Source organism: Methylobacterium sp. J-001, assembly GCF_022829565.1.
Lineage (GTDB): Bacteria > Pseudomonadota > Alphaproteobacteria > Rhizobiales > Beijerinckiaceae > Methylobacterium.
This window is the reverse complement of the sequence record NZ_JAKSYN010000115.1, coordinates 1-57,354: the sequence shown is the minus strand read 5'-3', so window position 1 is coordinate 57,354 and position 57,354 is coordinate 1. Positions and strand designations below refer to the sequence as shown.

The window sequence follows — 57,354 nt, the reverse complement described above, 5'->3', positions numbered from 1 at the left end:
CCGGTCGCGGATCATCACGCGGAACCGGCTCTGGCCGCCCTTCAGGTCCACGTCGAGCAGGCGCACGTCGGCCTGGGGATTCTCGCCGTAAGTGATGATGCGCCGGTCCTCGATATGCCCGACCATGTCCTGCACCACCGGGTGGTCGGTGCACATCACCGCGAAGCCGTAGAACGGGATGTTGTCGATGAAGCGCCGGAACGCGTCCTTCACCGCATCGAATGAGCCGAAATGGTCGAGATGCTCGGGATCGATGTTGGTGACGATGGCGACGTCGGCCGGCAGCTTGAGGAAGGTGCCGTCGGATTCGTCGGCCTCCACCACCATCCAGTCGCCCTCGCCCATCCGGGCATTGGTGCCGTAGGCGTTGATGATGCCGCCGTTGATCACCGTCGGGTCGAGGTTGCCGGCGTCGAGCAGAGTGGCCACCAGCGAGGTCGTGGTGGTCTTGCCGTGGGTGCCCGCGATCGCGACGCAGGACTTGAAGCGCATCAGCTCGGCCAGCATCTCGGCGCGGCGGACCACTGGCAGGCGACGCTCGCGGGCGGCCTGAAGCTCCGGGTTGTCCCGGCGGATCGCCGTCGAGACCACCACCAGGGCGGCCGCGTCGACGTTCTCGGCCTGGTGGCCGACGAAGGTGCGGATACCGTTCTCGGCCAGCCGGCGAACATTGGCGTTGTCCGAGGCGTCGGAGCCCTGGACCGTATAGCCGAGGTTGCTCATCACCTCGGCGATGCCGGACATGCCGATGCCGCCGATGCCGATGAAGTGGATGGGGCCGAGCTTGTCGGGCAGCTTCATCTGTCGTCGTACCTTCCGTAAAGTCATGGTTTCAAAAGGTCCGGGACCTTTTGCGGGTGCAGGGCGGCGCCCTGCATCGGGCTTCGCCGTGCTCCATCAGGGCTCCGCCCTGACAACCCGCCAAAGGGCTGAGCCCTTTGGAAACCCGATTGCTAACCGCTTCTGGCCGTCGCGATGACGACCTCGGCCAGCCGCTCGGCGGCGTCGTGGATGCCCGCGCTTCTGGCCGCATCGGCCGCCGCGGTCAATTTTGCCGGCGTCGCGAAGCAGGCGACCAGCTCGGCGGCGAGGCGATCCGGGGTGAAGTCGGCTTGCTTGAGGGCCAGCGCCGCGCCGATCGCCTCGAGGGTCGCGGCGTTGGCCGCCTGATCCTGGTCGAGGGAGCCGGGCAGCGGCACCAGGATCGACGGCCGGCCGATCGCCGACAGCTCCGAGACCGTCGAGGCGCCCGAGCGCGAGACCACGAGGTGGCTCGCGGCCATGCGGGCCGGCAGGTCCTTGAAGAACGGCGCCGCCTCGAGCCCGGCGAGCCCCAAGGCGAGGTAGCGGTTCTGGACCGCCGTCAGGTCTTCGGGCCGGACCTGCTGGACGAGGTGCAGGCGCGACCGCAAGGGAGCGGGCAGGCGCTCGATCGCCTCGGGCACGACCTCACCCATGACCCGGGCGCCCTGGCTTCCGCCGAACACCAGAAGACGGAGGAGGTCGCCGTCTCGGAACGCAGAATACGGAACCTTGGCCGCCTCGATCACCGCAGGGCGGAGCGGGTTGCCGGTGTGGATCCGGGTCGCACGCGCCTTGTCGGGCACGCCGCGGACATCTTTGAAGCCGGTGGCGATGGTCCGGGCCCCGCGCGCCAGGAAGGCGTTGGCCCGGCCCATCACGGCATTCTGCTCGTGCAGCACCGTCGGCACCCGCAGGATCTGGCCGGCGAGCACCGGCGGCACGGTCGGGTAGCCGCCGAAGCCGACGATGGCGGCCGGGTTGATCCGCCGGATCTCCTTGGCGGCGACGCCGAAGCCGCGGCCCAACGTCAGCACGGCGCTCGCCCGCTTCAGCGGCGACCGGCCGGATGGCGTCGCCGAGGCGATGGTGACCACCTCGGAGGCCGGGAACTCGCTCGCGATCGCATCGACCCGGGCATCGGTGGCGAGTGCCACCCGGATGCCCCGGGCCCGCAGGGCGTGGGCGAGGCTCTCGGCCGGGAACAGGTGGCCGCCGGTCCCGCCGGCGCAGAGGAGGATCGTGGGGGTGAAGACGGTCACCGCATCACTCCGGCGACGGTCGCCGAGGCGGTGCCGGGCGGCTTCTGACTGAGCAGGACGGTGCGCGGGCGCTTGCGGGTCAACGCAACCAGGAAGCCGGTACCGAGTGCCAGCGAGATCATCGACGAACCGCCGAAGGAGACGAACGGCAGGGTCATGCCCTTCGCCGGCATCAGCTGCGTGTTCACCGCCATGTTGATGCAGGCCTGGAGTCCGAACAGGGTGGTCAGGCCGGTAATCGCCAGGCGGGAAAAGGTATCATCGGTGCGGCGGGCGAGCTTGAGGCCGCGCAGCACGATGAAGGCGAACAAACCCACGAGGCAGAGGCAGACGATCACGCCGAACTCCTCGCCGGTGACGGAGAAGATGAAGTCGGTATGTGCGTCCGGAAGGTGCCGCTTGGCCACCCCCTCCCCCGGGCCGGTGCCGAACCAGCCGCCCGAGCGGAACGATTCCCGGGACCAGAAATCCTGGAAGCCGCCCCCGGAATCGCGGTCGAGGAACTTGTTGAAGCGCTCGCGGACGTGATGGAAGAACAGGTAGGCCGCGAACACGCCGCCAAGGCCGAGGACGCCGAGCAGCGCCACCCAGATCAGGTGCAGCCCGGCGACGAAGAACAGCGCGCACCACACCATGGTGATCAGCATGGTCTGGCCGAAATCCGGCTGGAGCAGCAGCGGCACGATGGTGACCGGCAGGAGTAGCATCGCCAGGAAGCCGCCCGGCATGTCACGCCGCTGCGCGCCCTCCGAGAAGGCCCAGGCGGCCACGACCACGAAGGCCGGCTTGACGAATTCGGACGGTTGCAGACCGATCGGACCGAACTGGATCCAGCGATGCGCGCCCTTGATCTCCGGGCCGAACTTGCCCGCGAGCAGGCAGAGCGTGACGCCGCAGACCCAGGTGACGAGCGCCAGCCGCCGCACCCCGCGCAGGGACAGGAACGACACCGCGCAGATCAGCAGGATGGTCGGCGCCAGGTACAGCGCCTGCCGGTTGAGGAAGTAGAAGGTCGGCAGGCCGATGCGCTCGGCCACCGGCGGGCCGCCGCCCATCAGGAAGACCAGGCCGGCCACCATCAGCGCAAACAGCGCCGCGAGCAGCCCGCGGTCCACCGTCCACCACCAATCGGTGAGGGGTGTGCGTTCCGCGCGTGAGATCATGCTGGGCAACGACTCCAGGCCGCGCGGAGTCCGGTCCGCGTGGGTCAGGCCGATCCTGTGGGGGAATGGTAAACGGAGCCTTATGGCCGGCCGAGGCGCGCCATCCGGCGGATCGGGCTCGTGGAGGGAATTACCGTATTCGTCGGATCTGTACTGGGGCTGGCGTCATCGAATGTTAATTTCCTGCATGCAACTCTGGCGTGCATCCCCACCTGGATCGGAAAGCGGCGTGTCGAGCGCGCCGCTTTGCCAGGCCCGGTCCGCACAGCAGAAGCCGACCCTCATGTTCGCTGCTTTGAATGCCCGTGAAGCGCGCGCCAAGCTGGCTGCCCTCGACCGTGTTCAGGGGATGATCGAATTCGATCTCGACGGGCGTATCCTGTCGGCGAACGCCAATTTCCTCGATGCGGTCGGCTACACCCTGCCGGAGGTGGTCGGCCAGCATCACAGCCTGTTCGTCGAGCCGGCCTACCGGGACTCGCCGGACTACCGGGCGTTCTGGGAGCGCCTGCGTGCCGGGGCGTTCGAGACCGGTCAGTTCCGGCGGGTCGGTCGCGGCGGCCGCCCGATCTGGATTGAGGCGTCCTACAATCCGATGCTCGATGTCCGCGGCCGCCCCTACAAGGTGGTGAAGTTCGCCACCGACATCACCCGGCAGCGCACCGAGGAGGCCGACCGCGCCGGCCAGATCGCGGCGATCCACAAGGTGCAGGCGGTGATCGCCTTCGACCTCGACGGCATGGTGATCGAGGCCAACGACAACTTCCTGTCCGTGATGGGCTATGGCCGCGACGAGGTCGTGGGGCAGCACCACGGCCTGTTCGTCGAGCCCGCCTACCGGGACAGCGAAGCCTACCGGGCATTCTGGGCGGCACTGCGGAACGGCACCTACCAGGCCGCGCAGTTCCGGCGCTTGGGCAAGAACGGGCGCGAGGTCTGGATCCAGGCCTCTTACAACCCGATCCTCGACGCCGCCGGCCGGCCCTACAAGGTGGTGAAATTCGCCACCGACATCACCGAGCAGGTCCGGCTGCTCGCCGACCTGCGGACGCTGATCGACAGAAACTTCGGCGCGATCGAGCACGCCGTCCTGCATTCCAGCGATGCCGCCCGGCTGGCCTCAACGGCTGCGGATTCGACCTCCGGCAATGTCCAGACCGTGGCGGCGGCGGCCGAGGAACTCGCCGCCTCCGTCGCCGAAATGTCCCAGAGCATCGTGCGCTCGCAGAGCGCCACCGACACCGCCTATGCCTGCGTGCGGGAGGCTGACGGCCACACCAAGCGGCTCGCCGACAGCGCGACGGCGATGTCCAGCATCGTCGGCCTGATCCAGAGCATCGCCGGCCAGATCAATTTGTTGGCCCTCAATGCCACGATCGAGGCGGCGCGTGCCGGCGAGGCCGGCCGGGGCTTCGCGGTGGTCGCCTCCGAGGTGAAGGCGCTCGCCGACCAGGCGGCCCGGGCCACCGGGCAGATCAACGGCGAGATCGCCAGCGTACAGCAGGTCTCCCAGGAGGTGGTGGTGGCTTTGGGCTCGATCGGGGCCTCGGTCTCGGTGATGCGCGAGACCGTGGTCTCCACTGCGGCCGCTATCGAGGAGCAGAGCGCAGTGACCCGCGACCTCGCCGAAAGCATGCAGAGCGCCGCGGGGGCGGTGACGGCGATCACCGGTAATATCGGGGCGATCGCGCAAGCCGTGGCCGACGTCTCGGAGGCGGTGGCGACCACCCGCGACGCCGCCAAGGTTCTGGCGCGCTGATCGGCCCGGAACGGGTTTCCGAAGGGCTCAGCCCTTTGGCAGGGTTCGGGGGCGGAGCCCCCGATGCATCGGGCAAAGCCCGACAGCAGGGCTCCGGCCTGCACCCGCAAAAGGTCATCGACCTTTTGAAACCCTAACGATCGATCCCTTCAGGGCAGCGCTCGCACCAGCTCCCGGAACCGGTCGCCGCGAATTTCGAAATTGCGGAACTGATCGTAGGAGGCGCAGGCCGGCGAGAGCAGCACCACCGGCTCCGGGGCACCGGAGGCGGCGGCGTTCTCGGCGGCCTTGGGCACCGCGACCTCCAGGGTCTCGCACCGGGTGTAGGGCACGACGCCTTCGAGCGTCGCCGCGAAGGCGTCCGAGGCCGCGCCGATCAGGTAGGCGTGGGCGACCCGCTGGAAATACGGCACCAGCGGGAAGATCCCGCCCTCCTTGGCCTTGCCGCCGAGGATCCAGTGGATGTCGCGGAAGGCGGTGAGCGCCTTCTCGGTGGAATCCGCGTTGGTCGCCTTGGAATCGTTGACGAACAGCACGGCGCCGCGCCGTCCGACCTCCTCCATCCGGTGCGGCAGCCCCGGGAAGGACGAGAGGCCGGCCTGGATCTCTTCGCCCGTGAGGCCGAGGGCACGGGCGACCGCCACCGCCACGGCGGCGTTCTGCCAGTTGTGGGCGCCGCGCAGCGACCCGATGCCAGTGACATCGGCCAAAGCCGTGCTCTCGGGATCGCGGACGATGCCGTCGCGCACCGTCAGGGCGTCGGCGCACAGCGCGTCACCGGTGGGCACGTGAACCCGCACGAGGTCGCTCGCGCGCCGCTCGGCGATGGCCCGGCTCGGACCGTCGTCGATGCCGATTACCGCCAGGCCCGATCCAGAGATCAGACGCTCCTTGATGGCGGCGTACTGCTCCATGGTGCCGTGGCGGTCGAGATGGTCCGGCGTGATGTTCATCAGCACGCCGACCGTCGGGTCGAGGCCCGGCGTCAGGTCGATCTGGAACGACGACATCTCGATCACGTGGATCCGGGCCGCGTCCGGCGGCGCCAGCGACAGGATCGCGGTTCCGATATTGCCGCCCATCTGCACGTCGCGCCCGGCCTGGGCGAGCACATGGGCTATCAGCGCCGTGGTGGTCGACTTGCCGTTGGTGCCGGTGATCGCCACGAACGGCGCCCCGGGCGCCCGCACCCGGCGCTCCCGGCAGAACAGCTCGATATCGCCGATGATCTCGGTGCCGGCCTCGCGGGCGAGCCGGACGGTCCAGTGCGGTTCCGGATGGGTCAGCGGCACGCCGGGGCTGAGCACCAGGGCGGCGAAACCCGACCAGTCGGCCTCGCGCAGATCCTGGTTGCCGATACCCGCGTCCCGCGCGCGCGCCACGCTGTCGGCATTGTCGTCCCAGGCGACGACCTCGGCGCCTCCGGCTTTCAGCGCGGTAGCCGTGGCCAGCCCAGAGCCGCCGAGCCCGAACAGGGCGACCTTTTGGCCTTCGAAAACGGTGACGGGGGTCATGGACGGCTCGGGATGCGATGACGGCAATCGGCCGATCCCACCCCGACCCGTCGTCCTGAATTGCCCGCGTCAGCGGGCTTTGACGGAGCCCTCCAGGGATCGCGCGGCCGGCTGGAGGGCTCCTTCAAGGCGCCCGCTTCGCGGCCGCACCTCAGGATGAGGACCCGATTGGGATCGGCCTATCTGTGGACAATCTAGCACATATTCTCAGCGCAGCTTCAGGGTCGCCAGGCCGGCGAGCGCCAGGATGACCGCGATGATCCAGAACCGGATCACGACCTGCGGTTCCTTCCAGCCCTTCTGCTCGAAATGGTGGTGGATCGGCGCCATCCGGAAGACGCGCTTGCCTGTGAGCTTGAACGAGGCGACCTGGATGATCACCGACATCATTTCCAGCACGAACAGGCCGCCGACGATGGCCAGGACGATCTCGTGCTTGGTCGCCACCGCGATGGTGCCGAGCAGGCCGCCGAGCGCGAGGGAGCCGGTATCGCCCATGAAGATCTGGGCCGGCGGCGCGTTGAACCACAGGAAGCCGAGGCCCGCCCCGATCACCGCGCCGCAGACCACGGCGAGCTCGCCGCTGTCGCGGACGTAGTTCACCTGGAGATAGCTCGCGGTGAACGAGTTGCCGACGAGATACGCGATGATCCCGAAGGTGCCGCAGGCGATCATCACCGGCACGATCGCCAGCCCGTCGAGGCCGTCGGTCATGTTCACGGAATTGCCGGCGCCGACGATCACGAACGCCCCGAACAGGGCGTAGAACCAGCCGAGATTGAGCAGCGCGTCCTTGAAGACCGGAAAGGCGAGCTGGTTCTGGAGGGCGGCGGGCGAGTAGACCGAGACGATCGTGCAGGCCGCGATGGCGATCATCGCTTCCAGCGACAGCCGGAACTTGCCGGAAAAGCCCTTGTGGGACTGCTTCGTCACCTTGAGGTAGTCGTCGTAGAAGCCGATCGCCCCGAAGCCGAGGGTCACGGTCAGGGTCACCCAGACGTAGTGATTGCGCGGGTTGGCCCAGAGCAGGATCGCCACCACGGCGCCCGCCAGGATCATCAACCCGCCCATGGTCGGCGTGCCGCGCTTGGTCAGCAGATGGGTCTGCGGCCCGTCTTCGCGGATCGGCTGGCCCTTGCCCTGGCGCAGGCGCAGCAGGGAGATGATCCAGGGCCCGAACCAGAACACGAACAGGCCCGCCGTGAACAGCGCGCCGCCGGTGCGGAAGGTGATGTAGCGGAAGACGTTGAGCGGCGAGAACGTGCCACTCAGTTCCGAGAGGAGGTACAGCATCCGGGCGCTCGGCCCCTTTGTTCAGGCGCGGGTTTCGGGGGGCGGCACCGATCGTCGCGAACGCTCGGGCGTGCCGATCATGGGGCGGATCACGGGGCGGCGGCCAGTCCGCGCCGGGCCGGGTCGACCGCGTAGCGGGCTTTCAGCACATCGACAATCCGCCCCATGCGGCTGCCGTTCGATCCCTTGACCATCACGGCGTCGCCGGACCGCAGGTTGCGGGTCAGCGGCTCGATCAGGTCGGCGGCGGTGTCGGCGACGCCGCCGCGGCGGCTCACCGGCAGCGCCTCGAACAGATTGCGCATCAGCGGCCCGGAGGCGAAGACCAGATCGATCCGCGCGGCTTCGATCGCCTCGGCGAGGCCGCGATGCAGATCGGGGGAGGCCGCGCCGAGCTCCAGCATGTCGCCCAGCACCGCGATGCGGCGGCCGCGCGGGCCGGTCTCGATGCCGGCGAGCGTCGCGATCGCCGCCCGGACCGAAGCCGGATTGGCGTTGTAGCTTTCATCAACCAGATAGGCGGTGCCACCGTCGATCTCGAGGGCGGTGCGCTCGCCGCGCCCGACCGGCGGGGCCAGCCCGGCGAGCGACAGCGCTGCTTCGGCGAGGTCGGCGCCGAGCGCATGGACTACCGCCATCACGCCGAGGGAATTCAGGGCCGCATGCCGCCCGGCGGTGCCGAGCTTGTAGGTGACGGGCTGGCCCATCACCACGGCGTCGACCACCGACAGGTCGGGGCGCAGCACGATCTTGTGGGCGCGCACGTCGGCCTCCGGGTGCTCGCCGAAGCTGATCACCCGGCCGGCGCGCGAGGCGCGCGCATGGGCGAGCAGGCGCTCGAAATGCACGCTGTCGCGGTTGATGATCGCGACGCCGCCGGGCTCGAGCCCGGAGAAGATCTCGCCCTTGGCGTCCGCGATCGCCGAGACCGAGGCGAAATGCTCGATATGAACCGGCTCGACCGTGGTGATCAGCGCGATGCCGGGGCGGACCTGGGCGGTCAGCGGCACGATCTCGGCCGGGTGGTTCATGCCGATCTCGAATACGCCGTAGCGCGCGGCGCGCGGCATCCGGGCGAGCGTCAGGGGCACGCCCCAATGGTTGTTGTAGGAGGCCGCCGAGGCGTGGGTCTCGCCTTGCGCGGCGAGCACGTGGCGCAAGGCCTCCTTGGTCCCGGTCTTCCCGACGGAGCCGGTCACCGCCACCACCTGGGCGTCGGTGCGCGCCCGGGCGGCCTCGCCCAGACGCGTCATCGCGGTCAGGACCGGGTCGGCGCCCCGTTCCGGGACCGCCAAGACCGGACCGTGCGCCGACAGGTCTGCGGCGCGGGCCTCGCTGATCACCGCCGCTCCGGCTCCACGTCGGAGTGCGTCGGCGACGAAATCGTGGCCGTCACGGGTCTCGCCTCGGATTGCGAAGAACAGGTCGCCGGGCTCGATCGTGCGGGTGTCGATCGAGGCGCCCGTGATCGGGCGACTTCCGCCGATCAGGCGCCCGCCGGTGGCGGCTTCGAGCGCGTCGCGGGTCCAGAGTGCAGTCATGGTCGGTCCCCGGTCACCGTCACGCTGTCGCCTCGGCGATGGCGGCCCGCAGGATCTCGTGGTCCGAGAACGGCAGGGTGCGATCTCCCACGATCTGGCCGGTTTCATGGCCTTTGCCGGCCACGACCAGCACGTCGCCGGGTCCGAGGCGGCGCACGGCTTCGTGGATCGCCCCCGCCCGGTCGCCGATTTCCTCAGCCCTCGGAGCGGCTTCGAGGATTGTCCGGCGGATCGCCGAGGGATCCTCGGTGCGCGGATTGTCGTCGGTGACGATGACGGTATCGGCCAGCCGCTCGGCGATCGCACCCATGAGCGGGCGCTTGCCCCGGTCGCGGTCGCCGCCGCAGCCGAACACGACCATCAGGCGTCCGGACGCGAACGGCCGCAACGCGGTCAGGACGCTCTCCAGCGCCTCGGGCTTATGGGCGTAATCGACGAGGCACAACCCGCCCCGCGCCTCGCCGATCCGCTCCATCCGGCCCGGCACGCCGGTGAGGTGGTCGAGGGCCGCGAACACGCCGTCCGGATCGGCGGCGCCGGCGGGTGTGGCGAGCGCCAGCCCGGCCGCGACGAGGGCATTCGCGACCTGGAAATCGCCGACCAGCGGAAGACGCACCGTCCGGGTCACGCCGTCATGCAGGAGCGTCACGGCTTGCGCGAAGCCCTCGGTCTGCGCCGAGACGAGGCGGATTTCCGTTCCCGCGCGCCCGACCGTGCGGACCGGACGGCCGGCACCCACGGAAGCCGCGATCACCTGATCGGCATACGCCCCGTCGGTGTTGACGATCGCCGGGCAGCCTTCCGGCAGCAGGTCGGTGAACAGGCGCAGCTTGGCCGCGAGGTATTCCTCGATGCTCGCGTGGTAGTCGAGATGATCGCGGCCGAGATTGGTGAAGCCCGCAGCCGTGAGCCGTACGCCGTCGAGGCGGCGCTGTTCGATCCCGTGTGAGGACGCCTCCATGGCGAGCTCGGTCACGCCCTCGCGGGCGAGCCGGGCCAGGGTCTGGTGCAGCGTGACGGGGTCTGGGGTCGTCAGCGAGCCGTATTCTGCACCGCGATTGGTGACGATCCCGACGGTGCCGAGGCTCGCCGCGTCGCGGCCGAGGCGGGCCAGGATCTGGCGCACGAAATCCGCGACTGAGCTTTTGCCTGCCGTACCGGTCACCGCGACCACGGCCCCGGGCTGCGTACCGGCGAGCCGGGCGGCGGCGAGCGCCAGCGCCCGGCGGGCATCCGGAACCGCGATCCAGGCGACGGACTCGGGCAGGTCGGCGGGGCGATCCCCCTCCCCGGCCACCGCAACGGCGCCGCGTCCGGCGGCTTGGGCGGCGAACAACCGCCCGTCGGCCTTCGTGCCGGGTACGGCGACGAACACGCTTTTGGGCGCCGCCTGCCGGCTGTCGGCGGTCAGCGCCGTCACCGTCAGGTCGGCGGTCGGACCGGTGGCCTCCGGGAAGAGATCGGCGAGCCGGGCGGTCATCGCTGCACCATCATGGGCCGCCGAGCTGGTTGATGTGGTAGGCGTTGAGCTTGACCATCTGGGGGAACGGCCGCACTGGCGGCTCGAACTGCGGCGGCAGTCCGAGGATCGGGGCGACCCGCTCGATCACCTTGCCGGTGACCACGCCCGAGTTCCAGGCCGCGGTAGCGTAACCGCCCGATTCCGGCAGGCCCTGCGGCTCGTCCATGATCGTCACGAACAGGTATTTCGGGTCGTTCATCGGCGCCGCCGCCATGAAGGTGGTGAACAGACGGTTGTGGATGTAGCGGCCACCGATCACCTTCTCGGCCGTGCCGGTCTTGCCGCCGACGAAGTAGTACGGGATCGCCGCCTTCTTGGCCGAACCCTCGGCCGCGTTGAGGCGCATGATGTAGCGCATCGCCTCGGAGGTCTGAGCCGAGAGCACGTGCGTGGCGCGCGCCTTGTCTTCGGGGGCGGCCTTCAGGAAGGTCGGGGTGATCAGATCGCCGCCATTGGCGATCGCCGCCACCGCGGCGGCCGCCTGGATCGGTGCCACCGCGATGCCGTGGCCGAACGCGATGGTGATCGTGTTGATCTCGGTCCAGCGGGACGGGACGATCGGGGCCGCGCTCTCGGGCAGCTCGGTCCGCAGCCGGTCGAGCAAGCCCATCTTCTTCAGGAAGGCCTTGTGGCCAGGCACGCCGACGCCCAGCGCCATCTTGGCCGAGCCGATGTTGGAGGAGTGTGTGAACACCTCGGGCATGGTGATGACCCGGTTGGTGCCGTGATACTCGTGGATCTTCTGCCGGCCCCAGTTCAGCACGCCGCCGCGGGTGTCGAAGGTCGAGTTGACGTTGTACTTGCCGGAGTCGAGCGCCATGGCCAGCGTCATCGCCTTGAAGGTCGAGCCCATCTCGTAGACGCCGACATTCATGCGGTTGATGCGGTCGGGCGAGAGCGCGTCCTTCGGGTCGTTCGGGTCGAAGTCCGGCATCGAGACCAGGGCGATGACCTCACCGGTCTTCACGTCGAGGATCATCGAGGCGCCGGCCTTGGCCTTGAAGTGATCGATGCCCCAGGCCAGCTCGTCGCGTACGGCGAACTGGGCGCGCAGGTCGATGGAGAGCTGCACCGGCTTGAGATCGGCCTGCTTGTTGACCAGCCCGAAGCTGTTGAGCGCCTGCAGGCCGGTGGAGTCGATGTACTTCTCCATGCCGGCGATGCCGACGCCATCGAGGTTGGTCGCCCCGAGGATGTGGGCGGCGGCGGTGCCGTTCGGGTAGACCCGCTTGTGGTCGGGCAGGAAGCCGATGCCCGGGATGCCGAGCCGGTGGACCTCGGCCTGCTGCTTCGGCGTCAGCTCGCGCTTCACCCAGACGAAGCCCGCGCCCTTCTTGTCCTTGCGCGAGGACAGCTTGGCGCGCAGCTCCGAGGCGTTGAGTTCCGGCAGGACCGCGGTGAGCAGCTCCACCGCCTCGTCCTTGTCGTAGATGTTGCCGGGCTCGGCGAAGACCGAGACGGTGCGAATATCGGTGGCCAGGATCTCGCCGTTGCGGTCGACGATGTCGGGCCGGAACGCCGTCGAGGAGGCGGCCGCGACCCGGTGCTCCTGGCTGGGCGGATCGCCGAACACGGCCATCATCAGGAGCTTGGCCGAGATCGTCCCGAACACCCCGACGAAGACCAGCCCGACCAGGGCGACGCGCATATGCGAGCGCTCGATGGCGAGCCGGAACATGCTCCGCACGAACGCCTTGGCGCGGGCGGCACGCAGGTCCGGATGCACCGCCCGGGCGGCGGCCTCGAGGGCGGCCGCATCGTGCTCGGACACGGCGTAGTGCGCCGCATCGTGAGCTGGCGCCTCCTGCGCCGACGCCTCTTGGGCCGACGCATCTTGGGCCTGTGCGTCGTGCTCCGAGATCTGCGTCTCGGCTGCCGCGTCTCTGGTGTGGTCGGCGTCTTCGGACACGGGTGATTACCTCGAAGCGGTATTCGGGGTGCGGGTCGTGGTGACGGTGCGGGTGATCGCGCCGGTGGTGCGCGGCTCGATCCCGCCCTTATCTTTCGGCGTCGCGGTCGCAGCGAGCAGCCGGCCGATCTCGTCGCCGCGCTCCGGGCGGGCTGGCAGGTCCGACAGGCGGGCCAGGTGGCTGGTCCCGATCGGCTCGAGGGCCAGGTGCTTGTCCACCGCGGCCTGCAATCGATCCGGCCGGGTCAGCAGCTGCCACTCGGCGCGCAGCACTGCGATCGCCTGACGCTCCTTGTGGAGCGCCGTCTGCAGCTTCGAGACCTGACCGCCCTGGTAGAGCGTGTCGTACTTGATCGAGTAGGCGTAGATCGCCGAGGCCACGAGGCCGGCGACCGCCAGGAGGTTCAGCAGGCGGATCATCGGCGATGGCCCCCGCGGGCGGCTTCGGGCAGGCTCGCGAGCGCGTGGAGCGCGGCGAGCGGTTCGGGCGTCTCGGATTCGGTGCGCTCCGCGGCCCGGAGCTTGGCCGAGCGGGCGCGCGGGTTGCGGGCCGTCTCGGCCTCGCCCGGCAGGACCGGACCCTTCGTGACGAGGCGGAAGCTGCGGATCGTCTCGGCGGGGCCGCCCGGCAGGTGGCGCGAGCCTTGGGCGGATCGGCCGCTGCGGGCGGCGAAGAACTGCTTGACGATCCGATCCTCGAGGGAGTGGAACGTCACCACGGCCAGCCGTCCGCCCGGGGCGAGGATCCGCTCCGCGGCGTGGAGCGCGCGCACCAACTCGCCGAGCTCGTCGTTGACGGCGATCCGCAGACCCTGGAACGTCCGGGTCGCCGGGTGGATGTGGCTGCCGGGCTCGGCCCAGACCACGCTGGCGACCAGCTCGGCGAGCTGGGCGGTGGTCTCGATCCGGCCGCGGCGGCGGGCCTCGTGGATGGTCCGGGCCACGGCGCGCGAGCGCCGCTCCTCCCCGTAATGGTAGATGATGTCGGCCAGCACGGTCTCGTCGGCCTCGTTGACGAGGTCGGCGGCGCTGGGGCCGTCATTGCCCATGCGCATGTCGAGGGGGCCGTCGTTGCGGAACGAGAAACCCCGCTCCGGTGTATCGATCTGCATCGACGAGACGCCGATATCGAGCACCACCCGGTCCGCCCGGGGCTCGCCGGCCTCGCTGAGCAAGGCGTCGAGATCGCCGAACCGGCCGGGGACGAGGCGCAGGCGTCCACCAGCCTCGGCGACCAGGGGCTGACCGTCGGCGATCGCCGTGGGATCGCGGTCGATGGCGATCACGCGCAGCGTCGGATCGGCCGCCAGCAGGGCGCGGGTGTAGCCGCCGGCCCCGAAGGTGCCGTCGACGGCGAGGCCGCCGTCGAGCTTGAGCGACTCGACGACCTCGTCGAGCAGCACCGGCACATGCGGCTGGTCGGATGCGGCGATGCCGGAGCGGTGCGCGGCGGGGGCCGTCTCGGCCGGCGGGCGGCGCCGAATCATGCGCGCCTCGCCGGGCCGGTACGGGGACAGTCGGGATTTCGGCGCGATCCGGGGTCTCCGGCGCGGATGCGGCTCGTGCGTCTCATGGTGCCCTGTGCCGGGCCGCGCGAGCGCGGCGCGCGTGACGGGAACGGCACCGGATGCAGAGCGCGCGAAACGCCGCGCACGGACGGGACCTGCACCTGTGCAGGTTACGCCCGGCGATCCGATACACGCCGTTGACGGGAGGATGCCGGGTATCATGGGCCTCGGAGGATCGTCAACGCGCGAGCCTGGCGTTGGCGAGCCGACCGATCTGACCCCCGTACGGTTAACCGAAGGTTTTTGCCGGGCGCGAATTTTGCGCCTCGTGGGCCCCATGGCCACCCCATGGGCAGGCGGCGGGTGCAGGCGTCGGAAGCCTGGGCAGCGCGCTTATCGGATGGTGGGATCAGCCGGCCTGTAAGCCGGGTTCTGTAAGGCCGGAGCGCTCGCGCGCGCCGACGTGGCGGCCATTCCTCTGGGACGGTCGTTGCCGACCGCCTCGAGCAACCAACCCGGGCGACTGGCCTGGAGAGCGGGCCTGCCCTTCTCGCGAAGGGCGCGCCGCCCCTATTCGGTCTTGCTCCCGGTGGGGTTTGCCGTGCCGTCCGCGTTGCCGCGTCCGCGGTGCGCTCTTACCGCACCCTTTCACCCTGACCCCGGACGTATCCGGGGCGGTCTGCTCTCTGTGGCACTGTCCCTGGGGTCGCCCCCGCCGGACGTTATCCGGCACCGTCTCTCCATGGAGCCCGGACTTTCCTCCCCGGACGCTGATGCACCCGGAGCGGCCGCCCGGCCGGCTGATCCGCGGGCAGATGCGCCCGCGCCGCCGTCCGGGTCAAGAGTCGCGCGTCGATTACCAGCTGCCGGTGTTCTCCATCGAAGCCCAGGGCTCCTGCGGCTCCTTGGCGGCGCCCTTCTGCAGGATCTCGATCGAGATCCCGTCCGGCGACTTCACGAAGGCCATGTAGCCGTCGCGGGGCGGACGGTTGATCGTCACGCCCTTGTCCTTCAGCTGCGCGCAGAAGGCGTAGATGTCGTCGACCTGGTAGGCGAGGTGCCCGAAATTGCGCCCGCCCGAATAGGTCTCCGGATCCCAGTTGTAGGTCAGCTCGATCAGCGGCGACTTGCTCGCCTGCGCCCGCTCGACATCCCCCGGGGCGGCCAGGAAGACCAGGGTGAAGCGGCCCTTCTCGTTCTCGACGCGGCGGACCTCCTTGAGGCCGAACGTATCGACGTAGAAGGCGAGCGCCCGGTCGAGATCGGCCACCCGGACCATGGTGTGCAGGTATTCCATCAGGCGGCTATCCCTTGAGTTGGGGCGAGGACTGTCACGACGTCCTCGGCAGAAACGGACATGACCGGCCGGGCCGGTCGGTGTCCTAGCTAGAGCGCGCGTCCTCGGCCGAGTAGGCTGCCCGCGTCGGTCACGGCTTCCCGATTCCGATATCGGCCGCCGCGGCCTGCAGCCGCTCCGGCGCGCGCTCCTTCCGCTCACTGTAGCGGTCGACGAGGAAATCGGCCCGCTCGCGGGTCAGCAGCGTGAACTTCATCAGCTCCTCGCAGACATCCACCACGCGCTCGTAGAGCGGGCCCGGCCTCATCCGGCCGGCCTCGTCGAACTCCTTGTACGCCATGGGTACGGAGGATTGGTTGGGGATGGTGATCATCCGCATCCAGCGGCCGAGCAGGCGCAGGCTGTTGACCGCGTTGAAGCTTTGCGAGCCGCCCGAGACCTGCATCACCGCGAGCGTGCGCCCCTGGGTCGGCCGCACCGATCCCTCGCTGAGCGGCAGCCAGTCGATCTGGCTCTTCATCACGCCGGTGAGGGTGCCGTGCCGCTCCGGCGAGACCCAGACCTGGCCCTCCGACCAGACCGAGAGCGCGCGCAACTCCTGCACCTTCGGGTGGTCGGCGGTGGTGTCGTCGGGCAGCGGCAGGCCGTGCGCGTCGTAGATCCGGACCTCCCCGCCCATGGCTTCGAGGAGGCGCGCCGCCTCGTAGGCGAGGAAGCGGCTGAACGAGCGCGCCCGGAGGGAGCCGTACAGGATCAGGAAGCGCGGCGCGTGCGGGAATGGCTGCGCCACCGCGAGCTGCGCTGCATCCGGCACAACGAAATGCGACCGGCTGAGATGCGGGATACCGTCGGCGAAGGGCTGTTCGGGCTTGTCCACGTAGGCGCTGTCTCGTATATTCAAAACATCGTTTGAATGTTGAAACGAAAATGGATGAACCGCAAGCCCTGGCGGCCTTCATGGCCCTGGGCCAGGAGCACCGGCTGCGGGCCCTCCGGGCGCTGGTGAAGGCCGGGCCGGACGGGATGGCCTCCGGGGCGTTGGCCAATGCCATCGGGGTCTCCGCCTCGACCATCTCCTTCCACCTGAAGGAGCTGCAGCAGGCCGGGCTGATCGGGTCCCGCCGGGCTGGGCGCTCGATCATCTACAGCGTCGCCTATCCGGTCCTATCCGGCCTCATCGAATTTCTCATGACGGATTGCTGCCAGGGGCATCCGGAGATCTGCGCGCCCGCGCTGGCCGCTTGCGGCCCCAGACCCAACGAGGTGGACCATGCCTGATCGCGCCTTCGACGTGGTGATCTACCACAACCCAGCCTGCGGGACCTCGCGCAACACCCTGGCGATGATCCGCAACGCCGGTATCGAGCCGCACGTGATCGAGTATCTGAAGACCCCGCCGGCGCGGGCGCTGCTGAAGCAGCTCCTGACCCGAGCCGGCCTGTCGGTCCGCGACGCCCTGCGCGAGAAGGGCACGCCCTATGCCGAGCTCGGCCTCGGCGACGCGGCTCTGACCGACGACCAGCTGCTGGATGCCATCCAGGCGCACCCGATCCTGCTCAACCGGCCGCTCGTGGTCAGCCCCAAGGGCGTCCGGCTGTGCCGGCCCTCCGAGCTGGTGCTGGAGCTGCTGCCGCCGCAGCAGGGCGCGTTCATCAAGGAAGACGGCGAGCCGGTGGTCGACGAAGTCGGCCGCCGCGTCGGTCTCGCCTGAGCCGGCGCCGGAAAGAGTCCCGCCCGCATGCTCGCGTTCGCCATCTTCGCCGTCACCCTGGTGTTCGTCATCTGGCAGCCGGGGGGATTCGGGATCGGCTGGAGCGCCCTCATCGGTGCGGGTGTCGCCCTCGCCACGGGGGTGATCCAGCCGGCCGACGTGCCGGTGGTCTGGCACATCGTCTGGGACGCGACCTTCACCTTCGTCGCCCTGATCATCATCTCGCTGCTGCTGGACGAGGCCGGTTTCTTCCATTGGGCGGCTTTGCATGTCGCACGCTGGGGCGGCGGGCGGGGCCGCCTGCTGTTCCCCTTGGTGTTGGTGCTCGGGGCCGCCATCGCCGCGGTCTTCGCCAATGACGGTGCGGCGCTGCTGCTGACACCGATCGTGCTGGCGATCCTGGTGAAGCTCGATTTCAAGCCGGCCGCCGCGCTGGCCTTCATCGTCGGCTGCGGGTTCGTGGCGGACTCGACCAGCCTGCCGCTGGTGATCTCCAATCTCGTCAACATCGTCTCGGCCAACGCCTTCGACATCCCCTTCGGACGCTACGCCGCCGTGATGGTGCCGGTCGACCTGGTGTCGCTGGCCGCGACCCTGGTGGTGCTGGGACTGTATTTCCGGACGGCCGTGCCGGCGACCTATCCGGCCGGGCAGCTCGAACCGCCCCGCGACGCGATCCGCGACCCGCTCCTGTTCCGGGCGGCGTTCCCGCTGCTCGGCCTGCTGCTCGTCGCCTATTTCGTCACGGCGCCGTTCGGGGTGCCGGTCTCGGCGGTCACCTGCGCGGGTGCGGCGACGATGGTGGCTCTGGCTTGGCGGGGCGGCGTCGTGCCGATCCGCAAGGTGCTGGCTGGCGCGCCCTGGCAGATCGTCCTGTTCAGCCTCGGGATGTACCTCGTCGTCTACGGTCTCCGGAATGCCGGCCTCACCGACGCGCTGGCGCGCGGCCTGGTCTGGATCGCCGGATACGGCCCGCTCGCGGCGACGCTCGGGGCGGGCTTCAGCGCCGCGATCCTGTCTTCCATCATGAACAACATGCCGAGCGTGCTGATCGGCGCCCTGGCGATCCAGCAGGCGCCCGACCTGTCGCCGCTGATGCGCGAGCTCATGATCTACGCCAACGTGATCGGCTGCGACCTCGGCCCGAAATTCACCCCGATCGGCAGCCTCGCCACGCTGCTGTGGCTGCATGTGCTGGCCAGCAAGGGCTACCGGATCGGCTGGGGCCAGTACATGCGGGTCGGCCTTGTGATCACGGTGCCGGTGCTGCTCGCCGCCCTGCTGGCGCTGGCCCTGTGGCTGCCCGTGCTCGGGACAAGCTGATCCCGTGACCGACCGGACCCGCCGTTGGCCGGTGATCTGCGCGCTCGGCGTGGTGCAGATCCTCGCCTGGGGCTCGACCTACTACATCCCTGCGGTGCTGGCCGAGCCGATCGCCCGCGACACCGGCTGGTCGCTCGCCTGGATCGTCGGCGGCCTGTCCATCGGCCTGCTGGTGGCGGCCGTCGTGTCGCCGCGGGTGGGCGCCGCCATCCAGCGGCACGGGGGGCGGCCGGTCCTGGCCACGGCGGCCGTGCTGCTGGCCACAGGCCTCGCGGTGCTGGGCCTTGCCCCGACGCTCCCGGTGTTCCTGGCCGGCTGGCTGATCCTCGGCCTCGGCATGGGGTGCGGCCTGTACGATCCCGCCTACGCCACCCTCGGGCGGCTGTACGGGTCCGAAGCGCGCTCCGCGATCACGGCCCTGACGCTGGTGGGCGGGTTCTCGAGCACCGTCTGCTGGCCGCTCTCGGCCTTCCTCGTCGCCCATATCGGCTGGCGGGGGACGTGCTTCGCCTATGCTGCGCTGCACCTCGCGGTGACGCTGCCGCTGGTGCTCGCCCTGATCCCGTCGGCCCCGCCCCGGGCGGTGCCGGAGACCGGTCGGGCGCGGCCGGTCGTGCCGCTGGAAGCGTGGCAGGCCCGGGCCGTCCTGCTGATGGCGGGGATCCTGGTGCTTGGCGGCACCATCATGGCGCTGGTCTCGGTCCACCTGCTGACCCTGCTTCAAGCCCGCGGCGTGACCCTCGCCGCAGCGGTCGCGTATGGCGGCCTGATCGGGCCGTCGCAGGTCACCGCGCGGCTGATCGAGATCGCCAACCGCGGCCGGCATCACCCGCTTTGGACCCTGACCGCCGCCTTCGCGCTGGTCGGACTGGGTCTTGTGCTGCTCGCATCCCATGGGCCGGTGATCGGCTTGGCGCTCGCCATCTACGGGGCCGGAAATGGGGTCTACTCGATCGCGCGGGGCACCGTGCCCCTGGTCCTGTTCGGCCCCGAGCACTACGCCGGGCTGGTCGGCCGGCTGGCCCGGCCCGGTCTGATGGCCCAGGCCCTGGCGCCCCCGCTCGGCGCGTTCCTGCTGGTCCGGATCGGGCCCGACGCCCTGTGGGGCCTTCTGGCGCTGCTCGCTGCGGTCAATCTCGGGCTGATCGGCGGGCTGTGGCGGTTGAAGGCCGTTGCTGCAGAATCCCCCTGACTGCAAGCGCCGCGGCCGCGTTGCGCCCGGCCCCGCGAGGGACCAGAACGGGCTCGAACCCGATCCGGAGAGAGAGCCGAATGCGCACCGAGACGCCGCCGCTGATCCGCCTGGAGGAATACCGGCCGAGCGACTACCTGATCGACCGCGTCGATCTCGACATCCGCCTCGATCCCCACGCCACCCGGATCGACGCGACCCTGGCCCTGCGCCCCAACCCGGCCGGCCGCGCGGGCGCGCCGCTCCATCTCGACGGCGACGACCTCCGGCTGGTCTCGGCAGACCTCGACGGCCTGGCCCTGGCGGCCGACGCCTATGCGAGGACGCCATCGGGCCTCAGCCTGCACGCCCCGCCGCGGCAGCCATTCGTCTTGCGCCTCGTCACCGAGATCGATCCGACTGCCAACACCAAGCTGATGGGCCTCTACCGCTCGAACGGGGTCTACTGCACCCAGTGCGAGGCCGACGGCTTCCGCCGGATCACCTATTTCCTGGACCGCCCCGACGTGATGGCGGTCTACACCACGCGCATCGAGGCGGATCGGGCCGAGGCGCCGGTGCTGCTCGGCAACGGCAACCTGGTCGAGTCCGGTGCTGTCGGCGCGGACCGGCATTTCGCGGTCTGGCACGATCCGCACCCGAAGCCCGCCTACCTGTTCGCCCTGGTCGGCGGCCGGCTCGGCAAGGTCGAGACCCGCTTCACCACGATGGAGGAGCGCGCCGTCACCTGCGCCGTCTATGTCGAGCCGGGCAAGGAGGCCCGCGCCGACTACGCCCTCGATGCCGTGATCCGCTCGATGCGATGGGACGAGACCGCCTTCGGCCGTCCCTACGACCTCGACGTGTTCAACGTGGTCGCCGTGTCCGACTTCAACATGGGCGCCATGGAGAACAAGGGCCTCAACATCTTCAACGACAAATACGTCCTGGCGAGTCCCGAGACCGCGACGGACGGGGATTACGCGGCGATCGAGGCGATCATCGCCCACGAGTATTTCCACAATTGGTCGGGCAACCGCGTCACCTGCCGGGACTGGTTCCAGCTCTGCCTCAAGGAGGGGCTGACGGTCTTCCGCGACCAGGAATTCTCCTCCGACATGCGCTCCCGGCCGGTCCACCGGATCTCCGAGGTTCGCTCCTTGCGGGCGCGCCAGTTCCCAGAGGATGCCGGCCCCCTGCGCCATCCGGTGCGGCCGCGGGCCTATGCGGAGATCAACAACTTCTACACGGCGACCGTCTACGACAAGGGCGCCGAGATCGTCCGGATGCTGCGCACGCTCATCGGCCCGGAGGCGTTCCGGGCCGGCATGGATCGCTACTTCGCCGACAATGACGGCCGCGCCGCCACCGTCGAGGATTTTCTGGCCGCCTTCGCGGCGGTCACCGGGCGCGACCTCTCGGCCTTCGCCCGCTGGTACGAGCGGCCCGGCACACCGCGCCTCTCCGTCGCCATGGCCTACGATCCGCAGACCGCCCGCTGCACCCTGCGCCTCGCCCAGAGCCTGCCGGGCGAGGCCGGCCAGGACGCGCCACCCCTGGTGATCCCGGTGGCGCTCGGCCTCGTCGGCGCTGCGGGACCGCTCACGGGCGCCGCCGGCCCGGATGTGCAGGACGAAGTCTACATCCTCGATCGGGCTGAGGCCGAGATCGTGTTCGACAACGTCACCGAGGAGCCGGTGCCCTCGCTGCTGCGCGACTTCTCGGCCCCGGTGCGGCTCGAGTTCGAGCTCACCGACGCCCAGCGCATGCGGCTGCTCGCGCAGGACAGCGACCCGTTCAACCGCTGGCAGGCGGCGCAGGATGTCGCTCTGCGGTTGATCCTCGACCCCGATCCCGCCCGGGCCGACGCCTTCTCCGAGGCCCTGGGGCGCTTCCTCGACGACGAGGCGCTGGCCGATCCGGCCTTCGCCGCCCTGGTCCTCGCCCTGCCGAGCGAGGGCGAGGCTGCCGACGCCCTGCAAGCGGACGTCGATCCGGACGCGATCCACCGGGCGCGGTTCGACCTGCGGGCGCGCCTCGGCCGCGCCCTCCGGCCGCGCCTGGAGCACCTCGACGCCGCCCTCGCGCCGGCCGACGGCGCGGCCTACAGCCCGGACGCAGCCTCGGCCGGGCGCCGGTCCCTGCGCAACGCCGCCTTCGACCTGATCGCAGCCGGTGATCCCGAAGCCGGGGCGGTGCGCGGGGCGGAACGCCTGGCGAACGCCACCAACATGACCGACCGGCTGGCGGCGCTCGGTACCCTGGCGTTGATCCCGGGCCAGGCCCGGGAGGACGCGTTCGCGGCCTTCGCGGACCGGTTCGCGGACGAGCCGCTGGTCCTCGACAAGTGGTTCGCCATTCAGGCGCAGATCCCCGAACCCGGCACTCTGGAGCGAATCACGCGTCTCAAGGCCCATCCAGCCTTCACCATGACCAACCCGAATCGGGTTCGTGCGCTGATCGGAAGTTTCGCGTTCGGGAATCCGTCCCAGTTCGCTCGGCCCGACGGGGCCGGTTTTGCGCTCGTCGCCGACACCGTCGCGTCCCTCGATTCGATGAACCCACAGGTTGCCGCTCGGCTGCTGACGGCCTTCGGATCGTGGCGTCGGCTTGAAAAATCGCGGGCCGGCAAAGCCGGCGAAATGCTTAATCGAATCAAGGCGATCCCAGGCCTCTCGCGGGACTCCGCCGACATCGTCGCGCGCACCCTTGGAGGCGGCTAACCTATTGAACCTGCGGTAGAAAACGATTCTGTGGCCGAGTCGTAGCGCAGGGGTTGCGTCAAGGGCGAATGGTAAAAAATCCGTGGACAAGCGCCCCTCGAAGATGGTTGTATCCAGTCAGATTCGGGGGGCGCGAGACGCCGCGGACGGATCGCAGTTCCCATGGGTGAGGTTCGGCCATGCCGGAGGCGGCTTCCGCTTCCTTCTCCGCGCGTGCGGAATCGAGTCTCGCCGTTTCCTGGCCGATGCGCGTCCGGGATCCGCGGCTCGGTCTGGTCGAGCGGTGGCTGCGCTACGCCGTGCCCGGCATCCTCGCGGTGTTCCTGGCCTGCCTGGTCGGTCTCGCGGCGCTCCACATCCAGGGTCAGCGGGCCGAGATCCTGGCCGGCGCCAAGGCCGAGGTCGAGGGCTTCGCCCGGCTGGCCGCGAGAGCGATCGCACCGGCCGGCGGTCGGGCCTCCGATCTGCGCGTCCTGATGCCGGAGAGCGAGCGCCATCCGGGCCGGCGCCTCCTCCTGGTGCGGCCCGATGCTCGGATCGCCGCCGCCCACCCGCCCCTTCCCGCCGACGCCACCACCCTGGCCCAGGTGCTTGGCGACAGCGAGCCGCTCTCCGGCCTCGGCGAGCGCGCCGGCGCCATGGCCCTCGACCTGCCCGGCGGCGAGAGCGTGCTCGCCGCCATCCACAGCTTGCCCAACGGGGCCGGTCAGGTCGCCGTGCTCCAGCCGATCGAGCCGCTGATGCGCGGCTGGAGCGCCCGGGCCCGGGACCAGATCGTCCTGGTCGCAGCCGCGATCCTGGTGATCGTCGGCGTCGGCCTGGCCTACGGGTTGCAGAGCCGGCAGGCGGCCCGGGCCGACCGCGCCCGCGAGCAGATCCGCGGCCGTCTCGAGACCGCCCTGCGCCGCGGCGCCTGCGGGCTGTGGGACTGGGACATCGCCCGGGGCCGGATCTACTGGTCCGATTCCATGTATGCCCTGCTCGGCTACCAGCGGCAGCACGAATATCTCTCCTTCGGGGCGGTGAACGCCCTGGTCCATCCCGACGATGGCGATCTCTACAGCCTCGCCCGCGGCCTCGCCGCCGCCCAGACCTGCGTCGACCACGCCTTCCGGATGCGCGGGGCCGACGGCGCCTATGTCTGGCTGCGCGCCCGGGCCGAGGTCATGCCCGATGCCACCGATGGCGGGCGCCACCTCGTCGGCATCGCCACCGACATCACCGAGCAGCGCGCCCTGGAGGAGACCAACGCGGCCTCCGACATGCGCCTGCGCGACGCCGTCGAGGCGATCTCGGAGGCCTTCGTCCTCTGGGATACCGGCAACCGGCTGGTGCTGTGCAATTCGAAGTTCCGCCACCTCCACGCCCTCAGCCCCGAGGACGCGCAATCCGGCCGGAGCTACACCGACGTGATGGGCCGGGGTGTCCTGCCCCAGGTACGCAGGGAATCCCCCGAGGCCGGCCTCGCCCTCCCCGGCATGGCCGCCCGGACCTTCGAGGCCGAACTCACCGACGGCCGCTGGCTCCAGATCAGCGAGCGACGCACCAAGGATGGCGGCTACGTCTCGGTCGGGACCGACATCACCAGCCTGAAGCGCCACCAGGAGCAGCTCCAGGCCTCGGAGCGCGAGCTGATCGAGACCGTCAAGGACCTCAAGCGCTCCCGCCGCACCCTCGAGCTCCAGACCCAGCAACTCGCCGATCTGGCCGAGCGCTATCTCGACCAGAAGGCCGCCGCCGAGGCTGCCAGCCAGGCTAAGTCCGAGTTCCTGGCCAATATGAGCCATGAGCTGCGTACGCCGCTCAACGCGATCATCGGCTTCGCCGATGTGATGGAGAACGCGGTTCTCGGCCCCCTCGGCACCCCGCGCTACACCGAGTATTGCCGCGATATTCGTGAGAGTGGCTCGCACCTGCTCTCGATGATCGACGACATTCTCAACATGGCCCGTCTCGAGGCGCGTCGGGTGCGGCTGAATCCGCGGGCCATTCCCGCCGAAACTGCCGTCACCTCCGCGCTCGGGCTGGTCGAGGCAGCCGCCCGTGAGAAGGGAATTACCCTCGGTCTGGACGTACAGCCCGGAATCGATCTGCTGGCCGATCCGAGCGCGATGCAGCAGATCCTGGCCAACCTCGTCCAGAACGCCGTGAAGTTCACGCCGGCCGGTGGCCGCGTGGCGGTCCGCGTCCGCCGGGCGGGCGCCAGCACCCACCTGTTCGTCGAGGATAGCGGCATCGGCATTCCTCGCGCCGACCTCGCCCGGCTCGGCCGGCCGTTCACCCAGGTCGAGGCGCAGATGACCCGCAGCCACAAGGGTTCGGGGCTCGGGCTCGCGATCACCCGATCCATGGTCGAGCTGCATGGCGGCTCCCTGCGGATCCGCTCCGAGGAAACGGTCGGCACCGTCGTTCTGGTACGCCTGCCGGCTCCGACGCCCGAGCAGAAGGATCGGTCCGCGCCCGCCCGTGCCACGGCGTCCCGGCCGGGCGCCCGTCGGCCCGTCGCCGCCTGAGACCGCGTTCACCGCCGCGGATCGAGCCCGCCCGATCGCGCGAGGCGGCCCTGCTCCACCTGCCAGCGCGCATCCGCCACCGCCCGGGCCAGACGCCGGATCCGCCAGCGGCGGTAGAGCGTCAGCAGGACAGGGCCGCCGAGCCCGGCCTCATGATGCCGCAGGCGCCGCAGCAGGTCCGGCAGGACCGACGCCGCCGCATCGGCGGTGGCGATCTCGATGGCCCGCAATTCGGCTCGAAAACCCGCCTTCCAATCCTCCATGGCGACCCGGGCCTCCGCGGTGAGGCGTCGTCCGGGACGAGGGTTCGGGGGCTCGCCCGCGACACGGATGCGCCCCCGAGAACGCGCGTCCCCGACCGGCGTTTCCCGTTCAGAGGATCCGCGATGCGGATCGACCATCGACGAGACGATCCATGCGCTCCAGGACCAGCCTCCGCCTCGCCCTCGCGGGCCTGCTCGGGCTCGCCGCGGCCCCGGCCTTCGCCCAGAGCGTCGGCTACGCGACCGGCTTCCCCGGCAAGGACCCGGCGGGCGACGAGGAGATCGGCTGGGGCCCGGCCTATCGCCCGGAGACAAGCTTCGCCCAGCCCGGCACGCCGCCGACCCCCGGCCAGATTGCCGGCCGCGCCTACCGGGCCCGGACCGGGCACGGCGTCTACGATCAGGTCCAGGGTGAGGGTCCGTACCGCAACCGATAGGGCCGCGTTTCAGCGCCGCCGCAAAGCCCGCTTGGCTGTGGCCCGGGCCTGGTGCTCGAACCGGGCGAGCCGCAGCCGCCGCTCCAGGGAGAGGGTGCGATCTCCCGGCGGCAGGGCGATGATCTCTGCAACGGATGTCCGTTCGCGATAAAGGCTCTCCAGGGCCGAACCCTCGAGCGTCGCCGAATCGAGTGTATCCGCAAAACCGGTCTCGTGGCAGGTGCGCACGATCTCGGCCTCCAACAGCAGGCCGGGGGCGTGGCTTCGCAGATCCTCGTCGTAGGCCGTCTTCAGGAGCGTCGCGGTGCCGCCGCCGACCAGGGCAAGGCTGATCGCGATCGATCGTCCGTCGAGAGTCAGGGCGTCGGCCCGGACGCCGACCGGACCCGATGCCTGGCCGAACAGGGCGTGGGCCAGCGCGGCCGTGTCCGCCCGGCAGGCCATGGCGGTGCCGGCCTGACCCTTCCAACCCTTCTGCTCGAGGCTGAGGAAATCCGCCACCAGCCCCGCCAGTTCCCGACCGCCCGTGGCGCTGACATGGGCGACGGTGCCGATCTCAGCGAGCCGGCGGGCGCGACGGCGCAGATCCTTGAATCGAGACCTGTTCGGGTGTCCGGCCAGGAACGCGTCGTGATCGGCCCGGCGCGCCATCACCGGGCGCTCGAACGTTGTCACGACGCCGATCGCCCAGCCGCGCGCGCGCATCGCGGCCAGCATGTCTGGGACGGCGCCGTCGTCCATCGGTAGGAGCGGCCAGCGCCAGGCCCGGCCGCATTCTTCCAGGCCGGTCACCAGGGCGGCCACCGCCGCTTCGCGCCCCGACCCGTCGATCACCAGGGGCGCGGTGGCGGTCACCAGTGGCGAGAGGAACGGCCGCGCCACCCGTCCGCCGAGGCCGGTGAGGTCGCGGCGCAGCGTGACGGGCAGGAGCGCGACGAGATCGCCGCCGCGGCGGATCGTGACGAAGCGCAAGTCCTCCGGCAGCAGCCCCGCTTCCCGATGCGCCGTGATCGCGTGGTGCGTGTAATGTGGATGCGGACCGGCGGCGCAGGCGAACAGGGCATCCCAGGCCGCCGGATCCGGCGCGGGGCCGACGGAGACCGACAGGTCCGGGAATTCTCGGCGCGCGGCGGGAGCGAAAAGGCTCATCGGATCGCTCCCGCGGACCAGATTGGGGTCGGCAGCCCGTGCAGGCGGCCGGCAGCACGGGCGAGCAGCGCGGCGCGCGCGATCGTCGCCAGCGTCACCGCGAAGGCGGCACCCAGGGGGCCGAAGGGCGGGATCAGCAGCAGGCACAGGAGCGCGGCAGCGATCAGCATGGCGGCGGTGATGCCTGCGCAGAGGCGCTCGCCGCCGAGCATGGTCAGGAGATCCTCACCGGGCCCGAACAGGCTGGCGGCGACGCTGCCGGCCACCAGCACCGCCAGGATCGGCACGCTGGAGTTGAGGCCGGGGCCGAACATCGCCAGCAGCAGGGGGCTTGCGCCTACGATCCCGACGCCGACGAGGGCGGTGGCGGCTGCGGTCAGCCGGCCCTGGCGGCGCACGAGGTCGGCGAGGAGGGGGCGGTCGGCCCGGGCGTGGGCGGCGCTGTAGCGCTGGAGCGTCGCCGCGCTGGCGGCGAAATGCACGAACACGACGAATTGCTGGATCCGGGTCGCGGCGAAATACAGGCCAAGTTCGGCCGGGCTCACCAGGGCGCCGAGCACGATGACGTCGACGAAGGTGAAGCCGGCATTGGCCAGATCGATCCCGGCGATCGGCAGGCTGGTGCCGAGCCAGGTCCGCCACTGGTAGCGCTGCGGCCCCGGCGGCAGGTCCGTCCGCAGCCGCGCCAGGAGCAGGCCGGCCTGCAGGGCCGTGGCGATGGCGGCGGCGATCAGCATGCAGGCCATCGCGACTTCGGCCCGGGGCGGCGCCCCGAGCAGCACGGCCCCGACCATGCAGGCCATCATCAGGCTCTGGCGCAGCAGGTAAGGCGGCGCGATAGCGAGCCCGACCCAGTTCTGGCTGCGCGCGACGCCTTCGAGATAATCCTGCAGCGCGAAGAGCGGCATCACCCCGAGCGCGACCGCGATCGGCGCCCGATAGGCCGGCGCGAACAGGCCGGGCTCCAGCCACAGCAGGGCCGCGCCGAGGCCGGCCATGCTGAAAGCCGCCCCGCCGGTGACGAGGGCGCCGGTCCGGAGATAGCCGCGAGCCAGATCGAGATCGCCCCGCGCCTGATCGGTGGGCACGAAGCGGCAGGCGCCCTGCGACAGACCGAGCGTCAGCGTGTGGCCGAGCATCGCGGTCCAGACCCAGACCGCAGCGAACACCCCGTAGGCGTCCCAGCCCATCAGCCGGGCGGCGAGCACCTGGGCGGCATAGGCGAAGCCGGCTGCACCGACCCGGATCGCGAAGACCGCGAGCGCGGCCCGTGCCGGGCCATCGCGCAGGGTGTGGAGCCGCTGGCCGGCGGCGGCAAGCTTGCTGAGGGCCGGGAGGGCTGTCGCTGACACCACGCGCTCCATGCCAGGCGCTGGAGCATCATCCCGAACGGCGGCCGCCGGATCGGAAACAGATGATGACCCGTCAAACCCGCCGAAGCGTCGTCCGAGATCCGATATCCGGGGCGATACGTCAGTGACCGCAGGAGAACGGTCTCGGGTTTTGACGGTCTAGCCCGGGGCGCGTTGCGGCTCGGTTAAGGGCGGTGCAGCCGGCGCAAGCTTCGGGTCCGGAGCGGGCTCGGTCCGCATCAGCGAGGTGGCGATGGTCAGCGCCACGTGCTCGGCCATGCAGCGCAGGCCGAGATCGTTGAGCCGGAACTGGCGGCCGAGCATGTGCCCCTCGCCCTTGTCGCTGCGGCTCGACAGGTAGTGCAGGGCCTCGTAGCGGCGCACCAGCGGCACCTGCTGCTGGGCCGCCACGGTACGGACCGCGTCGACGATCCGGTTGTAATCGACGTCGGCGGCCATGCTGGCGGTATAGATCGGATCGACGAGCACCACATCGATTCCGTGGGAGCGGATCCAGGCCACGGCCTCGCTGAGTTCGCTCGCGAAGGCGTCGGCATCGACCCGGGCGATGGCGTCGTGGGTGCCGACCTGCCAGACCACGAGATCGGGCTCGGCCTCCGCCACCATGGTGCGCAGGCGCTCGGACGCCCCCGAGGCGATCTCCCCAGGCAGGCCGCGATGATCGATGGTCACGTCGATCTTGGGCAGGGCCCGTTCCAGGGCGGCTTCGAGCTTGGCCGGATACGAGGCCGAGGCTCCCGGCGCCGCGCTGCCACCGATCGCCAGGATCTTGAGGGCGCGGTTCTCGCTGAGCGCGGTCCGGACCGCGCCCAGCTTGGCCATGGTGTAGAGCTGCGCGCCGGGGACCCGGCATTCCTGCGACAGGCCGGGCTGGTCGCCCGAGCCCGGATCCGCCGGCTGCTCTGCAGCCGCGGCCGGCGTCATGAAAGCCAGGACCAGGGCGGCCAGCGCCCAGCGGGGCCCCGAGGCGCGTGCGCGCCTCACGGCCGGGGCCGGGACGACTTGCTGCGGGTGCGCCATTCGACGAACCATGCGGTGAACCCCAGACCGACCAGGCCGCTTCCGGCGACCAGCATATCGACCAGCACGCCGCCGCCGGTCTGGAAACGCACGAGCTGCCCGATCAGGCTCAGGATCGACCCCATGGAGAAGACCGCCAGGGAATTACGACCCAGCTGACTCAGATAGCGCCCGACGACCCCGATTCGGGGAGCCAGAATTGCGTAGAGCGGCGCGAAGGCGAGCAATACCCCCAGGAAATGAAGAAGCCGCGCCGGTGTCAGGTAGGTTTTCTCGAACGTGAACAGCAATCGGGGCTCGGGCACCATTAGCGGATCCGGCCGGATCCCGGTCACGGCCAGCACGACGCCCACGGTGACGATGGCGAAGCCGGCTGGAACCAGCCGTCGCGCCCAGCGGCGCAGGGTGTCGGAGCGCAGGGTCCAGCCCTGGAGCACGAAGCCCAGCACCAGCAGAACCTGCCAGCAGAACGGATCGAAGAACCAATCCCCCTCCCCGGGCCAGGATGGGACGTTCCACTCGAAGACGAGGCTCGCCAGGTAGATACCGGCCGACAGCGCCAGGGCCGCGATCAGGCTGAGGCGGCCGACCAGCACGAAGACCGGCGCGATGCCGATCAGCAGCACGTAGAGCGGCAGGATGTTGAAGAACCCGAGCTGGTAGGTCATCAGCGCCATGCCGCAGACCGACTGGATCGGGTCCGCGAAGAAGCCGCCGGCATTGTGCCATTCGAGGATCAGCGGGTTGTCGAGCAGCAGCGCCGAGCCGGCGATGAGCGCCAGCGCCAGCAGCATGATCGTGAGCTGCGCGCGGTAGACCTCGACGGTCCGGGCGAGCAGCCGGACCACACTCTTGCCGGCCGGCTCCGGCTTCCCGTCGCGCCCGCGGGTGGCGATGCCGATCGACCAGCCCGCCAGGAACACGAACAGCTCGGCGGCGTCCGAGATGCCGTATTGCGAGAAGGTGTAGCGCTCGAAGGTGTTGCCCGGGATGTGGTTGATGAAAATCGTCACCAGGGCGAAGCCGCGCCAGAAGTCGATCGCGTTGGGGTCCCGCATCGTCGCGGCGGCTCCGGGGTTTCGACACTGGATCGGGGGTGAGCGGCCCGTGATACGGCCCCGGGCCGGCTCTGCAAAGGCGAACAAAGGGAGAGTTCGTGCGGACGCACGAACCGGGCGGTCACGCTCGCGTTAGGTCGGATCAAGGAGATCCGGACAGATGACCCGCACGATCACGATCCTCGGCCTCTCGGCCCTGCTTCCGATACTCGCTACGACGGCCGCATCGGCGCAGGCTCAGACTGGCACCGGCGGGGGGCCGACCTCGACCATCACGGCGCCGCACACCTCGTCGGTGGGCCAGACCATGCCGCCGGCCTCCGGCGCCGGCGCAGCGACCCCGAACGATCGCCGGGACCGCACCCAGCAGCAGATCCAGGACGACAAGATCTCCCAGGGCATCTGCATCGGGTGCAGCCCGAAGTAGGCGTTCGCCGTTCAGGACATCCGGGACCGCCGGTCCCGAATGTCTCGTTCGCGCATCAGCGCAACGCGAGTTCATCCTCGCTCTCGCGGGCGAGGCGGAGCAGGTTCTGGCCGTAAGCGGTCTTGGCGAACATCTCCCCGCGGGCGATCAGCTGGTCACGGGTGATGAAGTTCTGAAGGAAGGCGATCTCCTCCAGGCAGGCCACCTGGAGACCCTGGCGGTTCTGCAGCGTGCGGACGAACTCGCTGGCTTCCAGCAGGCTGTCATGCGTCCCGGTGTCGAGCCAGGCATAGCCGCGCGACATCCGCTCCACGTAGAGTTGGCCGCGCTCGAGATAGGCCTCGTTGACGCTGGTGATCTCCAGCTCGCCCCGGGCCGAGGGCTTCACGGCGGCGGCGATGTCGAGCACCTGGTTGTCGTAGAAGTACAGGCCGGTCACCGCCCAGGTCGATTCCGGGTTCTGCGGCTTCTCGACGATCTTGGTCGGGCGCCCGGTCTTGTCGAGATTGACCACGCCGTAGGCCTGCGGGTTGTCGACATGGTAGGCGAACACCGTCGCGCCGTCCTTGCGCGACCGCGCCTGGTTCAACAGCTCCCGCATGCCGGCGCCGAAGAACAGGTTGTCGCCGAGGATCAGCGCCACGTCGTCGGTCCCGACGAAGTCGCGCCCGATCACGAAGGCCTGGGCGAGGCCCTCCGGCCGCGGCTGCAGCGCGTAGCTGAATTGCAGGCCGAACTGCTCGCCGGTGCCGAACAGGCGCTTGTAATTGTCGAGGTGCTCCGGCGAGGAGATGATCAGAATCTCGCGGATGCCGGCCAGCATCAGCACCGAGATCGGGTAGTAGATCATCGGCTTGTCGTAGACCGGCAGCAGCTGCTTGTTGATCGACAACGTGGCCGGATGCAGCCGCGTGCCGGATCCGCCGGCCAGAACGATGCCCTTCATGGCTTGGAAACTCCGTCTGTGACCGGCCCGACGAGCCGGTCCAGGATGTCGTCGAGCGCCGCCTGCCAGGGCCTGGGCGCGATGCCGTAGGCCGCCGTCAGGCTGTCCGTGGACAGGCGCGAATTGGCCGGCCGCCGGGCCGGTGTCGGGTAGGCCGAGGTCGGGATGCCGGTGACCGGGATCGACCGGCCGCCGCGCCGGGCGGAGCCCGCCACGATCGCCTCGGCGAAGCCGGCCCAGGTGGTGGCGCCGGCATTGACGCAGTGGAACGTCCCGGTGGGCGCGGCCGCATCCTCGGCCAAGCGCCCGGCGATCACCGCCAGGGCGGCGGCGAGGTCGGAGGCGGAGGTCGGGCAGCCATGCTGGTCGTTGACCACCGTCAAGGCGTCACGCTCGCCGGCGAGCCGCAGCATCGTCTTGACGAAGTTGCCCCGGTGCGGGCTCACCACCCAGGCGGTGCGCACGATCGCGTGGCGCGGGTTGGCACTGCGCACGGCGAGCTCGCCCGCGGCCTTGCTGGCGCCGTAGACGCTCTGCGGGTCGATCGGCTCGTCCGGGGCGTAGGCGCCGTCGGCCTTGGTGCCGGCGAAGACGTAGTCGGTCGACACGTGCACGAGCGGGATTTTCTTATGCGCGGCCGCCGCTGCCAGGATCGCCGGGGCTAGGGCATTGAGGCGCCAAGCCTCGACCACGTCGGCCTCGGCCTTGTCGACCGCGGTGTAGGCGGCGGTGTTGATCACTGCGCCGTAATCGCGTGCGTCCAACGTCCGGGCGACGGCGCCCGCATCGGTGATGTCGAGCTCGGCGCGGCTTGGCGCGTGCACCGATACGCCGGCTGGCCAGGCCAGGGCCTGCAGCTCGGTGCCGACCTGGCCGGCGCCGCCGAGGACCAGGATATCCATCAGCCGGTCAGCCCGAGGCGCTCGCCCGTGTAGCGGCCCTCGCGGATCGGGCGCCACCAGCTCTCGTTGTCGAGATACCAGGCCACGGTGTCTTCCAGGGCCTGCTCGAAGGTCTTCTGCGGCTTCCAGCCTAGCTCGGTCTCGGCCTTGGTGCAGTCGATGGCGTAGCGCCGGTCATGGCCCGGCCGGTCGGCGACGAAGCTGATCAGCTGCTCGTGGGGGCCGTGCTCCGGCCGCAGCCGATCGAAGGCCGCGCACAGCGCCTTCACCACCGCGAGGTTGTTGCGCACCGCCCTACCGCCGAGGAGGTAGGTGTTGCCGATGCGGCCGCGCTCCAGCACGGCGACCAGGCCCTTGGCGTGGTCTTCGACATGAATCCAGTCGCGCTCGTTCAGGCCATCGCCGTAGACCGGCAGCTTCTTGCCCTCGAGGGCGTTGAGGATCATCAGCGGAATCAGCTTCTCCGGGAAGTGCCGCGGCCCGTAATTGTTCGAGCAGTTGGTCACCAGAACCGGCAGCCCGTAGGTCTCGTGCCAGGCGCGCGCCAGGTGGTCGGAGGCCGCCTTCGAGGCCGAGTAGGGCGAGCGCGGGTCATAGCGGCTGTCCTCGGTGAAGAACGCCTCCGGGGGCAGCGAGCCGTAGACCTCGTCGGTGGAGACGTGGAGGAACCGGAAGGTCTTCTTCTCCGCCTCCGGCAGGGCCTCGTAATAGCCCCGGGCACCGTCTAGCATGGTCTGGGTGCCGATCACGTTGGTGCGCACGAAGGCGCCCGGATCGGTGATCGAGCGGTCGACGTGGCTCTCGGCGGCCAGATGCATCACCGCCTGCGGCTTGAAGGCGTCGATGGCGGCCTGCACGGCGGCGCGGTCGCAGATATCGGCCTCGACCAGGCGGTGGCGCGGGTTGTCGGCCAGTGGTGCCAGCGAGATCGGGTTGGCCGCGTAGGTCATCGCGTCGAGGGTGCAGACCTCGTGGCCGAGATCGTTGACGAGATGCAGCACCAGCGCCGAGCCGATGAAGCCGCAGCCTCCGGTCACCAGAATGCGCATGGTGGGTCCCCCTCGGATCGATCGCGTATGGAAATGAGCCGCCGGCAGCTAAAGCCCGCCCGGCGTGACGAAAATACGGCCCCGCCGCTAGGCGGCCGGAAACGCCGGTTCAGAATGCTGTTTAGAACACCTGGCCGAGCGCTGCGAGCTTCGGCGCGCGACGATCCTTGTCGGACAGGATCGCGGCCGCGCCGGAGACCGGCCACGGGATCCCGATCTCGGCATCGTCCCAGGCCAGCGCGCGGTCGTGCTCCGGGCTGTAATAGGCGTCGACCTTGTAGGCGACCATGACGTCGGGGGTCAGGGTGCAGAAGCCGTGGGCGAAGCCGTGCGGGATGTAGAGCTGCTCGCCGTTCTCGGCGTCGAGGGTCACGGCCACGTATTTGCCGTAGGTCGGCGAGCCGCTGCGGATATCCACCGCCACGTCGAGAATTGTGCCTTGGAGCACGCGGATCAGCTTGGCTTGCGCCTGGGGGGCGATCTGAAAGTGCAGGCCGCGGATCGTGCCCTGCGGAGCCGAGAACGACTGATTGTCCTGCACGAACGGTGTGGTGATCCCGGCCTTGGCCATCGTGTCGGCTCGGAACGTCTCGGAGAACCAGCCGCGGCTGTCGCCGAAGCGCTTCTGCTTGATGCGCTTGACGTCCGGAATCTCTGTCTCGATCACGTCCATGCCAGCGCGCCCTTTCCCGCGGATGCCGGCGGCCGGGCCCGCGGATATCTCCGCCTCAGTCGTCCCGGGCGTCACGCCCGTCGCGCCGAGAACAACCTCGATGATCGATCCGCGACTTCCGGTCATTCGCCCGCCGTGTCAAGGCGTGCTGCCTGCGGGGACGGTGTCCCGGGCGGTTTTTACGAAGGTTAGTCTTGCGTTATGGGGCACCGATGACGGGTGGATCGGTCGAGTCCCTGCTGCGCGACCACCTCGCCGACCCGGCCTGCGCCTGGAGCCTCGGCGCCTATGGGGCGGTGGCCGCCTTCTCCCGGGATCCGGCCGAACCGACGGCGTTCCGCGAGGATGGCGGGATCGGCCTGGCGACCCAGCGCGGCGCGGTCGCGCTCACCGTGACACCGGACCTGGTGCCCTTCGCCTACGAGACCGGGTTCACCGGCGGCTGGAGCCAGGCGGTCGCCTTGTGCTTGCCCGCGTCGGCCTGCGCCATGAGCCGACGCGCGGTGTTGGCCGAGCTCGGGCCCGACGCGGCGGCGGCGCGGGCGCAGGATCGCGACGCGATCCTGTTCGATCTCGGCCTCGGTCTCCGGGCGGTCGATGCCTGCGTGCGCGTGACCGATCCCGGCCTCATCGATCGCCTGCGGGAAGCCGCCGGCCGGCCGATCTTCGCCCCCGGCAATCCAGTCGGGCCCCTGCTCGTCGCGGCGAGCCCCCACCGGGTGTTCCTCGCCCGTTTCGGCCGGATCGAGGTCTTTACGCCGATCCCGCCCGACGGCGGCGCCAGCGCCCCCGGACCGCACACCCACATCTTGCCGAAGCTCCTGCGGCTCGGCCGGACCCATGCCGCGACCGCGCCGATCCCGCCCGGCCTCGTGCCCTGCGCGGCCCTGCATCCGGCCCATCCCGCCAAGGACGCTTCAGGCCGCCGGGCCAGCTTCGACGCCGCCCGCCACGCCGCCTTCGGGCGCCTCCTCGACGCCTGGGGCGATCCGGCACTGACCGCGCTCCGGCACACCGTGCTGGCCGGCGGCGAGCCCGATCCGGCGCTGACGAACAGCCGCTTCGCCCGCTCGGCGATCCGGGCGGCGCGAGCGCAGGTTTTGGCGATGGGCATTTAGCGCCACCGCCGTCATTGCTTCGCTACGCTCGCAATGACGGTGCGGCCGGCGAGAAGCCGTCGGCCACCATCGTCCACCGAGCGCAGCCTCAGCGAACTGGCGGCGGCGGGGGCGGCGCCAGCAGTGGGGCCAATGCCGGGTGATCGCCCGCGGCGATCCAGGCTCCGCCCTGCGGGTGGATCTGTGTGGCCGCGCTCAGGGCGCCCGCCCGGGCCTGGGCCACGAGTTCGGCGAGCGAAAACGGGCCTTCGACCGTGTCCCGGTAGACGTAGAAGAGAGCACCCGGCGACGGTGGCGGCGGGGCGGGGGCGGCCGGGCTGGCGAGGCGGAGCAGGGCCTCGGTGGTGAAGGAAGCGGGCTCGATCACCCGTTTGTCCACGGCCCGCAGGGCCGGCGGGTAGGACGGGTCGCGGTTGGCCTCCTCGGCGGGCACGTCGGCGAGGCTGCCCGGGATCGGCTTGGTCCAGGCCTCGATCTGCGTGAGGAGCGCGTCGAACAGCCGGTCCGGATCGCCCGGCAGGCCGCCGGCCTCGACGGCGCCCTGGCGCCAGCCCCGGCTGAGCGCGTCGGCCACGGCGTTGCCGATACCGCCGACCCTTGCCTCGGCGTCGAAATTCACCGTCTCGCGCCGGGGGGCGTAGGCGCGCTTGGCGGTCCAGGCGAACAGCGCCGCCATCGCGAGGTTCTGGACCGGCGACAGGGCCGCCTCGGCCTCGGCGAGCTGGGCCGCGATCGCCCCGCGCTGGACCCGGTCGAACAGCTTGCGCCGCAGGGTCCGCTCCGAGCCGACGCTGCGCCAGTCACCGGGCTCGAAGGCGAAGCGCCACAGCCCGGTCTCGGGGGCGCGCTGGAGCAGGCCGAGGCAGACCGCGCGCAGGAACAGCGACAGGGTCTCGCGCAGGGCGTCGGCTTCTTCGGCCGAGGGCGCGACAGGGTCCGGGAAGCGCAGATAGTCCTTGTGGTTGTGGAGCGGGATCGCGTCGAGACGGTCCAGCTCCTGCGCGTAGGCGGTGCGCCAGTCGCGCCGCAGGGGGCCGAGCACGTCGAGCGGCACGCCGGACAGCTCGCAGTAGCAGACGATGCGGCCGCGCTGGCTCGATTCGAGGAAGCCGATCTCCCCGGCGCCCAGCACCGGCGGCAGGCTCGCCCGCAGGATCGGGCCGAACTCGGCCTGGAAGGCGCGCGAGCCCTCCACCGCCAGGATCGTCTTGAACTGGTCGCCGCCCGGGCTGAAGGCGTCGAACCGCGCGTAGATCCAGGGCATGCAGCGCAGCAGCATCAGCTCCAGGGTCTCGCGCTGCCGGGCGGGGGGTAGCTCGCGCAGGGCGTCCAGCGCCGAGGGGATGCGGGCGCGGTGCGGCCCGAGCCGGCGGCGGGCCATGTCGCGCACGGCGTTGAGCAGGTCGGCCCGGGTCTCCTCCTCGCGCAGCAGCGCGAAGATCGCGCGCGACCCGCCATAGGCCCGGAACGCCTCGCGGGCCCAGGCGAGCTGCTCGGCGGGGGCGACGGCGATCTTATCGGGCAGGTCGCCCGAGGGCAGGACCAGGAAGGTGCCGCCCGAGGGGCGCTCGATGGCGTTGCGGATCTCGGCGATGTCGAGGCGCAGCTCGCGCATCAGCCGGCCGACATCCTCGTGGCCCTGGTTCAGGGCGCCGAGCAGCCCGTCGTAGCGGGCGGCGCCGGTCTCCGGGTCGCGCCCGGTCCGGCTGCCGAGCTTGGCCGAGACCCGGCGCAGCAGCTCGGCCGCCTCGCGGGCAGCCACCGACCGGATGCGCAGGACGCAGGAGCCGCGCAGATCCTCCCTTGCCTGCTCCAGGTAGCGCTCGGCGTCGCGCCGGTGGGAGAAGATCAGGCCGGGGCGGACCTGGTCGAGCCGGCTGAGCGAGGCGGAGAAATGCTCGGCCAGCATCTCGTCGGCGAGCCGCGCATAGGTGTCGGCGGCGGCATTGAGGCGGGCGAGCGCGCCGCCGCCATCGGCCTCGATCAGGTCCTTCACGCCCTCGATCAGCGCCCGGGCATAGTCGAGGCCGCCGCGCTCCTGGTCGTCGAGCAGGCGGTAGAGTGCGGCGGGCAGCGCGCCGTCTCGGTCGGATAGCCAAGCCGCTTCGAGCTTGGCGCGAACATCCAGAACCTCGGCGCCGCGGGGGCCGTAGGCCGCGCCCGAGCCGGTGCGGCCCAGGATGTCGTCGCGCAGGCGCTCGGCCTCCTTGCGCAGGTTCGGCGCCCAGTCCCGGGGGCTGGCGATCTCGGCCTTGATCGCGTCCACCGCCTCCTCGACGCCGAGCGCCACCGATTCCTGGATCGACGAGCCGTCCGCCCGCTGCAGCAGCGTGCCGACGAGGTCGTATTCGGGGATGCCGGGGGGCGCCGGCCGCAGCACCTTCGGGAAGGCCTCGAAGGCGGAGAAGCGCAGGGCGAGCCGGTCGGCGGCGAAGCGGTCCCGCTCCTCGACCGTGGGGACATGGCGCTCGCCCTGCCCCCGGGCGACGCCGAAGAACGCCTCGACCATGCCGAGACCGGCCCGGGCGGCGTGCTCCTCGAATTCGAGGCTGCCGCGGGTGGCGAGCACGGCTTGGCCGAGCGCGGAGTAGTTCAGCGAGAACAGGGCGGATCGGCCGGCGCGGTCCGGGCTCGGCGGCGCCCATTTGCGCATCTTGTGCTGGGTCTGGTTGACCCCCGTCGAGCGCTTGCGGCCGGAGAATTCGGAATTGCCGAAATCCTCGAACAGCACGTCGGCCATCATGTCGTAGAGGTCGCCGATCGCGCCGGTGCGCTGGTCGGCGAGGTTCTGGGTGTCGAACAGGTAGACGTCGCTGAACGGCCGCTCGACCCCGCGGGCGACCCGCGCGTGGTCGCCCCAGCTCTCGACATAGGGCGGCTCCGGATTGCCGCGCATGGCGTATTCGAGCTCGGACAGGGTTGCGACGCCGTTGGCGAAGACCCGGTCCTTGTTGGCGCCGACATAGCCGGAGGGCAGGACCAGGAAGAGGTCGACCGCGTCGGGGCGCTTGGGCGTCTCGAGCGAGGAGATCGCGTAGCCGGCATCGATCACCGCCCCGGAGCCGGTGCCCCCGGCGACCGACGCGACCACGACGACGCGCAGATCCGTGGCGGTGTCGAGGCCGAGCGCGCGCAGCTGCGCCTCGTTCGAGACGTTGGCCAGCACCGCGCCGGCCTTGGCCGTGAGCCGGTCCTGGAAGTTGCGTACCTCGTCGAAGAACAGCAGCCGCGCGATGGCCCGGATCTGCCCGGCGCCCTTGGAGGCGTCGATGCGCGACAGGTCCCGGGCGGGAAGCCAGGAATCGATATGCGGGTAGCTGCGCCGCTCGGCCTGGTAGCGGGCGAGATTGACCGCCTTCTGCAGGGTCTCGCCCTCGCGGAACGCGACCTTGGCGGAGAGCGCGTCGGTGGCCGCCGCCCGGCCGGCCTCGCGGGCCTCCAGGGTGTCGGTGTCGAAATACAGGAAGGACGCGGCCGGGAACTGGTCCAGCGCGCTGATCCGCGTCCCGTTCCAGTCGGCCTGGAGGATGCGGCGGCGCAGGCGCAGCAGCACCTCCATGCCGGTGCCGCCCAGCGCCACGAACACGGTCGGGCGGACTTTCAGGAGCGTCTCGGTCTCGGCGGGCCGGGCGTCAGCCATATCTCAGCGCCTCCGGTCGGGTGCGCGCAGGAACAGCACCAGGGCGGCGCCGAACAGCACGAGGCAGAGGGCGAAGCCGGCCGCGAGCCCGGCCCAGGCCTGCCAGAGCCGGCCGACCGTGGCGCTCACCAGGATCGCCGCGGTGAGCATCAGCGCCGAGAACAGCATCCAGCTGGCGCCGTCGGCGGCGTCGAGCGTCGCCCGGCGGTTGATCAGGTGGGCGCGCACCCCCTGGCGGACGAACAGGAACAGCAAAGCCAGCACCACCAGGGCCGCCGCGCCCAGCGCGAATTCCGTGGTGGTCGGCCCCCGTTCGAGGGTGCTGAACGGGTTCGCCCCAGTGGTGGATTGGGCGGGCGGCGTCGGCAGCGGCTCCGCCTGCGGGCTCGGGGTCTGCGGGGCGGGGATTGTAAAATCCTGCCCGGTCCGGGCCTGGACGCGGACGATCCCCGGAGGCCCGACGCGATCGATCGACAAAAAAATCATGCGTCGGGTCCGGGCTCCTGAAGGCGGGTGGCGCGGGCCGGCCCCCAAAGCCCCGCCCGCACCTGCCAGCGGCTGCCGTCGGGCGCGCGCAGGGTCTGGGTGCGGTAGGGGCGCAGGCTGACCCGCTTCGGAACGGTGCCGAGCATCACGGTCTGGACCCGTGCCCGGGCGAGCGCGAGGGCCCCGAGACCGGCCGCGCCGACGAGCGCCAGGGCGCTCGAGGCGGCGGCGATCAACGGCCAGGGCGAGAACGCCGCCTCGATCCGCACCGGCAGGCTCACCGAGGCTTCCGAGATACCGCGATAGTCCCGGAACAGGCCGGGCAGCCGGCCCTCCACGGCGCTCCCATCCCCAACCGGCCCGCCCATCTGGTCCCCGGACAACAATCCGCTGCCGAAGATCGGCCGCACCCGTTCCAGGAAGGCCGGATCGAGTGTGAGGCGCAAGTCCGCCAGCCGCAGCGTGAGCGTTCCATCCACCGTGCGGCCGTCGGAGAGCAATCCGGCAAGGCCGCTCGGGCGCCGGATCGGCGGCAGGGTCAGCACCACGGAGAGCGGCCCGCTCTCGGCCTGCGACGCCAGGTCGGCGATCTCGGCGGGCGAGACCGTGGCCTGGGCCAGCCCAGCCTCGGTGCCGACCTCGCTCCAGCTCAGGGCGAGCCGGGCTGCGGCGACGCGCTGCGGGTAGAGGCCGTTCTGCAGATGGGCGGTGAGCCGCAGGGCCGTGCCGGCGGTCGCGTCCGCCCCACGCACCACCAGAACGCCGTTCTCCAGCCCGGCCTGCAGGCCGCCGGTGTCGAGTCGGTCGAAGCGCAGGGTTAGGCCGCCGGCCAGCACCGGCTTCAGGCTCACGGGCGGATGGTTGAACAGGGCCTTGAGGCCCGGCGCAGCCACGGCGGCTTCGAGCGCACGGCCTCCAGCCGCACCGTAGCCGATCCCATAGATGACGAAGCCGCCCTCCGAGAAGTTGCGCCCCTTCAGGGGCATCCGCACCGGGTAGGCGACGATCCGGCTGATCGCGTCGGATTCGCGAAGCGCCGTATAGAAGGCGGCGGTGTTGCGTGCGACCTCGGCGCTGTTGCCCGGGCTGTTCTTGTTGTTGGTGACCATCCAGATCACGCCGTCCCGGCCGCGCAGGCCGGTGCGGATCGCCCCGAGCAGCGCGCCGTTGAAATCGGCATCGGCATAGGCGGCGCTGCCGGCCTTGCGCGGCAGATCGATCGCAGCGATCGCCGCCCGGACCCGCGCGGCATCGTAGGCGCCGTCATACAGGATGCGCGGCGAGGGCCGGCCCGGGACCTGCCCGTCCTGGTCGAAGGTCGCCACGGCCATATCGGCTCCCGGGACCCGGGCCGCCGCGACCAGGGCCTCGACCAGAGGTCGGAACTGCGAGCCCTCCGCGGTCAGGAACGGCTCCATCCAGCCGGTATCCTGCACAAGAAAGACCTGCCGCACCGGCGTCTCGGCCCAGGCGTGTCCGCCGAGCGCAAGGACGAGTATCATAACGGCCCGCAGGAACGCGCTCATGCCGTGCGCAGCCGCAGGGCGTGGCAGCGGCATGCCGACCGGCTCCACAGGTAGAGCACGCCGTCGTGCAGCAGCGCCCGTGCATCGCCGATCCGCGACACCGCGAGACCGACCGGCAGGCGGCGCAGGCCGGCCCCGTGGGCGTGATGGAGGACGTGGCCGGTCACCGGTGCCGGCAAGCTCTCGCCGCGCAGAAAGCCGCCGCGGGGGCCGGGAATGTCGAGAGCGAGCAGGATCGTGTCGCGGGCCAGCGCCAGAAGGGGCACCAGCAGGTTGCCGGCATGGGCGCCGAGGTTGAGCGCTTCCTCGGCGGCCTGCCACGGCACGTCGAACCGCTCCGCGCCGGAATAGGTACAGGGCCCGGCCGCGAGATGCGGCCCGTCGAGCTGATGAAGCGCCGGATCCGACGCCAGGGCGGCGAGGTGATAGCGGCCCTCCAGCATGCCGAGCTGGTGGTGGAGGTCGGCGCGGTCGCGCCAGGAGGCCTGCGCGATGATCGGCGCGAAGCCTGCGGGCCAAGACGCGACTGTGGTCTCGTCGCCGAGCGTCCGGCAGGCGACGAACCCGTCCGGACCGGTCCAGAACGTATCGCTGAGGCGGTTGGTCCAAGGGCCGGCGAAATCCGCATCGGGGGCAGCGCAGCCGAGGTCGCGCAAGTCGAGGGCGGTCGAATCGGCATCTTTCCGGCAGAGGACGAGACGGCCGCCACGCTCGCCGAGAGCGAGGAGGCTGCCGCTCTGCCGGCTTGGGGCAGACAGGAACCGCAGGCCCGGTACCCGAGCCTCGGTGTGAACGAGGCTTTGCGTCAGCTGGGGCAGGCGCACGCTGACCAGCACCGCGGCGGTGGTGTAGGCGATGCCCCGGCGGCCCGCCGTGATGCCGGAACCCACCGGGTGCGGCGGCAACCGTCCGAGCCCGACGAAGTTACGGCCGTCCCACTCCTCGAACGCGCCCAGGTTCTCCTGGAACAGGTAGAGCGCCGCCGGGTGTCCGGCCCGGACCAGCGCCGGAACGCCGCTCGGCAGCGGTACCTCCGTCGCGCTCTCCAGATCGATATCGAGGATCTCCGGGGCCAGCGCCGGGACCGGCGGTCCCAGGGGCGCGCCCGTCTCGGGCGAGTGCGCGAAGGCGGCCGGGAACGGCCGGCCCTGCCGGTCTCGCCGGATGCCCAGATGGGCGATCCGGGCATCGTCAGCGGGAATCGCGACGCCTGCGACCTCGGCCGCGACGGGACGCCCTGCCCGGAATCGCCAGTGCTGGCGCCCGGCCAGGCTCGTGACCCGCGGGTCCGGATCGATCGGCCAGACGCCCTCCGGCGCGGCGCGGGCGAGCGGCGATGGATCGTCCAGACTCAAGGGCACCGGTCCAGGGGCGGGAAGGCGGCGGGGATCGTTCCTGATTTTTCGCGGGATGGGAAGGGCGGGGCTTGCGCGATGCCGAGCAATGGAAGGGGGGCACCCATCGATCGTTGCTCCGCTCGGTCTCAGTACGAAGCGCCTTGTCATTCCGGGGCGCCGCAGGCGAGCCCGGAATCCAGAGCCGCCGACGGCGCAAAACCTTGAGCGAGTTGCGTTTCTGGATCCCGGGCTCCGCTTCGCGGCCCCGGGATGACAGGGTGGATGATCGAACGGCAATCAGACTCCCACGCTCACGGGATTCCGATCATCTTGTGCGTCTGCAGCGACAGCCGCCAGCGGGCGTCCTGGCGGCAATAGGCGATGGCGGCCTGGGTGTTGGCGCCCTGCTCCGGCCCGTCCATCGGCTGAAGGAAGCGGTGCCGGAAGGCGAGGCCGACGAAATCCGCCGGGTCTGCATCGGCCTGGGGATAGACCAGCTTCAGTTCATGACCACTCGTCTGCGCAAGGGGATTGGCACCCTTGGGGCTGACGCAGATCCAATCGATGCCCGGGGGCGCCGGCAGGGTGCCGTTGGTCTCGATGGCGATCTCGAACCCGTGCCCATGCACCGCCTCGATCAGGGGTGTGTCGAGCTGCAACAGCGGCTCGCCGCCGGTGAACACGACGTAGCGGCTCTCCGGGCCCCCGGCCCAGGTCCGGGCGATGGCGTATGCCAGGGCGGCGGCATCCGCGAAGCGACCGCCGCCCTCCCCGTCCAGGCCGACGAAATCGGTGTCGCAGAACCGGCAGGCCGCCGCCGCGCGATCGGCCTCACGCCCGGACCAGAGGTTGCAGCCGGCGAATCGGCAGAACACCGCCGCGCGGCCCGCCTGGGCGCCCTCCCCCTGAAGGGTGTGGAAGATCTCCTTGACCGCGTAAGCCACCGCTTTTCCCGAAACCTGTTCGCCTCACAGCCCTCCGCACATAAGCGGCATGCGGCCTGTGGACCACTGGTGCCCGAGCCAGGCAGACCCGCGGTTGTGTCCCGCCTTGCTCTTGCCACGGTGGAGACGTTCATGCCGTGATGCAGCACGACGACCGCCCCCGGCGGTCCGGGCTGCACGCATCCCGGCCGGCCGGCCGGAAGATTGGTGCCTCGCGGCGCCGCCGTGGCGATCCTCTGACGAGTCGGGCTCGAATGTCCTCTTCTCTCCTCCGGCGCGTGACCGTCGGATTCGCGGCGTTGACGGGGCTTCTCGGCACGAGCCTCATCGGGATCCAGGCCGCCAACGCGGTGACCTCGCCGATCCTCGTGGTCGATGTGGATTCCGGCAAGGTGATCTACGCGCAGGCGCCGACCGATCCCTGGTATCCGGCCTCGATCACCAAGCTGATGACCACCTACGTCGCCCTGGACCTGGTGCGGCAGGGCAAGGTCTCGCTCGATTCGATGATCACGATCTCGGCGGCGGCGGCGTCCGAGCCGCCCTCCAAGATGGGCTTCAAGCCGGGCACGCAGCTCACCCTCGACAACGCCCTCAAGATCATCATGGTCAAGTCGGCCAACGACATCGCCTACGCGATCGGCGAGAATCTCGGCGGCTCGATCGAGGGCTTCGCCGACCTGATGAATGAGACCGCGCAGCGGATCGGCATGCGCGACAGCCGCTGGACCAACCCCAACGGCCTGCCCGACCCGCGCCAGTGGACCTCGGCCCGCGACATGGCGGTGCTCGCCCGCGCGCTGATCCGCGACTTCCCGGATTCCCACGACCTCTTCTCGATCTCGGCGATCCAGTTCGGCCGCGCCGTCATGGCCAACCACAACGGCCTGCTCGGCCGCTATCCCGGCGCCGACGGGATGAAGACCGGCTTCATCTGCTCGGGCGGCTTCAACGTGGTGGCGACCGCCTCGCGCAACGGCCGCCGGGTCATCACCATCGTGATGGGTCAGCCGAGCCCGCGCGAGCGCGACGTGAAGGCCGCCGACCTGTTCGACTACGCCTTCAACCAGAGCGCCGGCTGGACCAGCCCGACCCTCGACGCCCTGCCGGCCTCGTCCCTCGGTGGGCCGCCGGATATCCGCCCCTACGTCTGCGGCGGCAAGAAGCCCCCGGCGATCGACGACGGCGCCGGCGCCGTCAGCGCCCCCGGCTCGGCGGCACAGCTGATCGGCGGCGCCGCGGCCAATTCCCCGGCGCTCGCGATGGCCGCCTTCTCCAGCCCGGCTTTGCGCGCCCGCACGCTCCCGCCGCGGGCGCCGCTGCAGCCGATCGCGGTCTGGATCGGCCGCAACCCGGCCGAGGGCCAGCAGATCCTGGCGGCGCAGGAATCCGAGCAGAAGACGGCCGCCGCCAACACCCGGGCCGCCCGGCTGGAAGCCGCCAAGGCCAAGCGCGAGGCCGCGCTGCAGGCGGCCAAGCAGGCCCGCGAGGCGCGGCTTGAGCAGGTCAAGGCGGCCAGCGCCGCCAAGGCTGCGGCCAAGCCGGCCGCGAAGGTCGCGGCGAAGCCGGCCCACGGCCTGCCGCGGAACGCCAGCGCCTATACGGCGGCGGATACGCCGGGCATGCCCGAGGCCAAGCCCGGCAAGGGCCTCTCGAAGCCCGCCGCCCACAAGGCGCCGGCCAAGCCGGAGGCCAAGAGGGCCGAGGTGAAGAAGCCTCAGGGCAAGAAGGCCGCCGCCGAGGAGTAGCGGCCTCTCGGCATCGCGCTCCGGCGCGTTGCCTCCGACCCCGAAAAACCCCATCTCGGCGGTCATGTCCCTGACCGCCTCGCCCGCCCCGGATCCGCGCCGACCGGAGCCGATCCCGCTCACTGTGCTCACCGGCTTCCTGGGGGCCGGCAAGACCACGCTGCTGAACCGGCTGCTGCGCGATCCGGCGCTCGCCGACACGGTGGTGATCGTCAACGAGTTCGGCGAGATCGGGCTCGACCATCTGCTGATCGAGACCATCGACGAGGACATGGTCCTGCTCGGCGCCGGCTGCCTGTGCTGCACGGTGCGGGGCGACCTGATCGCCACCCTCGAAGACCTGCTGCGCAAGCGCGACAACGGCCGGATCAAGCCGTTCCGCCGGGTGGTGATCGAGACCACCGGGCTCGCCGACCCCGCGCCGATCCTGCACGCGCTGATCTACCATCCTTATCTCGTGCTCCGGTACCGCCTGCAGGCGGTGGTGACGGTGGTCGATGCCATGACCGGTGCCGCCTCCCTGGATGCCCACCCGGAGGCCGTGCGCCAGGCCGCGGTGGCCGATCGGATCGTCCTGACCAAGGCCGACCTCGCCGGCGACACCGCCGGGATCCGCGCGCGGCTCGCTGCCCTCAACCCGGCGGCCCCGATCCTGCCGCCGGATGCGCCCGCGGAGGATCTGCTCGGCGGCCTGTTCGGCCTCGACGGCAAGGGCGCCGACGTCCGCGCCTGGCTCGGCGACGAAGCCCTGGCGCACGAGCATCACCACCACAACGACGTGAACCGCCACGACGCGTCGATCCAGGCTGTGTGCCTGACCAGCGCCGCGCCGGTGCCGCGCCCGGCCTTCGAGATGTTCATGGATCTGCTGCGCTCCGGCCACGGGCCGAAGCTGCTCCGGCTCAAAGGGATCGTGGCGCTCGCCGACGACCCGGAGCGCCCGATCGTCGTGCACGGGGTCCAGCACGTATTCCACGCGCCCTTGACCCTGCCGGCCTGGCCCGATCCCGACCACACCTCCCGGCTCGTCCTGATCCTGCGCGATCTCGACCCGGCCTTCGTCCAGCGCCTGTGGGACGCGTTCCTGGGTCGTCCGCGGGTGGACGCGCCCGACGCCGCCGCGCTCACCGACAACCCGCTGGCGATCCCCGGCCCCTGATCCCCGGGCGGCACCGTCCTTGAAGCCACCGACCCGAACGGCGCCTCCGGGGCGCCCCGCGTCCCGGAATGGGACACTTGGTCGAGGGATCGGGACAGGCGATGGCGCGACGCTTCACCGTGATACAGGGCGGCCTTTCGGAGACGACGGCCCTGCCGGCGCCATCGGATCGGCCGCGCCCGCCGCTCGTCCTGGCCTGGAACCGGGATGCGCAGAGTGTCCCCGCTGCTTCCGGCCTGCCCGACGGCGAAGCCGCCGCGGCGATCGACCGGGCGATCCGCACCCGCCTCGCGGTGCTCGGCCGCCCGGTTCGGCCCGCGGGCGCAAGCCGGGCGCCGTCCCGCGCAGCGGATCGCCCCCGCCAGCCGCGGGCGATCCCGGCGCACAACGTGCTCGGCGTGCGGCCAGAAGGCTGGGCGCCGCCGGCCGTGGCCGTGCCGGTGTTCGAGGATGGTGTGCGCGCCGTCGCCGCACCGTCAGCACCTGCTCAGGGCGGGATCGCTCGCGGCCTCTCCGCCCGGAGGGGCGCGCTTCGGTTGGCGCTCCTGCGCCGGATCGATGCGATCGTCGCCGGAATGGTCAACCTTGGCGCCGGTCCGGTCGCCTGGCGACGGGTGCGGGGCTGAGCGGGGCCGTCAATCCGCCGCGTGTTGAGCCGGCCGCCACGGCCCTAGCTGGTCCGCATGGCGCGCGACACACTCCACGGACTCCGACCCACGCCCCGCCGGACGAGGACCCGCGCAGCGGCGGCCCCCGGTGAGGCCGGCCGCGTCGAGGCCGTGATGGCGCGTCTGGCCGAGGCCGACCCGGACCCGAAGGCGGGGTTCGACGACACCGATCCGTTCCGGCTGCTGGTGACCGTGCTGCTCTCGGCCCAATCTACGGGCCCGACGGTGGCGCGGATCGCCGACGCGCTGTTCGCACGGGTGAAAGACCCGGCCGGGATGCTGGATCTGGGCGAGGCGCAGATCACCGAGATCGTCCGGCCTGTGGGGCTCGGGCCGTCCAAGGCGCGCAACATCGTCAAGCTGTCGGCGGCTTTGATCGAGACCTATGACGGCGCGGTGCCGCGCAGCTCGACCGAGATGCGCCGCCTGCCCGGCATCGGCCGCAAGAGCGCCGAGGTGACGGCGAATTTCGCGTTCCGCGAGCCGGTGATCGCGGTGGACACCCATGTGTTCCGGGTCTCGAACCGGATCCCGCTGGCGGAAGGCGCGACGGTCGATGCGGTTGCGGACGGGCTGGCCGAGGCCGTGCCCGAGCGCTTCAAGGACGGCGCCCACATCTGGCTGTTCCGGCACGGGCGCGACACCTGCACGGCCCGCAATCCCGCCTGCACGCGCTGCCCGGTCTCGGACCTGTGCACCTGGCCCGGAAAGGCGATCTGAACGGGCCTACTCGTCCTCGCCGAAGCGGTTCGCCAGCAGGGCCTCGATGCCGTCGAGGCAGGATTGCGCATCCGGGCCGACCGCCGTGACGGCGATGCGGGTGCCCATGGCGGCGCCCAGTGTCAGCAGGCCCATGATCGAGCGCCCGCCCACGGTCTCGCCGGCCCGCGTCACCGTCACCACGGCGTCGAAGCGTTCCACGGTCTGCACGAACTTCGCGGATGCGCGGGCGTGGAGACCCCGCCGGTTGATGATCGGCAGCATCCGCAGGAAGCCGCCGTCCGGCACCTCGGGATTGTCGTCCGGCTCGAAAAGCTCGTCCATCGCCCTTCGTGGTTCCCGCCCGAATGTCGGCTGATCGCGCCGCTTGCTTCGACACCTAAGCAGACTTGCCCCGGCGCGCCAACGGATCATCGGCCGAGCTTTTTGAACCGGCGCGAGTTTTGAAGGTGGATTTGCGCATTGGCCCGGCGACGCGCGGCCCGATCATTGATCGAACGGTATGGGCGCTCTCCCTCCCCGCAGAGGGGGGAGGGAGAGCGCGTGTCAGGTCTCGACAGTCAAATTCCAGAGCGCGGGACGACGAAAACCCCCTACCACTCGTACTCCGCCCCCACACCCAGGCTGGTGCGGCCGTCGCTCCCCGCCTCGCCCTTCAGCTTGATCCGGCGGGTGACGTCGAAATCCACCCCCACGGCCGTGTCGGCGGGCTTGGCGCCGGCCTTCACGCCGACGCTGACCCGGTCCGAAATGTAGCGCGAGGCGCCCAAAGCCGGGCCGCCGCTCGCGCCCGTCGAGACGTCGAGGCTGTCGAGCCCCAGACCCTTGCGGGCCTGCTCGAACACGTCCGGCCCGGCGGCGCCACCCGAGAGCTGCGCCACGGCCTGGGCGAGCTGCAGAGCCTGGAACGGCGACAATCCGCCGGCCGCCTTCTTGAACAGCAGGCGCGACAGGATCTCGTCCTGCGGCAGCACCGGATCGGAGGTCAGGCTGAATTGGGGGGCGTCCGCGTAGCCGCTCACCGCCACTCGGGCGGTGACGTCCCCGGCCTTGGTCTCGGCGGCGAAATCGAGTTCCGGCGTGGTCAGGCTGCCGGCGAAGGTCAGGTTGCCCCGGCTGAAATCGAGGCGCTGCCCGACCAGCTGAAACACCCCGCGGCGCATGCCGAAACCGCCGACCGCGTTCGGCGCCCGTGACGTCCCAGTGACCCGGAGCGACCCGCCGAGCTCGGCGTCGATGCCGCGCCCACGTACGAAGATGTGGCTCGGCGCGTCGATCCGGACGTCCAGGGTGGCGTCGAACGGCACGGCCGGCTTGGTCGAGCGCCGTCCGGGTTTCGCCGCCGCTTTCCGGTCGGCGCGCTGCGCCAGCCGCGCCCGCACCTCCGGCGGAGTGTTGACGTGGCGCACCCCCGGCAGCGGCTTGACCGTGGCGGGCAGCCGGTCGGGTACGGCGACGTCGATCGACACGACGTCGACCCGGCCGCTGATGCGCGGGGTCCGGGCCAGCGGGCCGGCTAGGTTGAGATCGACGCTCGACACCGCCGTCATCAGCGGGCTGGAGACCAGCTCCGCCTTGTCGGCGGTGACGTGGAACTGGCCGGGGAAATCCGGCTCCAGGGCGACGCGACCTGTGACCGAGAGGCGGCCGCCGTTGCGGGCCGATGCAGTGAGGCGCTCGACCACGACGCTGTCGCCCCGGCCGGTCACGCGGCCATCGATGTTGGTGAGCCGGATGCCGTTGAGCGGGTCGGTGAAGCTGCCGCCGGTCAGCACGGCCGAACCCTCGGCCCGGGGCGCCGCCAGAGTGCTGGTGACGCCGCCATCGATGGCGATCCGTCCGGTGACGCTCTGGCCGCCGACGCTCAGCAGCGTGTTGGCGAGCGACGCGTCGAGGGTGCCGCGGGCGCGCAGGTTCAGCGGTCCCCCGGTCTCCACCGGCAGCGCGCCGGTCACCGTCAGGGCGACACCCCGCCCGGCCGTAACCCGGCCGTCGAGGCTGGCCTGCCCGTCCGACAGGTTGCCCTTGGCGCTGGCATCCACCGGCGGCAGCCCGGCCTGGCGGGTCTGCGGCGCCACCAGCTTGGAGACCGTGAGCGCGTAATGGCCCTCCGGGCTCGCGGCTGGGCCATGCAGGTCGGCGTCGCCGTCGAGGGTGCCCGAGAGGGCGAGGTCGGGCGCGGCGATCCGGGCGAGCGAGAGAGGCAGCGCCCGGATGGCCACCTTCAGATCGAGGGTCCGGCCGGCGCGGCCCGCGAGCGTCACCCGGCCGGAGCCGGCCGCAATCGACAGCCCGTCGATCACCGCACCACCGTCGCGCAGGGTCACGGAGGCCGGGCCGGTGAGAGCGAAGCGGTCGCCGCCCCGGGCGGCCGAGAAGCGCTGGATGTCGATGCGCGTGTCGTCGGCCGGCACCAGCCGCACCGCGCCGTCGAGGTTGAACCCGCGGGCCTTGGCGGTGAGCGTCACGTCGCTGCCCGCCGGGCTCCCGATCGCGGCGAGGCGGACCGTGTCGATCTGCTGGCCGGCCGCGAGCAGCCGGTCGGCGTCCAGGCGCCCGTCGAGGACCGGGTGAGCCCGGAGATCGCGGCCCTTCAGGGCGGCATCGAGGCGGTTCAGGCCGTAGGCACCGTAGCGCAAGGCGGCCCCGGTCGCCCGGATCGCCGCGTCCTGGCGGCCGCCGTCGCGGGCCAGCGTCACCGTGGCGTCGAGTTGCCCGGCCAGGGGCTCCGGAGCCAGCGGGGAGATGTCGGCGAGGTTGGACGCCTTCACCGCGAGGGTACCGGCCGACAGCCACGTGTCTGCCGCGACCGTGGCGTTGCCCGAGACCGCCACCGAGCCGAGGTTCAGGTCCATCCGGTCGAGGACCCAGTCCATTCCGGCCTTCGCCACATGGGCCCCGCCGCGCAGCGCCTTGCCGGCGACGTCGCCCGAGAGCGTCAGCGTACCGTCCGGCGCCAGCAGGGCGTCGGAAAGGACGGCCTCGGCCCGCAAGTCACGGATCGGCTTGCCCTCCGCGGTCGCGGCAGGCGCCGTGACCGTCGCGGCCAGCTGCGGATGCTCCAGAGACCCCGTCATGCGCGCGTCGATGCCGGCGCGGCCGGTCAGGCGGCCGTCGAGATCGCCCAGGCTCTTGAGGTCCACGCGGCCGGTGACATCGGCGGTCGCCGACGTCGCCTCGCCCTGCAGGGTCGCGGTCAGGCCGGTGCCCTCCAGCCGCAGATGGTCGAAGCCGTAGCCGTCATAGGATTGCGACACCCGGCCCTGGAGCGTCGGTGCGCGGCCGAGCACCCGGTCGGCCGCCGCGATACCGGTGGCCAGGCCAGTGCTGGTAACAGTGAGGTCGGCGGCCAGCGCCTTCCGGGCCGGATCGCCGCTCAGTCGCGCTTTCGCGTCCAGGCTGCCGGCGAGCCCGCGTCCGGCGATCCCCGAAAACACGGCCAGATCCGGCAGGGCGGCATCGAGGGTCCCGGTCAGGGTGTTCTGCCCAACCCGGCCGGCATAGCTTGCCTTCGCCGTGTCGGACTCGACCCGAAGGTTCGACACGTCGATCACCCCGTCCGGCCCGGAGGCGGCCCGCAGGGTCAGCTGCGCCCGGCTGCCGAGTGCCCGGCGCAGGGCCGGATCGGCGAGGCGCAGGCCCTCGACCTTGCCGTCCGCCGTGATCGCGAAGCGCTGGGCGGACGCGTCGCCCTGCGGCTCGACCCCGAGGCGCGCCTCGATCCGGTCCAGCGCCGAATCCCGGCTGCGCAGGCCCGCCGCATCGAGATTGCCCCGCACCGTCGGCGTGGTGATCGGCCCCTTCACGCTGCCGTCGAAGACCAGTTTGCCGATCTCGGCCTCGCCGGCCTTGGTCACCGCACCCTCGGTTGGCAGGGCACGGGCCTGCAGCGTCAGGTCGGCGATCCGGTCCTTGGTCAGGCTTCCGCCAGCGGCGAGCCGCGCGGTGCGCGAGGTCAGCTCCAGCCGATCGATCCGGAAGGCGCCGCTATCGGCAAAGGCGAAGCCGCCTTCGAGCTGGGTCGTGCCGGCGAAGACCGACGCGGCCGGACCCGGCACCAAGCCCTCGATCCGCGCGGCCAGATCCAGGGCCAGCCGGCGCTCGGCCCCGATCCGGGAGATCTTGGCGCCGCCCTTGGCGCCGATATCCGGGCCGGCGGCAAAATCGAGATGGGCGTTCCAGGCATCCAGGGTGCCGGTGCCGGCAAGCTCGAAATCGATCGGCGGCGTGCCGGGGATGTTGGCCGCCTTCGACAGCAGCCCCCCCGCGGGCTCGACCAAATTCGCCGTCAGCTCCAGCTTGTCGCCCTGCGGCACGTAGACGAGGGCGAGCAGGAAGCGCCCGGCGGCGTCGAGGCGCTGAGCCCGGGCCTGCAGATCGAGCCCTTCGCTCGCGGCCCCGAGCCGCGCCTTGCCCTCTGCCGAGAGCCGGGCCGGTTGGCCGGCCACGGGTTCGCCCAGAACCAGTTCGGCCAGCTTGAACCCCTTGATCTCGACCTTCACGGGCAGGTCGGGCAGCAGCTTGCCGTCGGGTTTCGCCTCCGGCGGAGTCGGGCCGGGGATCGGCCGGCGCAACACCTCGATCCGTCCGATCTCCAGGCTGTCGACCTCGAGCCGTCCCGACAGCAGCGCCAGGCGCCGCCAGATGATCCGGGCCCGGTCCATCTTCAGCCACACGCCGTCGCGGTCGCTCACCGCCACGTCGCGGATGGTGGCGTCCGACGAGAGCGCGCCGTCGACCGCGCCGATCGCCACCCGCGACGAGGGCGTGGAGAGCGCCCGGGACAGCAGCCCGCCGAGCACGGATTTTTCCGCGTCGTCGGCGTGGGTCGTGCTTGGAGCGACGGAGAAGATCGCGCATCCCAGAATCAGGCACAGGGCGATCAGGACCCGCGCGGCGCCCTTCCCCCCCCTGCTGGGGAGGGGGCCACCCGAAGGGGGGCGAGAGAGGGGAGCGACGGCGCAGGATAGGGCGGAGCCCTTCATGCCGGTCGCGATCGTTCCCGACGCCGGGCTCCCCTCTCGCGACCCGGCCTGACGGCCGACCCATCCTCCCCCGCAGAGGGGGGAGGGAGAAATCCTGAGCTCGCCCCGTCTCCCGAAAAAACCAGCCATTCAGAACGCCTGCCCCAGGCTGAGATACAGGACGGCCGGGCGGACATGGCCGCCCTTGTAGGGGTCGAGCGGGAAAGCGAGGTCCGCGCGGATCGGGCCGATGCCGGTGTAGTAGCGCAGGCCGATGCCCACCGATTTCCGGATCTTCTCATCGAAATCCGGCAGCGCCGAGGCGAAGGCGGTGCCCGCGTCGAAGAACGGCACCACCCCGATCGTGTCGGTGATCTTGATCCGCGCCTCCAGCGAGGCTTCAAGCAGGCTGCGGCCGCCGATCGGCAGGTTGAACGGGCCGATCGGCCCGAGCGTCCGGTACGGGTAGCCGCGCACCGAGCCGCCGCCGCCCGCGAAGAAGCGGAAATTGTCCGGGATGTCGCCGAGCGGCGCGCCGGAGACCGAGCCGAAGCCGATCCGCCCGGCCAGGATGTAGCGGGCTTCGTCGTCCAGCGAATAGTAGGTCGAGCCCTGCGCCTTGGCGACGACGATCCCGGGCGACGAGATCGCCCCGGGATAGGCCGCCAGCGACGCGATCGCCCGGAACCCCTTGGTCGGGTCGAGCAGGCTGTCGGTGGAATCGTAGGTCACCGAGGCCGGTACGCCGATCAGCCGGTAATTGACCGTGCCGAGCGCATCCTTCGAGCGCCCGGCCTGCGCGTCGAGCCCGATCTGCGCCGAGAACGTGTCCGAGAACCGGTGCCGGATCGCCGCCGAAACCCCGCCGCCATCGACCAGGTAGCTCTGCTGGACCTCGCGGGTGATGAAGGCGTTGGCCAGGAAGTCGTTGCGGGTGCCGCCGAGCGCCGGCTGGACATAAGTGGCCGACAGGCGCCCGCCGAGTCCGTTGGTGCCGATCCCGGCGATCTTGCGCTGGGTCGCGAACGGATCGTTGCCCAACCCCAGGTAGTAGATGTCCGCGTCGAGCCGGAACGTCTCGCCGCCGCCGAAGAGATTGCGATTGGCGTAGTAGGCGCGCACCCCGGGCCCATCGACCGTGGAATACCGCGCCGAGACGCCGACGAGATTGCGCTCGCGCTCGGTCAATTCGGCGAAGAGCGGCAGGTTTCCGTCGGCGTCCAGCGCCGTCCCTTCGCGGACCCGCGCGGCGCCGATCGCCTCGATCCGGGTCAGCGACTTGCGGATCGCCGCGACCGCCTGGGGCGAATACGGGTCCCCCGGCTCGGCATAGATGAAGGACCGGATCGTCGCCGGGTCGATCCCCGGCGCACCATTCACCGCCACCGGCCCCAACCCGGCCAACGGCCCGGGCTCCACCGTGAAGGTGACGTCCATGACATGGGCGGTGTCGTCCACCACCGGATCGCGGGCCACCACCTTGGCGAAGGGGTGCCCCTGCGCCCGGAACTGGTCGACGATCCGGGCCTCGCGGGCCAGCACCGTGGCCGAGCGGGCCGGCACACCGTCGTCCACCCGGGTAAACCGCTGGGGGAGCACGTCGTCCGGGAACGGCCGGCCGGCGACATCGCGCACCATGATCCGGCGCAAGGTGTAGAGCGGCCCGAGATCGACCGCGATCCGCACCGGCACGAGGCCGCGATTGCGCCATCGCTCGGCAGCGCTCACTGCGGCAGCACTCGCGGCCTGACCCACAACCGGTACCGAATCGATCCGGATCGCCGCCGTACCCTGATAATAGCCGTAGCCCGAAAGGACATCGGCCAGCTTGGGCAGATCGGTTTCGGCCCGGCGCAGCAGCCCCTCCGCGTCAGGCGGCGGATCCTGGCGCAGACGATAGAGTGTCGAGATATCCTGAAGCGCCTGAAGAACGTCGGAATCGTCGGTGCCGGTGATCCGCACAGCATATGGCATCGCGGTCGCGCTGGGCGCAGGCGGCTCGGGCTCAGAGCCGAACAAACCGAACAGATCGAAGGCCCGCGCCGGCATGGGATCCGCCGCGAGGAGCGGCACGGACGCCACCGCAACAAGCATCAAGCGCGGCAGCGAACGCGGCGCACCGGGCAAGATCGATCGGCTCAGGCGAATGCACACGCGCAAGACGCGGTCTTCAGCTCCGATCGAAGTCGGCAGCACCGCTCGCTTGCACGGTCATCGATAATCCCCCCAAGGCCACGTCAGCGTAGCCTAGCCTACCTTAACGGTCTCGGTGCCAAGGGCCAACACCAAGCCGATGATGGGGCGGGGATGCGGCGTGCGCCCAGGAGTCCGGAAATTCACGCCTGGGCTTAGAGGACGTCAGAGCGACATGGTTTCCAAGGGCGAAATTGGTTCCGGCCTGGCAGGGCTCCCCCTCGGCAACGTGGATTCCTCTTGAAGTTCTGCCACCAACGCATCGATCGCCATGCGCACGCGCAAAGGCAGATGCGGGGTCTGCGGCCAGAGCGCGTGACTTTCGAAGACATGTGCGGGCAGATGATCGAGCACCGTGACGAGCCGGCCCGCATCCACGTCGTCACGGATCAGCCAATACGGCAGCCAGGCGAGACCATGGCCGGAGATCGCTGCATCGCGGATCGCGCCGACCTCGTCGAACCGCATGCGGCTCGGCGGCACGATCTCCGTCGTTGAGCCCCCTGGTTGCGGAAACAGCCACGAGCGGGCGTAGCCGGGACGGCCATAGAGCACCGCATGATGGCGCGGCAGATCGGCGAGCGAAGCGGGAACACCGGCGCCATCGAGGTAGCGCGGGGCCGCGCAGACCCGCATCAGCTGGTATGCGATCCGCCGCACCATGAGGCCGGGCCAGTGCCGCAGCTGTCCGTTCCGCACCACCAGATCGAAGCCATCGTCGACCACATCGACCAACCGGTCGCTGAAATTGAGGTCGAGTTCCAACGCCGGATGCGCTTCTGCGAGCCGGATCAGGATCGGCGCGATGCGGAGCCGTCCGAACAGCACGGGCATCGAAACACGCAGCCGTCCCGCGATGATGCGCCGGCCGGAATCGAGCAGCGCCGTCGCGGTCTGCACCTCGGCGAGCGCCCGCCGACCATGTTCGAAGAACGTTTGCCCATCATCCGTCAGGACGAGCGAGCGGGTCGTGCGGTGGAACAGTCGGACGCCGAGCCGATGCTCGAGGCGGGCGATGCTGCGTCCGACGGCCGAGCGTGTGAGATTCAGCCTGGACGCTGCGGCCGAGAAGCTGCCGGCTTCGGCCGCCGCAATGAACGCCGGCAGGTCTGCCAGGATATCACCCGGGATCATTGTTGCTCCGCGCGCACCGATCTCGGTCCAAATGAACGCCACTGAGCCGCGCAGATCAACGCTACGCATCTTCGATCTCAGGAGATCGGAGATTTGCGATGACGATGATGCGGCGTTGGGAGATGACCGGCTTCGGCCGCGGGAGCCTGCAGCTGAGGCGGGTGCCGATACCCGAGCCCCGGCCTGGGCACGTCTTGGTGAAGGCTGCAGCTGTCGCGTTGAACTTCCGCGACAAGCTCGTGATCGAACATGGGATGGGCCTCGCCCTCGATTTTCCGTTCACCCCCGCCTCCGATCTTGCGGGACCCGTTGCCGCCATGGGTGAAGATGTGACCCGGTTCCGCTCGGGCGATCGGGTCATCACGACCTTCTTTCCCGGTTGGATCGACGGACGGTCCGCAGGATCAGCGAAGACGCTGGACGCCCGCGCACTCGGCGGCGGTCATCCGGGCGTCCTGGCGGAATACGTGTCGTTGCCCGAAGATTGGGTCGTCGCCGCGCCGCGAAGCCTCGACTCTGCGGAAGCCAGCACGTTGCCCTGCGCAGGTCTCACAGCATGGTTTGCTCTGGTCGAGCGCGGGCAATTGAGGGCTGGCCAGAGTGTGTTGGTCCAGGGCACGGGCGGCGTCGCGCTGTTCGGCCTGCAGATCGCCAAGGCCCACGGCGCCGAGACCTTCGTCACCTCCGGGTCTGCGGAGAAGCGCGAGCACGTCCGTGCTCTCGGCGCTAATCACGTGATCGACCGAGACGGTTGGGTCGGATCGGTCTACCGGCTCACGGCGGATCGTGGGATCGACCACATCCTCGAACTCGTCGGCGGGGCGCATGTTGCCAAGTCGCTTGAAGCAGTCGCCATCGATGGACATGTTTCGCTCATCGGCGTGATCGAAGGATTCGATCTTTCGGCTGCTGCAGCGAATGTCATGCTCAAATCCGCCACCATCCAGGGCATCCGCGTCGGCCACCGCCGTGCGCTGGAGGATCTAGTCCGAGCCGTGGACGTCCTGAACCTGAAGCCGGTGATCGATCGGCGTTACGGCCTTGAAGACGTGCCGGTCGCCCTCGATCATCTGGATCGCGGTCCGTTCGGTAAGATCGTGATCACGTTCGACTGACAGAGAAACCGATGGGGCTGGCGATCAGCCCCCTCCCCTGCTCCACAGCAGCGGCCTTCCCGTCCACGAAACAATCCAGTGCCCCGTGGGGGCCCTCAACGCGACCAAGCCGGTCCGCGTGAGCGAACCGGCTTGGTTGTGTGGTCGCGTGGTTGTGTCGGTGAGTTTGGTTGCGGGGACAGGATTTGAACCTGTGACCTTCAGGTTATGAGCCTGACGAGCTACCGGGCTGCTCCACCCCGCGCCAAGGTTGTGCGGCTGATCCGGTCTGGCTGTCCGCCTGTGTCGGGCGGGC

At 70.6% G+C, this 57,354-nt stretch carries 45 protein-coding genes, 1 tRNA gene and 1 other RNA gene (1 of these 47 only partly in view); 15 read left to right on the top strand and 32 right to left on the bottom strand.

The window, feature by feature from the left end; all coding sequences use genetic code 11:
• The 3 genes from murC to MKK65_RS12720 all read right to left on the bottom strand — a co-directional run.
• Positions 1-801 carry the 5' portion of a UDP-N-acetylmuramate--L-alanine ligase gene (gene murC, locus MKK65_RS12730; protein WP_243958043.1) on the bottom strand. Its footprint begins 606 nt before the window's first position, so 801 of the gene's 1,407 nt are visible here — the first part of the coding sequence; the start codon lies at positions 799-801; its stop codon lies off the left edge, out of view.
• A gap of 152 nt (positions 802-953) precedes the next feature.
• Positions 954-2,063 (bottom strand): undecaprenyldiphospho-muramoylpentapeptide beta-N-acetylglucosaminyltransferase, encoded by a 1,110-nt coding sequence (gene murG / locus MKK65_RS12725; RefSeq protein WP_243958041.1) that lies wholly within the window; start codon positions 2,061-2,063, stop codon positions 954-956.
• The gene (locus MKK65_RS12720; RefSeq protein ID WP_243958040.1) at positions 2,060-3,226 is read right to left on the bottom strand and encodes an FtsW/RodA/SpoVE family cell cycle protein; all 1,167 of its coding nucleotides are present in this window, start codon (positions 3,224-3,226) and stop codon (positions 2,060-2,062) included. Before MKK65_RS12720 ends, murG begins: the two co-directional genes overlap by 4 nt.
• Before the next feature lie 283 nt (positions 3,227-3,509).
• Between MKK65_RS12720 and MKK65_RS12715 the strand changes: the two genes are divergently transcribed.
• Positions 3,510-4,985 (top strand): PAS domain S-box protein, encoded by a 1,476-nt coding sequence (locus MKK65_RS12715; protein ID WP_243958039.1) that lies wholly within the window; start codon positions 3,510-3,512, stop codon positions 4,983-4,985.
• Positions 4,986-5,134: 149 nt separating this feature from the next.
• Here the strand turns inward: MKK65_RS12715 and murD are convergent, their stop codons facing one another.
• The 10 genes from murD to arsH form a co-directional block, all read right to left on the bottom strand.
• The gene (murD, locus tag MKK65_RS12710) at positions 5,135-6,499 is read right to left on the bottom strand and encodes a UDP-N-acetylmuramoyl-L-alanine--D-glutamate ligase (RefSeq protein ID WP_243958038.1); all 1,365 of its coding nucleotides are present in this window, start codon (positions 6,497-6,499) and stop codon (positions 5,135-5,137) included.
• Between the two features lie 207 nt (positions 6,500-6,706).
• Complete coding sequence (gene mraY / locus MKK65_RS12705; protein WP_058194184.1) at positions 6,707-7,792, bottom strand: phospho-N-acetylmuramoyl-pentapeptide-transferase; 1,086 nt, start codon at positions 7,790-7,792, stop codon at positions 6,707-6,709.
• 89 nt (positions 7,793-7,881) lie between these two features.
• Positions 7,882-9,333, bottom strand: a complete 1,452-nt coding sequence (locus MKK65_RS12700) for a UDP-N-acetylmuramoylalanyl-D-glutamyl-2,6-diaminopimelate--D-alanyl-D-alanine ligase (protein WP_243958037.1) — start codon at positions 9,331-9,333, stop codon at positions 7,882-7,884.
• A 19-nt stretch (positions 9,334-9,352) separates the two neighbouring features.
• Positions 9,353-10,813: a UDP-N-acetylmuramoyl-L-alanyl-D-glutamate--2,6-diaminopimelate ligase gene (locus tag MKK65_RS12695; RefSeq protein WP_243958036.1), complete on the bottom strand. Its 1,461-nt coding sequence runs from the start codon at positions 10,811-10,813 to the stop codon at positions 9,353-9,355.
• A gap of 10 nt (positions 10,814-10,823) precedes the next feature.
• Positions 10,824-12,764 (bottom strand): peptidoglycan D,D-transpeptidase FtsI family protein, encoded by a 1,941-nt coding sequence (locus tag MKK65_RS12690; protein WP_243958035.1) that lies wholly within the window; start codon positions 12,762-12,764, stop codon positions 10,824-10,826.
• Between the two features lie 6 nt (positions 12,765-12,770).
• Positions 12,771-13,184: a hypothetical protein gene (locus MKK65_RS12685; protein ID WP_058194188.1), complete on the bottom strand. Its 414-nt coding sequence runs from the start codon at positions 13,182-13,184 to the stop codon at positions 12,771-12,773.
• Complete coding sequence (gene rsmH / locus MKK65_RS12680) at positions 13,181-14,251, bottom strand: 16S rRNA (cytosine(1402)-N(4))-methyltransferase RsmH (protein ID WP_243958034.1); 1,071 nt, start codon at positions 14,249-14,251, stop codon at positions 13,181-13,183. Before rsmH ends, MKK65_RS12685 begins: the two co-directional genes overlap by 4 nt.
• A gap of 426 nt (positions 14,252-14,677) precedes the next feature.
• An RNA gene (gene rnpB / locus MKK65_RS12675) (RNase P RNA component class A) lies at positions 14,678-15,076 on the bottom strand.
• A 52-nt stretch (positions 15,077-15,128) separates the two neighbouring features.
• Positions 15,129-15,569 carry a VOC family protein gene (locus MKK65_RS12670; protein ID WP_058194190.1) on the bottom strand — a complete coding sequence of 147 codons (441 nt, stop codon included), beginning with the start codon at positions 15,567-15,569 and terminating at the stop codon, positions 15,129-15,131.
• A 130-nt stretch (positions 15,570-15,699) separates the two neighbouring features.
• Entirely contained in the window at positions 15,700-16,446 is a 747-nt protein-coding gene (gene arsH, locus MKK65_RS12665; protein WP_243958032.1) for an arsenical resistance protein ArsH, read from the bottom strand.
• A 50-nt stretch (positions 16,447-16,496) separates the two neighbouring features.
• On the opposite strand from arsH, the gene MKK65_RS12660 reads away from it, so the two are divergent.
• From MKK65_RS12660 to MKK65_RS12635, 6 genes are all read left to right on the top strand, one after another.
• Positions 16,497-16,847: an ArsR/SmtB family transcription factor gene (locus tag MKK65_RS12660; protein WP_058194192.1), complete on the top strand. Its 351-nt coding sequence runs from the start codon at positions 16,497-16,499 to the stop codon at positions 16,845-16,847.
• Positions 16,840-17,280, top strand: coding sequence for an arsenate reductase (glutaredoxin) (gene arsC, locus MKK65_RS12655; RefSeq protein WP_243958030.1), 441 nt, complete (start codon positions 16,840-16,842; stop codon positions 17,278-17,280). Before MKK65_RS12660 ends, arsC begins: the two co-directional genes overlap by 8 nt.
• 27 nt (positions 17,281-17,307) lie before the next feature.
• Positions 17,308-18,603, top strand: a complete 1,296-nt coding sequence (locus MKK65_RS12650; RefSeq protein ID WP_243958028.1) for an arsenic transporter — start codon at positions 17,308-17,310, stop codon at positions 18,601-18,603.
• A gap of 4 nt (positions 18,604-18,607) precedes the next feature.
• A complete protein-coding gene (locus MKK65_RS12645; protein ID WP_243958026.1) occupies positions 18,608-19,795 on the top strand; it encodes an MFS transporter in 1,188 nt (395 codons plus the stop codon).
• Positions 19,796-19,875: 80 nt separating this feature from the next.
• Positions 19,876-22,497 carry an aminopeptidase N gene (pepN, locus tag MKK65_RS12640; RefSeq protein WP_243958025.1) on the top strand — a complete coding sequence of 874 codons (2,622 nt, stop codon included), beginning with the start codon at positions 19,876-19,878 and terminating at the stop codon, positions 22,495-22,497.
• Positions 22,498-22,676: 179 nt separating this feature from the next.
• Positions 22,677-25,010: a PAS domain-containing sensor histidine kinase gene (locus MKK65_RS12635; protein ID WP_243958024.1), complete on the top strand. Its 2,334-nt coding sequence runs from the start codon at positions 22,677-22,679 to the stop codon at positions 25,008-25,010.
• 8 nt (positions 25,011-25,018) lie between these two features.
• On the opposite strand, the gene MKK65_RS12630 is transcribed toward MKK65_RS12635, so the two are convergent.
• Complete coding sequence (locus MKK65_RS12630) at positions 25,019-25,273, bottom strand: hypothetical protein (RefSeq protein ID WP_243958023.1); 255 nt, start codon at positions 25,271-25,273, stop codon at positions 25,019-25,021.
• Positions 25,274-25,425: 152 nt separating this feature from the next.
• Between MKK65_RS12630 and MKK65_RS12625 the strand changes: the two genes are divergently transcribed.
• Complete coding sequence (locus tag MKK65_RS12625; RefSeq protein WP_243958022.1) at positions 25,426-25,710, top strand: hypothetical protein; 285 nt, start codon at positions 25,426-25,428, stop codon at positions 25,708-25,710.
• A 9-nt stretch (positions 25,711-25,719) separates the two neighbouring features.
• On the opposite strand, the gene MKK65_RS12620 is transcribed toward MKK65_RS12625, so the two are convergent.
• The 4 genes from MKK65_RS12620 to MKK65_RS12605 form a co-directional block, all read right to left on the bottom strand.
• Positions 25,720-26,859 (bottom strand): GNAT family N-acetyltransferase, encoded by a 1,140-nt coding sequence (locus tag MKK65_RS12620; protein ID WP_243958021.1) that lies wholly within the window; start codon positions 26,857-26,859, stop codon positions 25,720-25,722.
• Entirely contained in the window at positions 26,856-28,211 is a 1,356-nt protein-coding gene (locus MKK65_RS12615; protein WP_243958020.1) for a lipopolysaccharide biosynthesis protein, read from the bottom strand. The genes MKK65_RS12620 and MKK65_RS12615 overlap by 4 nt, the downstream gene beginning before the upstream one ends.
• Positions 28,212-28,370: 159 nt before the next feature.
• A complete protein-coding gene (locus MKK65_RS12610) occupies positions 28,371-29,252 on the bottom strand; it encodes an SGNH/GDSL hydrolase family protein (protein ID WP_243958019.1) in 882 nt (293 codons plus the stop codon).
• The gene (locus MKK65_RS12605; RefSeq protein ID WP_058194893.1) at positions 29,213-30,310 is read right to left on the bottom strand and encodes an OpgC family protein; all 1,098 of its coding nucleotides are present in this window, start codon (positions 30,308-30,310) and stop codon (positions 29,213-29,215) included. The genes MKK65_RS12610 and MKK65_RS12605 overlap by 40 nt, the downstream gene beginning before the upstream one ends.
• 160 nt (positions 30,311-30,470) lie before the next feature.
• Between MKK65_RS12605 and MKK65_RS12600 the strand changes: the two genes are divergently transcribed.
• Complete coding sequence (locus MKK65_RS12600) at positions 30,471-30,737, top strand: hypothetical protein (protein WP_243958017.1); 267 nt, start codon at positions 30,471-30,473, stop codon at positions 30,735-30,737.
• A 55-nt stretch (positions 30,738-30,792) separates the two neighbouring features.
• Here MKK65_RS12600 and rfbA read toward each other — a convergent pair whose 3' ends face one another.
• From rfbA to rfbC, 4 genes are all read right to left on the bottom strand, one after another.
• Entirely contained in the window at positions 30,793-31,683 is an 891-nt protein-coding gene (gene rfbA, locus MKK65_RS12595) for a glucose-1-phosphate thymidylyltransferase RfbA (RefSeq protein WP_243958015.1), read from the bottom strand.
• The gene (gene rfbD / locus MKK65_RS12590; protein WP_243958013.1) at positions 31,680-32,585 is read right to left on the bottom strand and encodes a dTDP-4-dehydrorhamnose reductase; all 906 of its coding nucleotides are present in this window, start codon (positions 32,583-32,585) and stop codon (positions 31,680-31,682) included. Before rfbD ends, rfbA begins: the two co-directional genes overlap by 4 nt.
• Complete coding sequence (gene rfbB / locus MKK65_RS12585; RefSeq protein ID WP_243958011.1) at positions 32,585-33,634, bottom strand: dTDP-glucose 4,6-dehydratase; 1,050 nt, start codon at positions 33,632-33,634, stop codon at positions 32,585-32,587. The genes rfbD and rfbB overlap by 1 nt, the downstream gene beginning before the upstream one ends.
• A 121-nt stretch (positions 33,635-33,755) precedes the next feature.
• On the bottom strand, positions 33,756-34,307 hold the full coding sequence (rfbC, locus tag MKK65_RS12580) for a dTDP-4-dehydrorhamnose 3,5-epimerase (protein ID WP_243958009.1): 552 nt from the start codon (positions 34,305-34,307) through the stop codon (positions 33,756-33,758).
• Positions 34,308-34,519: 212 nt separating this feature from the next.
• On the opposite strand from rfbC, the gene MKK65_RS12575 reads away from it, so the two are divergent.
• On the top strand, positions 34,520-35,425 hold the full coding sequence (locus tag MKK65_RS12575) for a DUF6925 family protein (RefSeq protein ID WP_243958007.1): 906 nt from the start codon (positions 34,520-34,522) through the stop codon (positions 35,423-35,425).
• A gap of 88 nt (positions 35,426-35,513) precedes the next feature.
• On the opposite strand, the gene MKK65_RS12570 is transcribed toward MKK65_RS12575, so the two are convergent.
• The 5 genes from MKK65_RS12570 to queE all read right to left on the bottom strand — a co-directional run bounded on the left by MKK65_RS12570 (position 35,514) and on the right by queE (position 43,358).
• On the bottom strand, positions 35,514-39,065 hold the full coding sequence (locus MKK65_RS12570) for a tubulin-like doman-containing protein (protein ID WP_243958005.1): 3,552 nt from the start codon (positions 39,063-39,065) through the stop codon (positions 35,514-35,516).
• A 3-nt stretch (positions 39,066-39,068) separates the two neighbouring features.
• Positions 39,069-39,551: a hypothetical protein gene (locus MKK65_RS12565; protein WP_058194901.1), complete on the bottom strand. Its 483-nt coding sequence runs from the start codon at positions 39,549-39,551 to the stop codon at positions 39,069-39,071.
• Positions 39,548-41,110, bottom strand: coding sequence for a hypothetical protein (locus tag MKK65_RS12560; RefSeq protein ID WP_243958003.1), 1,563 nt, complete (start codon positions 41,108-41,110; stop codon positions 39,548-39,550). The genes MKK65_RS12565 and MKK65_RS12560 overlap by 4 nt, the downstream gene beginning before the upstream one ends.
• The gene (locus tag MKK65_RS12555; protein ID WP_243958001.1) at positions 41,074-42,438 is read right to left on the bottom strand and encodes a hypothetical protein; all 1,365 of its coding nucleotides are present in this window, start codon (positions 42,436-42,438) and stop codon (positions 41,074-41,076) included. Before MKK65_RS12555 ends, MKK65_RS12560 begins: the two co-directional genes overlap by 37 nt.
• 287 nt (positions 42,439-42,725) lie before the next feature.
• Positions 42,726-43,358: a 7-carboxy-7-deazaguanine synthase gene (gene queE, locus MKK65_RS12550; protein ID WP_243957999.1), complete on the bottom strand. Its 633-nt coding sequence runs from the start codon at positions 43,356-43,358 to the stop codon at positions 42,726-42,728.
• A gap of 254 nt (positions 43,359-43,612) precedes the next feature.
• Here queE and MKK65_RS12545 point away from each other — a divergent pair, with 254 nt between their 5' ends.
• The 4 genes from MKK65_RS12545 (at position 43,613) to nth (ending at position 47,653) form a co-directional block, all read left to right on the top strand.
• Complete coding sequence (locus tag MKK65_RS12545; protein WP_243957997.1) at positions 43,613-45,106, top strand: D-alanyl-D-alanine carboxypeptidase family protein; 1,494 nt, start codon at positions 43,613-43,615, stop codon at positions 45,104-45,106.
• 64 nt (positions 45,107-45,170) lie between these two features.
• Positions 45,171-46,265 carry a CobW family GTP-binding protein gene (locus tag MKK65_RS12540; protein WP_243957995.1) on the top strand — a complete coding sequence of 365 codons (1,095 nt, stop codon included), beginning with the start codon at positions 45,171-45,173 and terminating at the stop codon, positions 46,263-46,265.
• 101 nt (positions 46,266-46,366) lie between these two features.
• The gene (locus MKK65_RS12535; RefSeq protein ID WP_243957994.1) at positions 46,367-46,891 is read left to right on the top strand and encodes a hypothetical protein; all 525 of its coding nucleotides are present in this window, start codon (positions 46,367-46,369) and stop codon (positions 46,889-46,891) included.
• A gap of 156 nt (positions 46,892-47,047) precedes the next feature.
• Positions 47,048-47,653 carry an endonuclease III domain-containing protein gene (gene nth, locus MKK65_RS12530; RefSeq protein ID WP_243957993.1) on the top strand — a complete coding sequence of 202 codons (606 nt, stop codon included), beginning with the start codon at positions 47,048-47,050 and terminating at the stop codon, positions 47,651-47,653.
• 6 nt (positions 47,654-47,659) lie between these two features.
• On the opposite strand, the gene MKK65_RS12525 is transcribed toward nth, so the two are convergent.
• The 4 genes from MKK65_RS12525 to MKK65_RS12510 form a co-directional block, all read right to left on the bottom strand.
• A complete protein-coding gene (locus tag MKK65_RS12525; protein ID WP_058194682.1) occupies positions 47,660-47,977 on the bottom strand; it encodes an HPr family phosphocarrier protein in 318 nt (105 codons plus the stop codon).
• 269 nt (positions 47,978-48,246) lie between these two features.
• Positions 48,247-52,638: a translocation/assembly module TamB domain-containing protein gene (locus MKK65_RS12520; protein ID WP_409565426.1), complete on the bottom strand. Its 4,392-nt coding sequence runs from the start codon at positions 52,636-52,638 to the stop codon at positions 48,247-48,249.
• A gap of 129 nt (positions 52,639-52,767) precedes the next feature.
• The gene (locus MKK65_RS12515) at positions 52,768-54,711 is read right to left on the bottom strand and encodes an autotransporter assembly complex protein TamA (protein ID WP_243958209.1); all 1,944 of its coding nucleotides are present in this window, start codon (positions 54,709-54,711) and stop codon (positions 52,768-52,770) included.
• 264 nt (positions 54,712-54,975) lie between these two features.
• Entirely contained in the window at positions 54,976-55,944 is a 969-nt protein-coding gene (locus MKK65_RS12510; RefSeq protein WP_243958208.1) for a LysR family transcriptional regulator, read from the bottom strand.
• Positions 55,945-56,042: 98 nt separating this feature from the next.
• On the opposite strand from MKK65_RS12510, the gene MKK65_RS12505 reads away from it, so the two are divergent.
• Positions 56,043-57,059: a zinc-dependent alcohol dehydrogenase family protein gene (locus MKK65_RS12505; protein WP_243957992.1), complete on the top strand. Its 1,017-nt coding sequence runs from the start codon at positions 56,043-56,045 to the stop codon at positions 57,057-57,059.
• 167 nt (positions 57,060-57,226) lie between these two features.
• Here the strand turns inward: MKK65_RS12505 and MKK65_RS12500 are convergent.
• Positions 57,227-57,303 (bottom strand) — tRNA-Met (locus tag MKK65_RS12500).
• Positions 57,304-57,354: the final 51 nt, after the last annotated feature.

What these genes read in the sequence shown, in the direction of transcription:
- MKK65_RS12720 (WP_243958040.1), bottom strand. Translation starts at nt 3,226, where the DNA reads ATGATCTCACGCGCGGAACGCACACCCCTCACCGATTGGTGGTGGACG.
- MKK65_RS12715 (WP_243958039.1), top strand. Translation starts at nt 3,510, where the DNA reads ATGTTCGCTGCTTTGAATGCCCGTGAAGCGCGCGCCAAGCTGGCTGCC.
- murD (WP_243958038.1), bottom strand. Translation starts at nt 6,499, where the DNA reads ATGACCCCCGTCACCGTTTTCGAAGGCCAAAAGGTCGCCCTGTTCGGG.
- mraY (WP_058194184.1), bottom strand. Translation starts at nt 7,792, where the DNA reads ATGCTGTACCTCCTCTCGGAACTGAGTGGCACGTTCTCGCCGCTCAAC.
- MKK65_RS12700 (WP_243958037.1), bottom strand. Translation starts at nt 9,333, where the DNA reads ATGACTGCACTCTGGACCCGCGACGCGCTCGAAGCCGCCACCGGCGGG.
- MKK65_RS12695 (WP_243958036.1), bottom strand. Translation starts at nt 10,813, where the DNA reads ATGACCGCCCGGCTCGCCGATCTCTTCCCGGAGGCCACCGGTCCGACC.
- MKK65_RS12685 (WP_058194188.1), bottom strand. Translation starts at nt 13,184, where the DNA reads ATGATCCGCCTGCTGAACCTCCTGGCGGTCGCCGGCCTCGTGGCCTCG.
- rsmH (WP_243958034.1), bottom strand. Translation starts at nt 14,251, where the DNA reads ATGATTCGGCGCCGCCCGCCGGCCGAGACGGCCCCCGCCGCGCACCGC.
- MKK65_RS12670 (WP_058194190.1), bottom strand. Translation starts at nt 15,569, where the DNA reads ATGGAATACCTGCACACCATGGTCCGGGTGGCCGATCTCGACCGGGCG.
- MKK65_RS12660 (WP_058194192.1), top strand. Translation starts at nt 16,497, where the DNA reads ATGGATGAACCGCAAGCCCTGGCGGCCTTCATGGCCCTGGGCCAGGAG.
- arsC (WP_243958030.1), top strand. Translation starts at nt 16,840, where the DNA reads ATGCCTGATCGCGCCTTCGACGTGGTGATCTACCACAACCCAGCCTGC.
- MKK65_RS12650 (WP_243958028.1), top strand. Translation starts at nt 17,308, where the DNA reads ATGCTCGCGTTCGCCATCTTCGCCGTCACCCTGGTGTTCGTCATCTGG.
- pepN (WP_243958025.1), top strand. Translation starts at nt 19,876, where the DNA reads ATGCGCACCGAGACGCCGCCGCTGATCCGCCTGGAGGAATACCGGCCG.
- MKK65_RS12635 (WP_243958024.1), top strand. Translation starts at nt 22,677, where the DNA reads ATGCCGGAGGCGGCTTCCGCTTCCTTCTCCGCGCGTGCGGAATCGAGT.
- MKK65_RS12630 (WP_243958023.1), bottom strand. Translation starts at nt 25,273, where the DNA reads ATGGAGGATTGGAAGGCGGGTTTTCGAGCCGAATTGCGGGCCATCGAG.
- MKK65_RS12625 (WP_243958022.1), top strand. Translation starts at nt 25,426, where the DNA reads ATGCGCTCCAGGACCAGCCTCCGCCTCGCCCTCGCGGGCCTGCTCGGG.
- MKK65_RS12620 (WP_243958021.1), bottom strand. Translation starts at nt 26,859, where the DNA reads ATGAGCCTTTTCGCTCCCGCCGCGCGCCGAGAATTCCCGGACCTGTCG.
- MKK65_RS12610 (WP_243958019.1), bottom strand. Translation starts at nt 29,252, where the DNA reads ATGGCGCACCCGCAGCAAGTCGTCCCGGCCCCGGCCGTGAGGCGCGCA.
- MKK65_RS12605 (WP_058194893.1), bottom strand. Translation starts at nt 30,310, where the DNA reads ATGCGGGACCCCAACGCGATCGACTTCTGGCGCGGCTTCGCCCTGGTG.
- MKK65_RS12600 (WP_243958017.1), top strand. Translation starts at nt 30,471, where the DNA reads ATGACCCGCACGATCACGATCCTCGGCCTCTCGGCCCTGCTTCCGATA.
- rfbA (WP_243958015.1), bottom strand. Translation starts at nt 31,683, where the DNA reads ATGAAGGGCATCGTTCTGGCCGGCGGATCCGGCACGCGGCTGCATCCG.
- rfbD (WP_243958013.1), bottom strand. Translation starts at nt 32,585, where the DNA reads ATGGATATCCTGGTCCTCGGCGGCGCCGGCCAGGTCGGCACCGAGCTG.
- rfbB (WP_243958011.1), bottom strand. Translation starts at nt 33,634, where the DNA reads ATGCGCATTCTGGTGACCGGAGGCTGCGGCTTCATCGGCTCGGCGCTG.
- rfbC (WP_243958009.1), bottom strand. Translation starts at nt 34,307, where the DNA reads ATGGACGTGATCGAGACAGAGATTCCGGACGTCAAGCGCATCAAGCAG.
- MKK65_RS12575 (WP_243958007.1), top strand. Translation starts at nt 34,520, where the DNA reads ATGACGGGTGGATCGGTCGAGTCCCTGCTGCGCGACCACCTCGCCGAC.
- MKK65_RS12570 (WP_243958005.1), bottom strand. Translation starts at nt 39,065, where the DNA reads ATGGCTGACGCCCGGCCCGCCGAGACCGAGACGCTCCTGAAAGTCCGC.
- MKK65_RS12565 (WP_058194901.1), bottom strand. Translation starts at nt 39,551, where the DNA reads ATGATTTTTTTGTCGATCGATCGCGTCGGGCCTCCGGGGATCGTCCGC.
- MKK65_RS12560 (WP_243958003.1), bottom strand. Translation starts at nt 41,110, where the DNA reads ATGCCGCTGCCACGCCCTGCGGCTGCGCACGGCATGAGCGCGTTCCTG.
- MKK65_RS12545 (WP_243957997.1), top strand. Translation starts at nt 43,613, where the DNA reads ATGTCCTCTTCTCTCCTCCGGCGCGTGACCGTCGGATTCGCGGCGTTG.
- MKK65_RS12540 (WP_243957995.1), top strand. Translation starts at nt 45,171, where the DNA reads ATGTCCCTGACCGCCTCGCCCGCCCCGGATCCGCGCCGACCGGAGCCG.
- MKK65_RS12535 (WP_243957994.1), top strand. Translation starts at nt 46,367, where the DNA reads ATGGCGCGACGCTTCACCGTGATACAGGGCGGCCTTTCGGAGACGACG.
- nth (WP_243957993.1), top strand. Translation starts at nt 47,048, where the DNA reads ATGGCGCGTCTGGCCGAGGCCGACCCGGACCCGAAGGCGGGGTTCGAC.
- MKK65_RS12525 (WP_058194682.1), bottom strand. Translation starts at nt 47,977, where the DNA reads ATGGACGAGCTTTTCGAGCCGGACGACAATCCCGAGGTGCCGGACGGC.
- MKK65_RS12520 (WP_409565426.1), bottom strand. Translation starts at nt 52,638, where the DNA reads ATGAAGGGCTCCGCCCTATCCTGCGCCGTCGCTCCCCTCTCTCGCCCC.
- MKK65_RS12515 (WP_243958209.1), bottom strand. Translation starts at nt 54,711, where the DNA reads ATGCTTGTTGCGGTGGCGTCCGTGCCGCTCCTCGCGGCGGATCCCATG.
- MKK65_RS12510 (WP_243958208.1), bottom strand. Translation starts at nt 55,944, where the DNA reads ATGATCCCGGGTGATATCCTGGCAGACCTGCCGGCGTTCATTGCGGCG.
- MKK65_RS12505 (WP_243957992.1), top strand. Translation starts at nt 56,043, where the DNA reads ATGACGATGATGCGGCGTTGGGAGATGACCGGCTTCGGCCGCGGGAGC.